Here is a 55581-nt window from a genome sequence, read left to right on the forward strand (position 1 = left end):
GACTTTCTTTTTGAATCGCCCACGGAATATCGCTGTCCGATCAAGGGCAAGGCGCGCTACTGGAATGTCGAGGCGGTAGGCGAGGCGGAGGAGGATGTCATGTGGTCCTACGATCTGCCGAAACCCGAGGTGAGTGCCATCCGCCAGCACGGCGCATTCGACCCCGAGAAGGTCCGCATCGATGTGGTGCCGCAGGAGGACCTGCTGCATACCCCACACGCACCGTGAGCCGAGGACCACCGCATGAAAGCACGCAAGGCGAACCGTCGCTCCGGGGATCCGCCGACCGTGGAGCGCTTGCGCGCAGACATCGACAGCGGCAGAACGCGGGAAAAGGTGCGCTATCCCGATCCAGCCGCCGCCGCCCTTGGCGCCGATGACGAAGCGGCGGGCAAACCGCCGACGGCCGACGAGCGGCGCAAAGCTTTCGAGGACAAGGAGCGCCGACCACCGCCGCCGCGGCGGGAGCCGGGCGTTCTTTTCCTCTACGTGCTACTGGTGGGCGGCGTGGCGCTCGTCATCCTCGGTGCGCTCCTGCTCCTGACGACGTGATGATGACGTGGAGAGCGCGATGTCCACACCCCCGCGCCCAATGCCTGAACGCGACCCTCCCCCACCGCCGATGCCGCCTCCTGCTCCCGAGCCCCAGCCGGTGCGCGAGCCCGATCCGGATGGCCAGCCGGATGAAACACCGCTGCCCAACCCCGACGAGATCGACGAGCCGCCGCAGACATGCACCGCTGCCGGGCATTGAGGAGATCATCGATCAGGTTGCTCACTGCGCCTTCGACCGCTGCGGATCGCCCAAGCAATGCTGAGGCTATTCGGCTGCTTCATGAAGCGGGATAAGGCGGCGGCCGACCTGTTGCAGATGCAGGCGCATGGCCGCGGCGGCGCCGGCAAGGTCGCGCTCGGCTATGGCATCGACGATCCGCTCATGGTCTGTGAAGCTGTGATGGTCTGCCGGCGGGCGGGTGCCGTCGGAGCGCAGGCGGCCCCACACCACCGTGCGACGCACCGCGTTGAGCACGTCGAAAAGGCCGAGTAAGACGTTGTTCCGGCTCGCTTGCGCGATCTGCCGGTGAAGCAAGTTGTCGATATTCTCGTATTGCCGCCAGGTCTCCGCGACTCGCGTCTGCGCCATCGACTGGCGCATGGCGACGATATCGTCGAGGGTGGCGTGCAACGCTGCCTCGCGTGAGATCTCAGGCTCGATGATCAGCCGAGCCCGCATCACGTCGGCAGGGCTGGTGCGGCCGGCGATCTCGGAAATGCCGATCGTCTCCTCGATCGGGCCGCTGCCGACGAAGGTTCCCTTGCCGACATGGCGCCAGATGCGGCCGTCCCTTTCGAGTATCGCCAGCGCCTTGCGCAGGTCGCCACGCGACACGCCCAGGCTCTCGCAGAGCTCCCGCTCGGGCGGGAGGCGCGTCTCGCCGGAAAGATCCATCTGCGCGAGATAAGCTTGAAGCTGCACCAATGCGGCGTGACCGCCGTTTGCCAGATTCTCCATTGGTTTAACCAATTCGCCGTTGATTCCTGGCTGTTGCTGTTAAAGCGATTGCAGCCGCCCGTCAATCGACCAATACGTCCGTTGGACCACCTCGGTTGGCCTCCAATTCGCTTGACCAATCTGGCTTCTTTCTTTAACCATTATGATTATTGGTTACAAGACCAAGGGAGGAGACGACAAATGTCCACGAGACGCGCAATGTTTGCTGCCGTCCTGGCTGCGGCGATCGGGAGCGCCTTGCCACTAGGCGCCGCGGAGGCCGGCGACATGAGGATTGCCTTCGGTGATCTGCCCGGCATCGAGTCGATCCAGACGCTCGCCGCCATCGAGCGCACCAAGGAGCGCGGAGTGAATGTCGAGCTGATCATCCTCAACGATGAAGACCTTGCGGCGCAGGCGATTGTCGGTGGTCAAGCAGATGTGGGCATCGGCGCACCCTATACGCTGATCCAAAAGGTGGGCGTGCCGATCCGCATCTTCGCACAAATCTCGACATTGCGGTTCTTTCCCGTCGTCAACAGCGAGTTCTACAAGGGCTGGGAGGATCTCGACGGACAGGAGATCGCCGTTCATGCTCGCGGCTCGGGCACCGAAGCCGTCATGCTCCTGATGGCCAAGAACCACGGCATCACCTATGGCAATATCAGCTACGTTCCCGGCTCGGAAGTGCGGCGTGGCGCGCTTCTCCAGGGCACGGTGAAGGCCTCGATCGTCGACGCAGCCAACCGGCGTGCGCTCGAAGCCGAGGCGCCCGGGAAATTTGTCGTTCTGCCAGTGGAGGATCTCGGGGCCACTGACGAGGCCGTATTCGCTACCGTCGATTACCTGGAGAACAACGCGGCCGATGTGGACATTCTGGTCGAGGAACTGCTCAAGACCGGGCGTGAGATTACGGAGAATCCGGCCGTCGCAGTGGAATTCCGCAACACCTATAAGCTGCTGCCGGATCTGGGCGCAGAGGCGGATACGGAGATCGAGGAATACTACAGAGAGACCGCCGAGGCCGGCGCGCTGGCAGTCAATGGCGGGGGTGCCGAGGCGGCCGCCGACGATTTCGAGTTCTTCGCGCTCGCCGGACAGATCGAGGGCGATCCGGCATCGCTGGAGGTCGAGGACTTCTGGGACCTCCGGCCGCTCGATCGCGCCCTTGCAAAGCTCGGCACGAACTAGGTTGCCCGAGCCGATGGCGACAAATATCAGAGCGGAGAGCGAGGCAACCCACCTTGCTCTCCCTGTCAGCAGCGACACGGCGGGAAGGCTGAGGGATCGGCCGATCATCCTCCGCCTCGTATCGATCGCTCTCTTCGCGGGGATCTGGGAGATTGCCGGACGGATTCCCGTCAGCTTCGCCTTCCCCACCTTTTCCGATACGATCGCCGCGTTCTTTGGGCTGATCGCGGATGGAAGTATGCCGACAGCCTATCTTTCGACGCTGCAGCCACTGGTGCTGGGGATCCTGTTGTCGGCCTTTCTCGGCGTCGGCATCGGGATCGTCTGCGGCCTGTCGCGCACCGGAGAATGGCTCTTGATCCCCGTCTTCATCGTGCTTCAGGCTGCCCCTGTTGCCGCTTTCATTCCGCTTGTCACCTTCGTCTACGGCATCGGCATGACCGCGAAGACCATCGCGGTGATGATCCTGGCCCTGCCGGTGATCGTGCTTAACACGTACAAGGCGGTGCGAAACGTCAACGAGTCGCTTCTCGTAATGTGCCGTTCCTTCCTCGGCACGCGCTGGCAGACCATCACCAGAATCGTTCTTCCCGACGCAAGCCCCGTTATCTTCGCTGGTCTTCGCCTCGGCGTCGCTGCCGGCTTTGTCGGCGTCGTGCTGGCCGAGCTTCTGATTACGCCGACGGGGATCGGTGATCTCATCACTTTCCACCGGTCACGTGCGGACTATGCTGAGATGTACGCAACCATAGCCTCCATCATCGCCCTCTCGACCCTCACGCTCGTCTTCCTGCAGTGGATCGAAGTGCGCGTCTTCCGGCCAGAGAAAAGGGGAACCTGAGATGGCCGTCACAGCAGTGCGAGAAAAACCATCCGCGATCCACACCTCGTTGGAGGCGATCGTCGAGGTGAAGGGAATCTGCAAGTCCTACGGAAATGTCGAGGCGCTGCGCGACATCAACCTCGACTTTCCGCGCGGCAAGCTGACAAGTCTTCTGGGGCCGAGCGGCTGCGGCAAGACCACGCTCCTGAAGATCATCGCGGGCCTGATAGGCGCCAGCGCAGGCTCCGTCACGGTCGACGGAAAACGTGTCAGTGGCCCGGGGCCGGAGCGCGCCTTCGTGTTCCAGGATTTTGCCCTGATGCCCTGGGCGACGGTGTTGCGCAACGTGGCCTTCGGCCTGGAGCTGCGCGGAACGGGCAAGGCCGAGCGCGACGAGATCGCACGTCGCTACATCGCTCAGGTCGGACTTTCAGGCTTCGAGGACAAATATCCGCACGAACTTTCCGGCGGCATGCGCCAGCGCGTGGGGCTTGCCCGGGCGTTGTCCGTGGATGCCGAGGTCCTGCTTCTCGACGAACCTTTTTCTGCCGTCGATGAACAGAACCGGCGGAAATTCCAGGAGGACCTGATCCGATTGCGGAGTGCGCAGAATAAAACCTTCATCTTCGTCACGCACTCCATTGAGGAGGCTGTCTATATCTCCGACCGCATCGTGCTCCTGTCGCCGCGGCCCGGCCGGGTGTCCCAGGTTATCGAGCCGGACATCGACCGTTCGGGCGACCCGGACCGCATCCACCGCGACAAGCATTATCTCGATACCGTCGAGGAGATATGGCAAGGGCTGAAGCAATATGTGGAGTGATCGCTCGTGACACTGTTCGGCTACCGCATTCCGATGATGGCGTCGCTTCTCGTCTGGTGCGTTGCGTGGGAGATCGTCGGCCGGTTAGACCTCGTCTTCCTGCTCCCGCCCTTCAGTGATGTCCTCGCTGCCGCCTTCCAGCTCGTGCAATCCCCCTCTTGGCAGGATGCCACGGTGACGACGCTACGCGCCTTCACCATCGGCATTGCCCTAGCGATCGCACTCGGTATTCCGCTGGGAATTCTCATGGGGCGGATAAAGATCGCCGATGATCTTCTGGGCATGTGGGTCAACATCTTCGCCAGCGCGCCGCTCTCGGCGCTCGTTCCGGTGCTGATGATCCTGTTCGGGTTCGGGGAGAGAACGATCATTGCGGCGGTGTTTCTTTTCGCCGTCTGGATCATCGTTCTGGACACCCGCGCCGGCGTGCGCCACGTCTCGCCCTCGCTCATCGAGATGGCGCGGTCTTATGGGGCGACGAAGCCCGCGCTTTACGCCAAAATCATCCTTTGGGCCGCCCTCCCCGAAATCCTCGCCGGCATCCGGCTCGGTCTCATCCGCGGCGTCAAGGGCGTCGTCATCGGCCAATTGCTCGTCGCCATCGTCGGCTATGGCGCCCTCTTCGAGACCTTCTCGCGCAACTTCCGCATGGCGGAATTCTGGGCCCTTACCATCATCCTTTTCGCCTTTGCGATGCTGATTGCGGAGCTTATCGAGCGGATCGAAGGCAAAGTCGAATATTACGCAGGAGCAAGACAATGAATATTCAGGGTGCGGCAACCTTCGTCATCGAGCCCACGGCCATCCCGGCTATTCCCGTGGCGGGTTCCGAGAAGCTCTTCCCGGTGCACCGCGTCTATTGCGTCGGACGCAACTATGCCGCGCACGCAGTGGAAATGGGTCACGACCCCGACAAGGAGCCGCCCTTCTTCTTTCAGAAGAACCCCGACAACCTCGATACGAGCGGAGCCTTTCCTTATCCTCCGGCATCGAACGACGTTCATTACGAAATCGAAATGATGGTGGCCCTGAAGAACGGCGGCAGGGATATTCCCGTCGAAAGGGCGCTGGACTGCGTTTACGGCTATGGCGTCGCACTCGACATGACGCGGCGTGATCTGCAGGGAAAAGCGAAAGACATGGGCCGCCCGTGGGAGGTCGGAAAGGCCTTCGAGTCCTCGGCTCCGTGCACCGCTCTGGTGCCGGCTGCCACGGCCGGCCACCCCAGCGAGGGGGCTATCTGGCTCGACCTCAACGGTGATCGCAGGCAAACGGGCGACCTTAACCAGATGATCTGGAAGGTGCCTGAGATGATCAGCTATCTGTCCGGCCTATTCACACTCGCTCCGGGCGACATCATCCTTTCCGGAACGCCCGCGGGTGTTGGCGCGGTCGAGCGCGGCGACGTACTGAAGGGCCATATTGAAGGTATCGGTGATCTTGAGGTGCGGGTCGTCTGAGGGCGGCGTCGGCCCATCGCACGAATTGGGGATTGGCAGGGCGCGATTGCCTATTTCCTTACCGATTTGAGCTTTGCGGGACGCTGCGGCGCCGGCTGCGGGATGCGCGCCGATCCGGCTGGCTTGCCCGCCACGGGACGAATAGTGCGCCGGGCGGAAGCCTGCGGCTCCGCCCGGGCGTTGTCCTCCTGCAGCGCGTCGAACAGCCAATCGATGAACACGTTGACAATGGGCGCAGCCCTGAGATCTTTCCGACAGGCGACATAGAAGGCATCGACCGCCGGCACTGCCAGGTTGAAAGGGGCGACGAGCTGTCCCTTCGCCAGCAGATTCGCCGCCGTCATCGTGTCCCCAAGCGCGACCCCGTGACCGTGCACTGCCGCCTCGATCCCCAGGCGGGCGTCGGACAGGAAAAGCTGCTGACTGGGCTTGAGGTCCAGCGCATCGGCGGCGGCGAGCCAGGTATGCCACTCCCGCCCGTCATCGGCGTGCAGCATGACATGATTGCTCATGTCGCGGATGGTGCGGATCGGGCGGTTGTTGATCAGCGTCGGGCTGACGACGGGGAAGAGGTCGAGCGAGGTCCACAGTTTCACCCAGCAATCGGTCCAGCTTCCGTTGCCATAGACGATGGCGACATCGACGTCGGGTGAAAAGATGTTGGCTGGATCGTTCGAAGCATCGAGCGTCAGTCGGATATCCGGATATCGAGCTATGAAGCTGCCGATGCGCGGTATGAGCCAGAACGACAGCAGTGCCGGGACGCAAGTGAGCGATAGCGTGCCGGCAGTGGTCGGCCGCGTCATACGCGCCGTCGCGGCCGCTATTTCCTCGAAGGCAGAGGAAACCGCCGGTAGCAGTTCCGCCCCGTGCGCCGTCAGCTTCAGGCGCTGCCCCGCCCGCTCGAACAATTTGACGTCAAGCGAGACTTCCAGCGCCCGGATCTGATGGCTCACTGCACCGTGTGTCACGTGCAACTCGCCTGCCGCCTTCGTCAGCGAGCCGTGCCGCGCCGCCGCCTCGAAAGCGCGCAGGGGATTGAGCGGAGGCAGGCGTCTGGTCATCGATTCGTACTGTTGTTAGTTTTTCTCACATAAAAGCCTATAACATTATCAATTGCATTTTCAATTCTGCTGTATCAGCATTCAATGATCTTGAAGGATTCCTGACCGAACGCGTGAGCCCTGCCCTGGGCGGCGCTCACCTGCCGGTCAAGGCAGCAAGGAGCGGGCTGATGGCCTGGCATCACGAGAAGCTCGAAGCGCTCAGGAAGAAATATGGCGAAGGCCATGGCGGAGAACTGTTCGATCCACGCTTCCGCCGCGTCGCCGATAAGATCTTCTCTGAGACAGGCACCCGCCTCGCACCCTATGCCGGCGTCCCCACTTTCCTGACGGCGCCTTACCGTCAGGTCGACACCACCAATCCCGATTTCGGCGATCTTCAGGTTGCTCTCCTCGGTATTCCCATGGATCTCGGCGTGACCAATCGGCCGGGCTCCCGCTTCGGACCTCGCGCAATGCGCACGATCGAGCGCATCGGGCCCTACAACCACGTGCTCGACTGTGCTCCCGTTTTCGACCTGCGCGTGGCGGATATCGGCGACGTGCCTTTCGCCAGCCGCTACCGGCTGGAGCAATGCCATGACGATATCGAGCGCTACGTGAGCAGGATGATCGATGCGGGCGTCGTGCCGCTCTCGGTCGGCGGGGATCATTCGATCACCCACCCGATCTTGAAGGCGGTCGGCGGCAAGCGACCGGTCGGGATGATCCATATTGATGCGCACTGCGACACCGGCGGCGCCTTCGACCAGACCAAGTTCCATCACGGAGGGCCGTTCCGCAATGCCGTGCTCGACGGCGTGCTCGATCCGACCCGCACGATCCAGATCGGCATCCGCGGTGCGGCCGAATATCTGTGGGAGTTCTCCTATGAATCGGGCATGACGGTAATTCATGCCGAGGAGATCTCGTCGATGGGGATTCCGGCGATTATCGAGAAGACAAAGGAGATAGTCGGCGATGGCCCAACCTATCTCTCCTTCGATATCGACAGCCTCGATCCGGCCTTCGCGCCGGGTACCGGTACACCGGAAGTGGGTGGGCTTACCACGCGCGAGGTGCTGGAACTCATGCGCGGCCTTAAGGGCGTAAATTTGGTCGGCGGCGACGTCGTCGAGGTCGCGCCGCAATACGATTCAACAGCCAATACCGCCCACGCCGGCGCGCAAGTTCTGTTCGAGATTCTCAGCCTGATGGTGTTCAGCCCCGCCATAGCCGGCAAGTCAGGCTGAGGCTGATAGGTGCTATAATAAAAGTCAGGGAACCAGGCCGAAAAGGCCTCTACAGGAGAACGAAGATGAAGGAACTTCACAAGACAGCGATCAGCCGACGTAAGATATTGGCCGCGGGCGCGGCTGGCGCGGGCATGCTTGCAATGCCCTCCATTCTGCGCGCACAGGACCGGTCGCTGAAGGTCGGCGTCTACGGGGGTTATTTCAAGGATTCCTTCGACGAAAACATCTTCCCGGAGTTCACAAAGGCGTCAGGCATTGAGGTGGAGTCGGTCGCTGAACCGACCGGCGAGGCCTGGCTGGTGCAGCTCGAGCAGGCGGCCCGCGCCGGGCAGGCGCCGGCCGATCTTTCGATGATGTCCCAGACATCGACGCTGAAGGGCCAGGAAACCGAGCTGTGGACCCCACTCGACCCCACCAAGATCGGGAACTACGACGACCTGCTTGAGCACTTTATCGCGAAATATCCAGATGGCCGCGTCGCCGGCATTGGCGCCGTTGCCTGGTATATCACGCTGGTCACCAACACCGATGTCTATCCCGAGGCGCCGGACTCTTGGGCAGTTCTCTGGGATCCTGCGAACGAGGACAAGCTCGGCCTTTTGGCGCTGGTGTCCAACTCCTTCCTGCTTGAGGTGACCGCCAAGACATTCATGGGCGGAACAGATGCGCTCGATACCGAAGAGGGCCAGCTCGAAGCATTCGAAAAGCTTGCCGAGGTCAAGCCGAACGTGCGGCTATGGTATCGCGACGAAGCGCAGTTCGAGCAGGCGCTGAAGTCGGGTGAGATCCCGATGGGTCAGTACTATCATGACGTCACAGGTCTTGCCGCTGCCGATGGCTTCCCGGTGCGCTCCACGTTCCCGAAAGAAGGCGGCATCCAGGATTCCGGCAACTGGGTGTTGTCGCGGGCGTCCGACAAGGTCGAGGAGGCACATGTTTTCATCGACTACATGAGCCAGCCCGAGATCCAGAGCCTCATGTCGCGCAAGGTCGGCACGGCTCCCACGCTGGAGCGCGACAAGCTCGACCTCACCGACGAGGAATTCGCGGCTGTATCGTCGGATATCGACCCGATCATCCCGCGCTACGACCTCTACACCAGCAAATCCGACTGGCTGAACCAGAAGTGGACGGAGATGATCGTCGGGTGACTCGATCGGCCATTTTTCGGGAGGGCCGATGACCGACGGATTCAGTAGGAGTTGATGCGAACGGGCCGGGCGCATGTGCTTCCGTCCGGAATAATACCTCCTGGCTGGCGCCGCGCTAATTTGGAAGCGGCAGCGGAACGGCCATCACGGTGGGACTTGCTTATGTCGGGATTGCATTTGAAGGACCTGTCGAAGCGCTTCGGCAATTTCACCGCGGTCGACGATGTCGAACTCACCGTGCCGCACGGCACCTTCGTCTGCATGCTCGGCCCTTCGGGCTGTGGCAAGACCACGCTCCTGCGCATGATCGCCGGACTGGAGGAGCCATCGGCCGGCTCTGTTGTGCTGGACGACGAGGACTTGACGCCGGTACCCACGCACAAGCGCAATTTCGGCATGGTGTTCCAGTCGCTGGCGCTCTTTCCGCACCTGACAGTGGGAGAGAACATCGCCTATCCGCTGCGCATCCGCGGCATCGACAAGGACAAGCGGAGAAAGCGCGTCGAAGAGCTTCTTGCCCTCGTCCATCTGCCAGACTATGCCGCCCGCCCCGTGTCCAAGCTTTCCGGCGGACAGCGCCAGCGCGTGGCGATTGCCCGTGCACTTGCCCTCTCGCCGCGTCTCTTCCTGCTCGACGAGCCGCTCTCCGCCCTCGACGCCAAGCTGCGCGAAGCGATGCAGGTGGAGCTGCGCCAGCTCCAGCAAAAGCTCGGCATCACCACAATCGTGGTGACACATGACCAGCGCGAGGCCATGACCATGGCCGACCTCGTGGTGGTGATGGGCGAAGGGCGCATCAGGCAAGCGGCGTCTCCAATGGAGATCTACCGCAAACCGGCAGATGCTTTCGTTGCCGACTTCATCGGCTCGACCAACCTGCTTGAGGTGGAAGCGGACAGCGTCGGTCGTGCCGTTTTCCTGGGGCAGCCCATCGCTGGCCTCTCCCTGCCCGAAGGGATGGCCAAGGGCCTTGTCTCCATCCGCCCCGAGAACGTGCATCTGACGGAAAACACAAACGGCGCCATTCGTGGCAGGGTCACCTTCATTCGCGATCTCGGCGGCACCATCGAAACCTTCGTGGAGGCGGGCGGTACGATAATCGTCGCCGTGACAACGCCTCGCGAGCGCAGCAATGTGGAGGCAGGTGCCGAGGTAGGAGTAACGCTGCCAGCGGAAAGCTGCGTGGTGCTCCAGCAATGAGACGCGAACCGCCCCGAACGATTGCCGACTACGCGCCGCTGGCCTTCCCAGCCATCATGCTGATCGTCTTCTTCGTGGTCCCGTTCTCCACCATGATCGCTGTCAGTTTCTTTCGGCGGCAGCAAGGCGGCTTCTACACGCCCGATTTCGTAATCGACAACTACGGGCGTTTCCTGAGCGCCTTCTTCGGCGGAGTACTCGGCTTTTCGCTGGCGCTCGCTATCATGGTCGCCGTCATTTGCGTGGGGATTGCCTTCCCGTTCACCTATCTTCTGACCAAGACCTCACGGCGCGTGCAAATTGTGTGGCTCGTCTGCCTGCTGTCGGTCCTCTCGCTCTCCGAAGTCATCATCGGCTTTGCCTGGTCGACGCTCCTTTCGCGCACGGCCGGCATCACCAATCTGCTCGTGGCCGCAGGGCTGATGTCGGAGCCGCAGGCCCTGCTGCCTGGCTTTGGAGCGGTACTGACTGGCATGGTCTACCAGGCGCTGCCGTACACCATCCTAATGCTCTACCCGGCCCTCGTCCGGCTCGACACGACGCTTCTGGAGGCTGCGCGTACGCTGGGCGCCTCCCCCCTGCGCGGCTTTATCAATATCATCGTGCCGACGCTCAGGAACACGATCATCGCCACGCTGATCATGGTCTTCGTCTTCGCTCTCGGCTCCTACTTGCTGCCGCAGATCCTCGGGCGGCCGCAGCACTGGACGCTGTCGGTGCTCATCACCGACCAGGCGATCTACCAGTCCAACATGCCCTTTGCTGCGGCAATGGCTGTGTTCCTGGTTCTGATCTCGCTGGCGCTGGTGGGGCTGACACTGCTTGCGGGCGGGCGTAGGGAGGCTACCGCATGATCGATGCATTCATGCGCAGAATCGGCTTTGCTGTCGTCGCGCTCTTTCTGGCGGGGCCGCTAATCGTCGTTGCTGGCGTCTCGATCAACGAGAAGCAGTCACTGACCTTCCCGCCCGAAGGCTTTTCCATGGCCTGGTATGGGCAGATCTTCACCGATTCAGGCTGGCGTGCCGCGCTCGTCGCGTCCATCCTGCTTGCCGCGCTCTCGGCCGCGCTTGCGGTTTTGATCGCGCTGCCGCTCGTCTGGTTCCTATGGCGGCGCATAGCGCCATGGGCAAATGCGTTCCGCCTGCTCGGTGTCGCGCCATTCATCTTGCCGCCGGTCATCACCGCACTCGGCCTGCTCACCTTCTGGGCGACGGTCGGCTTCTATGGCCAGTCGTGGACGGCGGTGATCAGCCACGCGATCTTCTTCGTGACGCTGCCCCTGGTCACGCTTTCGCTCGGTTTCTCCTCGATCGACCGCTCATTGGTCGAGGCTGCCGCGACCATGGGTGCAGATGATCGCCTCGTGCTGCGCACCGTAGTCCTGCCGCTGATCCTGCCCTATCTCGTCTCCGGCTATGCCTTCGCCTTCGTGCTGTCACTCAACGAGTATATCGTCGCCTACATGACCGTCGGCTTCACCATGGAGACGCTGCCGATAAAGATCTTCAACGCGCTGCGCTACGGCTACACTCCGACGATGGCCTCGGTCTCGGTGTTCTTCGTGGTGATCGCGGCCGTCGTTTTCGCGCTGATCGCCCGCTTCGGCGACCTGCCACGGCTGCTCGGGGCCATGGCTTCGGACCAGAGCTGATGCGTATCGCCGCGTTCCAGATGAAGGCAGCCGGGGGCGATCAGGCGGCAAATCTCGCCCGCATCGAGAAAGCTGCCCGTGAAGCCTCAGCGGATGGTGCGGAACTGCTGGTTGCGCCTGAGCTCGCAGTGCCGGGTTACGGCGCCGGAGACGAGATGCGCAACCTGGCTGAGCCACCGGGCGGCGAGGTCGTCGCAAGGCTTGCTCTGATCTCGCTTGAGGCGGGGGTCGCCATCCTCGCAGGCTTTGCCGAGGCGGCGGAAGGCTCAACCTATAACAGTGCAGTTTTCGCCGATGGGCGGAAGGAGCCGGTCATCTACCGAAAGTCGCACCTCTACGGCGATTACGAGCGCAACCTGTTCGCCGCCGAACGGCCCTCGGCCTGCATCGTGGAGCATGGTGGCCTCAGGATCGGCATCCTGATCTGCTACGATGTCGAGTTTCCGGAGAATGTCCGCCGGCTGGCGCAGGCCGGCGCAGAGCTCATCGCGGTGCCGACTGCGTTGCCTGCAAGCGATCACGCCGAACTGATTGCCCGAAAGATGATCCCGGTACGTGCCTTCGAGAACCAGGTCTTCGTCGCCTACGTCAACCATTGCGGCACCGATGAACTGTTCTCCTATGCCGGCCTTTCCGCGATTGCAGCACCCAATGGAAACCTCCTTGCGGAGGCTGACGAGAAGTCCGATACACTCCTCTTCGCCGATATCCGGCCGGAGGATTTCGCCGCCTCGGCGGCGGCAAATCCTTACCTGCGTGACCTGCAGTTTTAGGTTTAACCCCTCCTACGGCGGGCGTTTTCGAAGCAGCCTGACCATGGCGCGGCAGAGTTCCGGCAGGACCAAAGTACTAACTTCCCATCCTTGACCCTGCTCAGTTCTGCGCCTCTAATATCGGCCGAGTTTCATGAAAACTCGTAGGCGAGGTACATTCAGGAGGAGACTTCATGACGTGGTCCACACCGACGATCCGGGAATATGAATGCGGCATGGAAATCTGCCGCTATGCCCCCGCCGATGACGGCGATCCGCAGTTCTAAGCGGCAGACACACGACAATTAAAAAGAGAACGTTACCAATGCGCGCTGTCGTGCTGGGCGCGGCAGCGGGCGGTGGTTTTCCGCAATGGAATTGCGGTTGCCGCAATTGCAGGGCCGTCCGGGAAGACGCCGAAGGTTTTCTGCCGCGAACTCAGTCTTCCCTCGCGGTGTCGGCGGACGGCAAACGGTGGGCTGTGTTGAACGCCTCTCCGGATATTCGTGAGCAGATCAATCTGACGCCGGCACTGCATCCGACCGGTTTGCGTGCGTCGCCGATTGCCAGCGTCCTCATTACGAATGGCGACCTCGATCATATCGCAGGCCTGCTGACCCTGCGTGAGAAGCAGCCATTCAAGCTCTTCGTTACGCGCGAAATTGCCGACATTCTCGCAGCCAACCCTGTCTTCCGCGCGCTCGATGCGGATTGCGTCGAGCAGATATGCATCGGGCTGGAAGAGGAATTCGAACTCCTTCCCAATGTAAAGGCGCGGCTATTTGCCGTGCCGGGGAAAGTGCCGCTCTATGCTGAAACCGGCGAAGTAAAGACGGATATCGAGGGCGAGCAGACGGTCGGTGTGGAAATCGACGGCGATGCGAAAGCCTATTACATCCCCGGCTGCGCCAGGATGACCCGGCAGTTGGCCGAGCGGCTCGCCGGCGCGCCGCTGGTCTTCTTCGACGGCACCGTCTGGCGTGACGATGAAATGCAGCGTGCCGGCGTCGGCGACAAGACGGGAGCCCGGATGGGGCATATGGCTATGAGCGGACCGCTGGGTTCGATCGAGGCCTTTGCCAGGCTCGGGGCGGGACGGAAGGTCTTCATCCACATCAACAACACCAATCCCGTGCTCGACCCCGCTTCAGCCGAGCGCAAGGCGGCCGAGGAAGCCGGCTGGGAAATCGGCTACGATCAGATGGAGTTGAGCTGGTGACACAGCAGCCTGTCAGACTGTCGCGCGAGGACTTCGAGGCGCGCCTGCGCCGCATCGGTGAGGAGCGCTATCATGATAAGCACCCCTTCCATCACCGGCTTCATTCCGGGCAGTGCACGCCCGACCAGGTGCGCGCGTGGGTGATCAACCGCTACATGTATCAGAGCCGCATTCCGATGAAGGATGCAGCACTTCTGTCGCGCTGCGAGGATCCGACGCTGCGGCGTATCTGGCGCTCACGCATTGAAGACCATGATGGCAGTGCTGAACGCCCCGGCGGGATTGAGCGTTGGCTGAAGCTTGCCGCCGCTGTCGGTCTCGACCGGGACTATGTCGCCTCTGCCGGCGGCGTGCTCCCGGCGACGCGCTTTGCCGTCGAGTCCTATGTCCGCTTCGTCCGCGAGCGGAGCCTGCTCGAAGCTATCGCCTCTTCGCTGACGGAGCTTTTCGCGCCCAAGATCCACACCAAGCGTATCGCCGGACTGCTTGAGCATTACGACTTCGCCAACGAGGACAGCATCAGCTATTTCCGCAACAGGCTCGATGAGGCGCCGAAGGATGTCGCCTTCGGGCTCACTTACGTGCTCGATCATGCCAACACCGCAGAGAAGCAGGAGGCGGCCGCTGCGGCGCTGACATTCAAGACCGATGTGCTTTGGGCCATGCTGGACGCGCTTTATTCGGCCTATGTGGAGCCAGGACACATCCCACCCGGCGCCTGGCGCCCCGGAAAGGGATTGCGCGCATGACCACAGAGTTTCCGGAAACGGCTCGGCCACGTCTTTTGAAAGGAGTGCGCAGCCGCTTCGACCAAGCGCGCGACACATGGTTGCTGCTTGCGCCAGAACGCACACTTGAGCTCGACGCGGTGGCGGCTGCGATCCTCGCCGAGGTCGATGGCGAACGCAGCTTCAGCGAAATCGTCGATATTCTGGCTGCCAAATACAATGCGCCGAAGGAGAGGATTTCGGCGGATGTCAGAACGTTCCTGTCGTCGCTGGTGGAGCGCCGGATGTTGGAGGTCGATGTTCCATGACGCAGGTTTCCACCACGCAGGCAGGCCCGCGCATCAAGGTGCCGATGGCAATGCTTGCCGAACTGACGCATCGCTGTCCCCTCGCCTGCCCTTACTGCTCGAATCCGGTCGATATGGTAGGCCGCTCCGGTGAGCTTTCCACGCAGGAATGGACGAACGTATTCCGGCAAGCCGCCGATCTGGGCGTGCTGCATCTGCATCTTTCCGGCGGCGAGCCGGCGGCACGGCCTGATCTGGAGGAACTGGTTGCCGCTTCGACGGAGGCCGAACTCTACTCCAACCTGATCACCTCCGGCGTTGGCCTCACTGCGGCGCGACTGGAAAAACTTGCCGCAAACGGCCTCGACCACCTGCAGCTTTCGTTGCAGGGCATCGATCACGAAACAGCCGACCTCTATGGCGGCTACAGGGGCGGCTTCGACAAGAAGATCGCGGTTGCCGGATGGACCGTGGCGCTTGGCCTTCCGCTGACCATCAACGCCGTCATGCACCGGCACAACCTGCCGACGCTGGACCGGATGATCGATCTTGCTGTCGAACTCGGTGCCCGCCGGCTGGAGGTGGCGACGGTTCAGTTTCACGGCTGGGCGGAAAAGAACAAAGCAGCGCTGATGCCAACGCGCGAGCAGGTCCAAAAGGCCGGAGAGACGGTTCATGCGGCGCGGCTGCGGCTGAAGGGCGTGCTCGTCATCGACTATGTTCCCGCCGACTATTACGCCACTTATCCGAAAGCTTGTATGGGCGGGTGGGCAAGCACCAGCTTGAACGTAGCCCCGGACGGGCAGGTTCTGCCCTGCCATGCGGCGCCGACCATCCCGTGGCTAACATTCGACAATGTGCGCGAGCGTCCGCTGAAGGAGATCTGGACGCACAGCGAGGCCTTCAACTCCTTCCGCGGGGATGAATGGATGCAGGAACCCTGCCGGTCTTGTGCGCGCAAGGCGGTCGATTTCGGCGGATGCCGGTGCCAAGCCATGGCGCTCGCGGGCGATGCCGCCGCCACCGACCCTGCCTGCTCGAAATCACCACTCCACGCGGACCTTTTGGCTGCCGCAGAGGTGGCGTCCGGCACGCGGGACGCCGATCTGATCTACCGCCGGATGGCTACGCCGAAGCAGCTTGCGCGCACCCAAAACGCCTAAGCGCTACTGCGGCATCCCGGCGTTGCCGAGACCGGAGGGGGCGGGGTTACACGAACTTCCGGAACAGCCGCGTCCTGTCGAAGAGCTCTTCCAATTCATTCATGCGCGCCCGCGTCGTCTCCCAGGTGCGCGTCTCGATAGCCGCTATCAGCGCCTCGGCGATGAACAGAATGACGGCGGTGGAATCCCACGCCGAGGGCACTTCGATGCGCGCGTGGAAGCGGTGGGCGGCGTGGCGCGCGGCGGGCGAGCCCCACTGGTCAGTGAAGAGTACGATGGTCACGTCGCGCGCCCGCGCCATCTCGGTTAGGCGCAGGATATCGTGCTCGTAGCGGCGGATGTCGAAGGCGACGAGAATGTCGCCCGGCCGCATATTGAGCACGTAGTGCGGCCAGCTGTTGGAGTTGGAGGCGATCTGCGTGACGCCGGGGCGGATGACCTGCATGTGAGTGAAAAAGTGGTCGGCCATGGAGCGGGTGATGCGCCCGCCCACCACATGTACGTTGCGGGACTGATCGGAAAGAAGTTCCGCCACTGCGTCAAAGGTGCGCTTGTCGATCTGGTTCAGCGTCTGGCGGATATTCTCCGTCACAGCGTCGGCGAAGCGGCTCAGGAGGTGGCCTTCCAGTGCGCTTTCGGCCCATTGGTCATGCTTTGTGATGGGATTGGAGATAGTTGCCTGCAACTCCGCCCGAAGGGTCGCCTGCATCTCGGGAAAGCCGCCGAAGCCCAGCTTCTTGGCCATGCGCACCACCGTCGGCGTCGACACACCCGCCGACTCGGCCACCGTTGTGATGCTCTCCAGCCCGAGCATCGGGTAGTTGTCGATGAGCGCGTTGGCAAGCTGTCTTTCGGCACGCGTCAGCGCGTCAAACGCGCCGCGCAGGCGCTCGACCACCGTCTTCGGTCCGTCCATCCCCTGCAATCCCTCCGCCTTCCGCTGCCGGTCAAAGTGGCAATTGCGCAAAATCTAGACATTCAGGAATAGCTTGTAACAAAAATTTCAGAATTAATCTTGACCGCATGGATAGATATGAAAAGATATTTTCTGTTTCGGCAAGAGGGGCCGCGCTGGTGGGCAGGCAAGTGGGACGAGAAGGTGCCGGTGAAACGGGGGTCGTTGAGACGATCAACGCCGAAGGTGCGGGGCCGGTGGTGCTGGCCTGCGAGCATGCCTCCAACGTCATTCCGGCAGAGTTTACCGATCTCGGCTTGGGCGCGGAAGCACTGGAAAGCCACATTGCTTGGGATCCCGGTGCCCGCGCCGTGGCGCTTCGCTTGTCCGCGCTTCTCGATGCGCCCCTCGTCGCTCAGCATGTCTCGCGTCTCGTCTATGACTGCAACCGTCCGCCGCACGCTGCGGATGCCACGCCGGCACAGAGTGAGACCTACACAATCCCCGGCAATGCAGGTCTGACCGCGGAAGAGCGCACACGTCGCGCCAAGTTCTACTACGAGCCGTTTCGCACCGCGCTTGCCGCCTGCCTGGATGCACGCCTCGCAGGGACGGGCGCACCGGCGCTCGTGACCATCCACTCTTTCACACCTGTCTATTTCGGCATGCCGCGCGATGTCGGCCTCGGCATATTGCACGACCGCGACCGCCGCCTAGCCGACGCGCTCCTGGCTTCGCTTGCGGGCGAGAGCGGCTGGATCGTCCGCCGCAACGAGCCCTACGGACCCGAGGACGGTGTGACGCACACGCTGGCCGACCAGGCGCTGCCGCGCGGCATCGACAATGTAATGATCGAAATCCGCAACGACTTGATCGCCGACACCGCGGGACAGGAGAAGGTCGCCCGTTTGTTGGGACGGCACCTGCAGAAGGCACTTGCCGCGCCGGCTGGCGAGATGGTGGCGAAATGAATGGTACGATGAACAGAGCGGACGGCTTCACCGGAAACCAATGGACGGCACGCCATGCCTGATATCGTGCGGCGCTACGTCAGTCTCATCGACCGCGTGAACCGCGTCGTCGGCCTTTTCGCCATGTATCTGATCGTGGCGATGATCGGCATCCTGCTCTACTCTTCGGTCATGAAGGCGGTCGCTATACCGCCGCTGTGGACCCTGGAGATGGCGCAGTTCGTCATGGCCGCCTACTACATGCTCGGCGGCGGCTGGTCGCTGCAGAATGATTCCCACGTGCGTATGGACCTCATCTATTCGACCTGGTCGCCGCGCCGGCGCGCGATGGTCGACACCCTCACCATCCTGTTCCTCATCTTCTATCTCGGCGTCATGCTCTATGGCGGCTTCTCCTCGACCGCCTATGCAATCCGCTACGGCGAGACGAGCTATTCGTCATGGGCGCCGTACATGGCGCCGATCAAGATCATCATGTGCATCGGCATCGCGCTGATGCTTCTTCAGGCTTTCGCCCAGTTCTTCCGCGACCTGGCGCTGGCGCGCGGGGAGGAACTGTCGTGAGCTACGAGATGACCGCCATCCTCATGTTCTCGGGCATGATGGGCCTGCTGCTCACCGGCCAGCGCGTCTTCGGCGCCATCGGCTTCATCGCCGTCGCTTTCGCGCTTCTATTATGGGGAACCGGCGGCTCGGAGATCGCCTTCTCCTCGGCCATGAAGCTGATGAAGTGGTACGCGCTGCTGACCCTGCCGCTCTTCATCTATATGGGCTACATGCTGTCTGAATCGGGCATCGCCGACGATCTCTACAAGATGTTCCATGTCTGGTTCGGTCCCGTGCGCGGCGGGCTGGCTATCGGGACGATCGCCCTCATGGTCGTTATCTCCGCCATGAACGGGCTCTCGGTCGCGGGCATGGCTATCGGCGCCACGATTGCGCTGCCGGAACTCCTGCGCCGCGGCTACGACAAGGTGATGGTGACGGGCGTCATCCAGGCTGGCTCCTCCCTGGGCATTCTGGTGCCCCCCAGCGTGGTGCTTGTGCTCTATGCCATGATCGCGCGCCAGCCCGTCGGGCAATTGTGGCTCGCCGGCGTCTTTCCTGGCCTGATGATGGCTGGCCTGTTCATCCTCTACATCGCCGTGCGCTGTTGGCTTCAGCCCAATCTCGGCCCCGTGCTTTCCGCCGAAGAGCGCCGCATTCCGTGGAGTGTTAAGCTCAGCCTACTGTCGGCCGGCATCCTGCCCTTCTTCATCTTCATGGCCATGACGGGCCTTTTCGTCATGGGCTATACCAGCCTGGTGGAAAGCTCGGCCATCGGCGCCGTCTCAGCCACGCTCGCAGCCGCCATCCGCGGCAGGCTCACCCGTGCCGTCTTCCACACAACGGTGAGGAAGACGCTCGCCATCTCCTGCATGTTCATGTGGATCATCGTCGCGGCGCTGTGCTTCGGCGCCGTCTTCGACGGGCTTGGCGCGGTCAGGGCCATCGAGAACTTTTTTCTGGAGCAGCTCGGCCTGTCGCCATGGGAAGTGCTGATCCTGATGCAGCTTTCCTACCTCATCATGGGCATGTTCCTGGACGACACGGCGATGCTGGTCATCGTGGCGCCGCTTTACATACCGCTGGTGAAGGCGCTGGGCTTCGACCTGATTTGGTACGGCGTTCTCTACACCATCACCTGCCAGATCGCCTACATGACGCCGCCCTTCGGCTACAACCTCTTCCTCATGCGCGCCATGGCTCCCCCGGAGGTGAGCCTGGGGGATATCTACCGATCGATCATACCCTTTGTGGCGGTGATGGTCCTTGCGCTCGTCATGGTCATGGCATTCCCGCAGATCGCACTGTGGCTGCCCCAGCACTACTATATCCGCTGACGGAGGCGACGGAACGGAGGAGGCAAGAAAAGCGGCACGAAACCGAAAAGCAACCAGAGGAGAACGAGACATGCAAAACCGAAGGCAATTCCTGAAGAAGGCGGGGATCACGACCGCCGCCGCCGGCTCCGCCACGCTGGCAGCCCCTTACGTGAGGGCGCAATCGCCCATCCGCTGGCGGCTGCAGACTTACGCAGGTCCGGCGCTCGCCGAGCACGTCATCAAGCCCGCAATCGACGCCTTCAACAAGGCGGCGAACGGCGAGATGGAGATCGAGCTCTACTTTGCCGACCAGCTTGTGCCCACGGGCGAGCTTTTCCGGGCCATGCAGAACGGGACGATCGACGCCGTGCAGTCGGACGACGATTCCATGGCAGCCCCTGTCGACGTCTCCGTCTTCGGCGGCTACTTCCCCTTCGCTACGCGCTATTCGCTCGACGTGCCGGCGCTCTTCTACAAGCACGGGCTCGCGGAGATCTGGCAGGAGGCCTATGGTGAGGTGGAGAACGTCACCTGGCTTTCGGCCGGTGCCTGGGACCCCTGCCACTTCAACACCAAGGACCCGATCAACAGCTTGGCAGACCTTGAGGGCAAGCGCGTCTTCACCTTCCCGACCGCCGGCCGGTTCCTGTCGCGCTTCGGCGTCGTGCCGGTGACGCTGCCGTGGGAGGATGTCGAAGTGGCCGTGCAGACGGGCGAACTCGACGGCATCGCATGGTCGGGCATCACTGAAGACTACACGGTGGGCTGGGCCGACGTGACGCCCTACTTCCTCACCAACAACATCTGCGGCGCCTGGATCGGCCACTTCTTCGCCAACACAGAACGCTGGAACGAGGTGCCCGAGCATCTGCAAGAGCTTTTCCGCCTGGCGACGGATTCCTCACACTATTACCGCCAGCACTGGTACTGGGCCGGCGAGGCGGATCTGCGCGTCAACGGCGAGAAGATGCAACTCACCACCATTCCCGACGAAGAGTGGGAGACGGTGGAAGCCGAGGCCGAGAAGTTCTGGGACGAGATCGCCGCCGAGGGCGGACGGCGCGAGAGCGTGGTGAAGATCCTGCGCGACTATCGCGAGCTGATGCGCAAAGCGGGCCCACCCTACCGCTACGGCTGAAGCCGCAATGGCTGATGGCGCGGACCCGGGATATTTGTCCCGGGTCTGAAGCCAGGCCGACAACCACACGACAGGACGAGTTGAATGGCGGGAAAACTGACGCTGGAAGATCTGAAGTCGGCAGCGGCCTCAGGCGAGATCGACACGGTACTTGTTGCGCTTGTCGACATGCAGGGCCGCCTCATGGGCAAGCGCTTCCATATCGACTTCTTCCTCGAAAGCGCGTTTGAGGAGACGCATAGCTGCAACTATTTGCTCGCCACGGACCTGGAGATGTTCACGGTCGAGGGCTACCGCGCGACGAGCTGGGCCGCCGGCTACGGCGACTACACCATGAAGCCCGACCTTTCGACGCTGCGCCGCATTCCCTGGCTCGAAGGCACCGCACTGGTGATCTGCGACGTGCTCGACCATCACACCCACGCCGAGGTCGCACACTCCCCGCGCGCCGTCCTGAAGAAGCAGGTCGCGCGGCTCGAAGCCATGGGCATGAAGGCCATGATGGCCTCGGAGCTGGAGTTCTTCCTGTTCCGCGACAGTTTTGAGGAAGTGCACGCGAAGGGCTACCGTGGCCTGGAGCGCATCAGCACTTACAACGAGGACTACCACATCTTCCAGACCACCAAGGAAGAGGCGGTCATGCGGGCGATCCGCAACGGGCTCAACGGCGCCGACGTTCCAGTGGAAAATTCCAAGGGCGAAGCCGATGCCGGCCAGGAGGAGATCAACGTCCGTTATACCGACGCACTGACCATGGCCGACCGGCACGCCATCGTGAAGAACGGCTGTAAGGAGATCGCCTGGCAGAACGGCCGCGCCATCAGCTTCATGGCGAAGTGGGACAACAACGCCGCCGGCAATTCCTCTCACATCCACCAGTCGCTCTGGTCGCTGGAGGGAAAGCCGCTTTTTTATGATCCCGATGCCGAACATGGCATGTCGGAGACGATGCGGCGCTATCTCGCCGGCCTCCTCGCCCATGCGGGTGAGATCACCTATTTCCTGGCGCCGTACATCAACTCCTACAAGCGCTTCGCCGCCGGAACCTTCGCGCCGACAAAGGCGATCTGGTCCATGGACAACCGCACGGCCGGCTACCGCGTATGCGGCGCTGACACCAAGGCGGTGCGGGCGGAATGCCGCGTCGGCGGCGCCGACCTGAACCCGCACCTGGCCTTTGCCGCACTGATCGCCGCTGGGCTGGACGGCATCGAGAACAAGCTCCCGCTGGAGCCAGCCTTCGTCGGCGACGCCTACCATGGGCACAACATCCGCGAAATCCCGTCGACTTTGCGCGACGCGACGGCAGCCCTGGACGGTTCGAAAATGCTGCGCGAAGCGCTCAGCGACGAGGTGATAGACCACTACGTCCACGCAGCCCGCTGGGAACAGACTGAATTCGACCGCCGCGTGACCGACTGGGAAGTCAGGCGCGGCTTTGAAAGAGCATGACATGACACAGACACTGAAGTGCATCTCCCCCATAGACGGGTCCGTCTATGCCGAGCGCCCGGTAATGCCCGCGGACGAGGCGGCGGGCCTCGTCGCCAAGGCGCGCCAGGCGCAGAAGGCCTGGGCGCGCCGGCCGCTCGAGGAGCGGATCGCGCTCGTCAAGGCGGGTGTGGCGCGGCTCAACGAAATGGCGGATGAGGTGGTGCCGGAGCTTGCCTGGCAGATGGGCCGGCCGGTGCGCTATGGTGGAGAGTTCGGCGGCGTCAACGAGCGCGCTGATTACATGGCCTCCATTGCCGCGCGCGCGCTCGCCCCTATCGGGATCGAGAATTCGGATCTTTTCAGCCGTACTATCAGGCGTGAGCCGCACGGCGTGGTCCTCGTCATCGCGCCGTGGAACTATCCCTATATGACGGCCATCAACACCGTCGTGCCGGCGCTGATCGCCGGTAATGCGGTGGCCCTCAAGCACGCGACGCAGACCCTGCTCGTCGGAGAGCGCATCGTGCGCGCCTTCCATGAGGCGGGCGTGCCCGAGGATGTCTTCGTCAACCTGTTCCTGGACCACGCCGGCACCGAGGCGCTGATCGCGGCGAGACACTTCGGCTTCGTCAATTTCACCGGTTCCGTCGGCGGCGGTCAGGCCATCGAACGCGCGGCGGCCGGTAGATTCACGGGGCTCGGGCTCGAACTCGGGGGCAAGGACCCGGCCTACGTGATGGAGGATGCCGACGTCGACTGGGCCGTCGACGTGCTGATGGACGGCGCCATGTACAATGCCGGCCAGTGCTGCTGCGGCATCGAGAGGCTCTACGTCGCCGCTCCACTCTTCAACACCTTCGTGGAAAAGTCGGTCGCTTGGGTGGAGAAGCTGAAGCTTGGCAACCCGCTTGACCGGGAGATCACCATCGGCCCGATGGCCAACCGGCGCTTCGCCGATGAGGTGCGCGGCCAGACGCGGGACGCCGTGGCGCAGGGCGCCCGTGCGCTGATCGACGCAAAGCTCTTCCCCGAGGATGATGGCGGCACCTACCTCATGCCGCAGATCCTTGTCGACGTTAACCACCAGATGCGCGTGATGCGCGACGAAAGCTTCGGTCCGGTCGTCGGCATCATGCCGGTGAAGGACGACGCGGAAGCGCTGATGCTTATGAATGACAGCCCCTATGGGCTGACCGCCTCATTGTGGACGGCCGATCCCGAGCGCGCTGAACATCTCGGCGTGGAGCTCGAGACGGGAACCGTGTTCATGAATCGAGCCGACTATCTGGATCCGGCACTCTGCTGGACCGGCTGCAAAAACACCGGCCGTGGTGGTGCACTGTCGGAGATCGGCTACCACAACCTCACCCGCCCCAAATCCTACCACCTGAGGAAGCGTCAAGCATGAGTGTCTCCGTCAACTGGTCCTACCCGACATCCATCCGCTTCGGTGCGGGCCGTATCAGCGAGTTGGCGGATGCCTGCAAGGCGGCCGGCATGAGGCGCCCTCTCCTCGTCACGGACCGGGGGCTGGCGCCCTTGCCGATCACGGGGAAGGCGCTCGACATTCTGGAGGACGCCGGCCTCGGCCGAGCGATCTTCTGCGAGGTGGACCCGAACCCCAACGACAACAACCTTGCCGCCGGCATCGCTGCTTTCAAGGCCGGCGGGCATGACGGTGTGGTCGCCTTCGGCGGAGGCTCCGGCCTCGATCTAGGCAAGCTCATCGCCTTCATGGCCGGCCAGACGCGGCCCGTGTGGGACTTCGAGGATATTGGCGACTGGTGGACCCGGGCCGACAGCACGAAGATCGCGCCCATCGTGGCCGTGCCGACCACTGCCGGCACCGGATCCGAGGTCGGCCGTGCCGGTGTTTTGACCAACTCCGAAAGCCATGTGAAGAAGGTCATTTTCCATCCCAAGATGCTGCCCGCAGTCACCATCTGCGACCCGGAACTCACCGTCGGGATGCCGAAAGTCATCACGGTCGGCACCGGCATGGACGCTTTCGCCCATTGCCTTGAGGCCTATTCCTCGTCCTTCTACCATCCCATGAGCCAAGGCATTGCGCTCGAAGGCATGCGGCTCGTCAAGGAGAACCTGCCCAGGGTCGTGGCCGAGCCGAACGACCTGGAAGCGCGCGGCCACATGATGAGTGCCGCCGCCATGGGCGCAGTGGCTTTCCAAAAGGGCCTTGGCGCCGTTCACGCGCTCTCCCACCCCGTCGGCGCCCTCTATAACACCCACCATGGCATGACCAATGCCGTTGTCATGCCGCCAGTGCTTCGTCTCAACCGCTCGGCCATCGAGGCGCGTATTGCCAAGGCGGCCGCCTATATGGACATTTCCGGCGGCTTCGACGGTTTCTACGAGTTCGTGCTCAGCCTGCGCTCCGAGCTCGGTGTGCCGGACAAGCTCTCCGCACTCGGGGTGGGGCGCGATCGCATCGACGAGATGGTGGGGATGGCGCTGGTCGACCCAACGGCGGGCGGCAATCCCGTGCCGATGACCAAGACGAACACTAGAGCCCTCTATGAGGAGTCTATCTGAGGCCCTATAGCGCTGTGTATTGGTGTCACGTCACCCGGCTGCTCCTTACTCGCCGCGTGGGAAGCGTTTGGCCTCTTCCAGCACGTTCAGATCCATGTGGTTGCGCATGTAGCGTTCCGAGGCGCGCTGCAGAGGCTCGTAATCCCAAGGGTAGTAGGCACCGTGACGTAGCGCTTCGTAGACCACACGGCGGCGCGCCTGGCTTGCCCGCACCTCGGCATCGAAACGGCCAAGGTCCCAACGTTCGCTTGCTGCTTTCGTCATAGCGGCAAGCACGGCGGCATAAGCCGGGTCAGCAGCAAGGTTGGTACGCTCATGCGGGTCTTCGTTAAGATCGAAGAGTTGCGGCGGATCGAACTCGCAGAGCGCGAGCTTATAGCGGCCGTCACGCAGGGCCACCAACGGCGCATAGGATCCCTCCCCTGCATATTCCATCGGCACAGCCGCGCGACGGCGCGTGCCTGATGCCACTCCCACAAGGCTTTCGCCGTCCGTCCAAGGTCGCACCTCATCGAGATCGACCCCGGCGAGCTCGGCGAGCGTCGGCACCACATCGAGCGTGGAGGCGGGCGCATCCATGCGTCCGGCGCTGAGCCCCGGCGCCGCTATCATCAGCGGCACACGGGCCGAGCCTTCCAGAAAGCTCATCTTGAACCATAAGCCGCGCTCGCCCAGCATATCGCCATGGTCGGACAGGAAGAGGATGATGGTGTTGTCTTCCTGGCGCGTGCGCGCAAGGACGTCGAGGATTTCGCCAAACTTTCCGTCGAGATAGGAAATGTTGGCGAAATAGGCCCTCCGGGAACGGCGTACATCCTCCGGGGTGATGTTGTAGGCCGTGTAGTCGCTTGCCAGCATCAGCCGCTGCGAATGCGGGTCCTGCTCTGAAAACGGGATCGGCGGAACGAGCGGGTCGAGAGCCGAGCAGTCGGCATAGAGGTCCCAAAAGCGGCGCCGCGCCACGTAAGGGTCGTGCGGGTGTGTGAAGCTGACGGTCAGGCACCACGGGCGCCCGTCGTGCCCGCGCGCCAGGTCGTAGAGCTTTCGTGTGGCGTGATAGGCGACCTCGTCATCGTATTCGAGCTGGTTGGTAATCTCGGCGACGCCGGCGCCGGTCACCGAACCGAGATTGTGATACCACCAGTCGATGCGTTCGCCAGGGCGCGTATAGTCCGGTGTCCATCCAAAGTCCGCCGGGTAGATGTCCGTCGTCAGCCTTTCCTCAAAGCCGTGGAGTTGGTCCGGCCCGACGAAGTGCATCTTGCCCGAGAGACAAGTGTGATAGCCGGCACGACGCAGATGGTGAGCATAGGTGGGGATGTCGGAGGTGAACTCGGCGGCGTTGTCATAGACCCGCGTGCGCGAGGGAAGCTGACCGGACATGAACGAGGCGCGCCCCGGTGCACAAAGGGGGCTTGCCGTGTAAGTGTTGACGAAACGCGCCGACCGGGCGGCAAGGGCGGAGAGATTGGGCGTGTGCAGGAAGGCTGCCGGACCGTCCGGGAACAGTGTCCCGTTCAGCTGATCAACCATCAGGACGAGGATATTCGGGCGCTGCATAACCGGCTGGACTCTTGATATACGACAAGGAAGAGTTGTGTGATGAAGCAGGCGGCCGTGATTGCATCACGGCCGCCCGAGCCACGCACGGGCACGGTCAGAGACCGAGCGCGGCCTTGACTGCCGGCAGACCGGGTTCGCCGTCGAGCGTGGTGATGCCATCGAGCCAGGGGCCGAGAACCTCGGGCTGTTCCTTCAGCCAGTCAGCCGCTGCTGCCTGCGGCTCCTGCCCATCATCGAGGATCTTGCCCATCATCTCGTTTTCCATGTCGATGGTGAATTGCAGGTTACGGAAGAACTGTGCTGCATTCGGGCATTCGTCAGACCAGCCGGTGCGCGCAAGCGTGAAGACCTCGGCACCACCGTAGTTCGGGCCGAAGTATTCGTCGCCGCCGGAGAGATAGGTAATATCGAATTTCGTATTCATCGGATGCGGCGCCCAGGCGAGGAAGACGATCGCCTCCTGCGCTCTTTCCGCCCGCGCCACCTGAGCCAGCATTCCTGCTTCGCTCGATTCCACGATGCTCCAGTCGCCAAGTCCGAAGTCGTCGGCCTCGATGATCTTCCGGATATTCTCGTTGGCCGGCGCCCCGGGCTCGATGCCGTAGATTTCCTTGCCGAACGCCTCGGCGTTGGCAGCAAGGTCCTTGAAGTCGGTGACGCCCTCTTCGGCCACGTAGCTCGGCACGGCCAGGGTAAACTTGGCACCACTGAGATTTTGGGTCAGCACCTCGACGGCATTCTCGGCGTTGAGATCATCGACGAAATTCTGCTGCGCCGGCATCCAGTTGCCGAGGAAGACGTCAATGTCCTTGTTCTTCAACGACTGGTAGCCAACCAGCACCGACAGCGTCTTCACATCAGGCGCATAGCCGAGGCTTTCGAGGAGGACGGACGCGATGGCGTTGGTGGCGTTGATGTCCGTCCAGCCGGGGTCGGAAAGGCGAATGCTTCTGCAGTTTTCCGGATCGTCTGCCAGAGCCGGGGTGCTCAGAAGAAGGAAGGCGGCAGCTGCGAGGCTGAAGCAACGGTTTCTCATGCTAAGTTCCCCTTTGTTTGTATTTTAGGCGTGTGCCGAGCCGGCTTCCATTAAATCCTCATATGGGGCTATCTTTGAAGCCGTAGATTTTGGATCGCAGCTATAGAGACTGTTTATGCCTTACCGGAACCTCGACGTCGGCTGGCTGCGTATTTTCGATGCGGTCGGTCGGCTCGGCAGCCTGACGCGGGCAGCTGACGAACTGGGCTTGTCGCAACCGGCCGTCAGCTATCAGATAAGACGCATAGAGGAGCAGCTGGGCGTATCGCTGTTTCGCCGCCAGCATCGCGGCAGCACGCTTTCGGAAGCGGGAGAGACGCTTTACCGAGCTGTTCATTCCGGAGTTGAACGGATCGACGAGGCGGCGCGCGAAATCCGGCAAAAGGCGCGAACGCCGGTCATCCGCATCTTCACCGACTATGGCTTCGCCGCCTTCTGGCTAATGCCGCGCGTTGCTGACTTCCGCCGTCTGCACCCGCAGGTGGAGGTGCACGTCGTCGCCTCTCAGGGGATCGAAGAAGGGGTGGAGGAAATTGCCGACGCCGCCATTCTCTTCGGCAAGAGAGAGGACTTTCGGGAGGAAGTCCATCTCCTCATACCCGAGCGCGTGGTGCCGGTTTGCAGCCCGGGCTTCCTTGCCCGCTTCGGCCCATTTACGGATGCCGCAGCGCTCGCCAAGGCTCCGCTTCTCCATCTCGATACAGTCGGCAAGCCGCGCTGGCTCACGTGGACTTCCTGGCTCGCTGCGTACGGTTTGGCGCGTGAAGCGGCGCAAGGAGATCTTGGCCTCAACACATACGGCTTTGTCATTCAGGCCGCACTGGCCGAACAGGGGATTGCACTCGGCTGGCTCGGCCTGATCGATGCTCATTTGGCAAGCGGCACTCTGGTCGCCGTCGGTCCCGAGATCGCGCGCGAGGATTGCGGCTACTGGCTGATCTCCAATCCTTCAGCGAGCGGCGCGATACAGGCGCTGACGGACTGGCTGCTCGCGCAGCGTCGAGAAAATCGCCATACTGGCCCACCGGGCGGATAATACGCTACCTTGAAGTGAAAATCTTCACATTATCAATGCCTTCTCTGGCATAGCTCTTTGGCACTATTTTCAAAGCTTAGTGCCTTCGGTACGATTCGTTGCGGGAAGAGGTACCACTCGCTCGGCTGTTGTCAGGGTGAGACGTTGGAGGAGAAAATGCGCTCACGGTCAATGTTTACGGCCACCGTGATGATGCTGGCCGCCCTTTGGAGCCTTTCGGCGCACGCCGAAAGCACAATCCGTATTGGCGTTCTCGAATTCGGCACCGTCAACTGGGAGCTTGATGTGATCAAGCGGCACGGCCTCGATGAGAAACAGGGAATCCAGCTCGAACAGGTGAACCTCGCCAGCAACCAGGCCACGACGGTCGCACTGCAGGCGGGAGAGGTCGATATGATCGTCTCCGACTGGCTTTGGGTATCGCGTCAGCGGGCGAACGGCAGAACATACACCTTCGTTCCCTTCTCATCCTCCGTCGGAGCGCTGATGGTGCCGCCCGACTCGGACATTCGCAGCTTGGCAGACCTGAAAGGCAAGAAAATCGCCATTGCCGGCGGGCCTCTCGACAAAGGTTGGCTGCTTCTCCGCGGTCTTGCCGAACGCGACCACGGCCTGGACCTGGAAGCGGAGAGCGAGCAGGTATTCGGTGCCCCTCCGCTTCTGGCAAAAAAGGCGATGCAGGGTGAGGTGGACGCGGTCTTGAACTACTGGCACTACAGCGCCCGCCTGGAAGCTAAGGGCTTTCGGCAGGTGATCGGCGCCAACGAGGCAGCCATGGAACTTGGCGCGGATGGGCCAATCTCCGCCGTCGGCTATGTTTTTGATGAAGAGTGGGCCGCGCAGAATATCGAGGCGGTCAAAGCCTTCTTCGACGCCTCGCGCGAAGCCAAGACCCTGCTCAGGACTTCGGACGAGGAATGGGAGACCCTGCGCGAGAAGACCGGCGCCGAGGACGATGAGACACTGCGGGCGCTTCGTGACCGCTTCCGCGAAGGAATTCCTTCGCGACCCCTAAGCGAAGAACGAGACGATACGGCGAGGGTCTATGAGGTCCTGGCGGAGATAGGCGGAGAAAAACTGGTCGGCAAGGCGAAGAGGATGGCGCCGGGCACATTCTGGCCCATCCTGGTGGATGGCTCCTGACAGGTGAAGCGCGCTCCGCTGAAACTTCTGTCCGTCCTGGGTTTCTTCCTGCTGTGGGCGATTATCGCCGCGGCGGCCAATTCTCCCGACGTCCCGGGGCCCGCGGAAGTCGGTGTGTTCGTGGCGCGCGAAGCTTCGTCGGGCGAGCTGTTTTATAATCTGGCAGTCACCTTGAGCCGGGTTGCCGCAGCCTTTCTGATTTCACTGCTCGTAGGTTCGGCAATCGGCATCGTCATGGGACAAAACCGCACCGTCGACCGGATTCTCGATCCGTGGATCATCATTTTCGTCAATCTGCCGGCCTTGGTGATCATCGTTCTGTGCTACATCTGGATGGGGCTCACCGAAGTCGCTGCAGTCACCGCCGTGGCACTCAATAAAATTCCCAATGTCGTCATCACCATGCGCGAAGGCGCCAGGTCGCTCGATCCGAAGCTCTCGGAGATGGCGCATGTCTTCCGCTTTTCCCGCATGCGCACGATTCGGCACGTGGTGCTGCCGCAACTGCAGCCTTTCATCGCGGCCGCCAGTCGCTCGGGATTGGCGCTCATCTGGAAGATCGTGCTCGTCGTCGAACTGCTGGGGCGGTCCAACGGGGTCGGCTTCCAGATTCACCTCTATTTCCAACTCTTCGATGTGGCGGCGATCCTCGGCTATACTCTGGCCTTCGTGGCCGTCATGCTCGCCATCGAATTCAGTGTGGTCCAGCCCCTTGAACAGCATCTCACCCGTTGGCGGCCGAAGCCCGCTTGACGTTTGCATAGCCCGCAAGGCGTTCGTGTCCGTCGATGGCGAGGAAAGCGAAATCCTGCGCGATCTCGCTTTCACGCTACAGGCGGGAACCTTCACCTGCCTCATCGGACCATCGGGGTGCGGAAAGACGACGACGCTACGCATTCTGCTCGGACTCGATCATGACTTTTCCGGCACGGTGACCATGCCGGCGGGTGATGTCCGCACAGTGGCGGTGTTTCAAGAACCACGCCTGTTGCCCTGGCGCACGGTGGAGCAGAACGTTCGCCTGGCCCTACCGCCTGGCGCAACACCGGATATCCAACCTCTTTTTACGACTCTCGGCCTGCAGGCGATGCTCGATCGGTACCCCAGTGAGCTCTCGCTCGGGCTCGAGCGGCGCGTGGCGCTCGCACGGGCTTTTGCGGTCATGCCGGATGTCCTTCTTCTGGATGAGCCCTTCGTGTCGCTGGATGAACATACTGCCGAGCGCCTGCGCGAACTGCTTGTCGAATTGTGGCAGAGGCATGCTGTTACGGTCCTGATGGTCACGCACAATGTCCGCGAGGCCGTACAACTCGCCGACCGTCTGCTCCTCATGAACGGCCGGCCGGCCAAGATCGTCGGCGATGTCGCCGTTCCAATGGAACGCTCGAAACGCTCGGGGGTCCGCTTGCAACAGTTCCTCGACGAGTTGACCCGAAACCATGCGCAAACGGTTCGCGCTTAGGCAGCTTCTTCGTCGGCGACGGCAAAAGTCGACATAAGTACCGGGGCCGAGACCAGAATAGGTAAAAGGCGTTTTTGACAGATCTCTACGCAGATGCGCAATAATTTGTGCAGCGCAGTATTTGGGAGAGAAAGTTTTTCGTACGCGGCACCCACTCCCTTCTCTGAAGTCAGTACTATGGTTCTATCGACATTAAACAGGGGCCGATTCACACTCTCGAAGTAACTTGCACCATGGCTCGAATCCCTGCTTTGCGTTGTTTTGCAACAGGAGCGGACGCTGGTGCGAACTGCAGACCAATAACCACTTATCAGGGGATGGAAATGCACGGATTCAAACTCTTGGCGGCCAGCTCGTTGGTTGCAGTCATCGGCCTCGCCCCATCACACGGGTTTGCAAACGACGAGTTGGTCGAAATGCAGAAAAACCCGAAGAACTGGGTCATGCCACTCGGCAACTATGCGGGTACCCGCTACAGCGAACTGGACCAGATCAACAAGGACAATGTTGGTGATCTGCAGGTCGCATGGACCTTCTCGACCGGCGTCCTGCGTGGCCACGAAGGTGGTCCACTGGTCATCGACGGTGTGATGTACGTCCACGCCCCGTTCCCGAACACAGTGTTCGCACTCGACCTCAATGAAAACGGTCGGATGATATGGAAGTATGAGCCGAAGCAGGATCCGAACGTCATCCCGGTCATGTGCTGCGACACGGTTAACCGCGGCGTCGCCTATGCTGACGGAACGATCTTCCTGCATCAGGCTGACACTACGGTGGTCGCCCTCGATGCCAAGACCGGCGAAGTGAAATGGTCCGTCGAGAATGGCGACCCGTCCAAAGGTGAAACCGGAACGGCCGCGCCTTTGGTGGCAGGCGACAAGGTGCTGATCGGAAATTCCGGCGGCGAGTTTGGCGTCCAGGGCCATCTTACCGCATACAACATCGCTGACGGGTCGATCGCCTGGCGCGCCTATTCGACCGGGCCGGACGACATGACCCTCCTCGAGCCTGAGAACACGACCCATCTCGGCGAACCTGTGGGGGCGGACTCCGGTACGGCCACCTGGGAAGGCGATCAGTGGAAGCTCGGCGGCGGCACCACCTGGGGCTGGACGACCTATGATCCCGAACTGAACTTGGTTTATTACGGTTCGGGCAACCCCGGGACGTGGAATCCGGTGCAGCGGCCTGGAGACAATCGCTGGTCGATGACCATCTTCGCCCGCGATCTCGACACCGGCGTTGCCAAATGGGTCTATCAGATGACCCCGCATGACGAGTGGGACTTTGACGGCGTCAACGAGATGATACTCGTCGATCAGGAGATCGACGGCGAAATGCGCAAGACGCTCGTCCACCCCGACCGCAACGGCTTCGCCTATACGCTTGATCGCGAAACCGGAGAACTGCTCGTCGCCAAGAAGTACGACCCGACCGTGAACTGGGCGACCGAAGTCGACATGGAAACCGGACGTCCGCAGGTCGTGGCCGACTACTCCACCGGACAGCAGGGTGAAGATGTCAATACGCAGGGGATCTGTCCGGCGGCGCTCGGCACGAAGGATCAGCAGCCTTCGACCTACTCACCGAAAACCGGGCTGTTCTATATCCCGACGAACCACGTCTGCATGGACTATGAGCCCTTCCAGGTCTCCTACACGGCCGGCCAGCCCTATGTGGGTGCCACACTCTCCATGTATCCGGCACCCGACAGCCATGGCGGTCTGGGCAACTTCATCGCCTGGGATGCCACGAAAGGCGAGATCGTCTGGTCCAAGCCGGAACCGTTCTCGGTGTGGTCCGGAGCCCTGGCCACGGCAGGCGACGTCGTCTTCTACGGCACGCTGGAAGGCTATCTGAAGGCGGTTGATCCGGAAACCGGCGACGAACTGTTCAAGTTCAAGACGCCGTCCGGCATCATCGGCAACGTCAACACCTATGAGCATGACGGGAAGCAGTACGTTGCCATCCTGTCGGGTATCGGCGGTTGGGCAGGCATCGGCTTGGCGGCCGGTCTGACGGAAAGCACTGCCGGTCTCGGTGCTGTCGGCGCCTATGAGTCGCTGGCCAACTATACCAACCTTGGTGGCCAACTTACGGTGTTCGCCCTCCCAAGCAGCTGAGGATCGACCGCGTTGGTCCGACGTTTCGAACACCAGCGGCCCGGTGATATCACCGGGCCGCATGCGACTTGCCGCAGGCCTTCTGCTTCAACTGCCGGCCCGCGATCCTTCATCAGATAGAAGCCAACCCGCGAGGAGATCACCGTATGCGTTTGTGGACGATGGCCGTAGTCGGTCTGGGGCTATCCCTTTCAGCTCTCACCACGGCAAATGCCCAAGAATCGGACTGGGAAGAAAAACCCTACATCATCGAGGATGGAAAGGTCGATTACGGGACCTACAACGGCTATCGTCGCTACCATAACACCTGCCATGTGTGCCACGGACCGGATGCCCTTGGGAGCTCCTTCGCCCCGTCACTGACAGAATCCCTAAAGACGATGAGCTACACCGACTTTCTGGAAGTGGTGACGAACGGCCGCCAGGCAAAGGGGGCGGCCAACCAGGACTCGGTCATGCCGAGCTTTGCCGAGAACAGCGATGTTATGCTCTACATCGACCACATCTACGCCTATCTCAAGGCACGTGCGGACGATGCAGTTGGCCGCGGTCGCCCGGAGCGCCTGCCCCCCGAGGAGGACCAGGTCTTCCAGGAATGGAAGGATAGCCAGTAATGTCAGCGCAGTTTCGCTGGTGGGGGAGAAATGGTCTTGGTGCTCTGGTCTTTACAGCAGCGGCCGTGCTTCCGTTCGCGGCACAGGGGCAAGCCGTCACCGGCGAGATCGTCGACCGGACAAGGCTGAGAGTTTGCGCTGACCCCAACAACCTGCCTTATTCCAACGACAAGGGCGAAGGGTTCGAAAACAAGATCGCCGAGCTTGTCGGAGAGGAGTTGGGGGTTCCCATCGAATACACCTGGTTTCCGCAGACGATTGGTTTCGTGCGCATGACATTGGCCGCCAATCGGTGTGACCTCATCGTCGGTGTCGCAACGACCAACGAGTTGATGCAGAACACCAATCCGTACTACCGGTCGAGCTACGTCATGATCCATCGTCCGGACGTGGCCTTGACGACGGCGCGACTTGACGACCCCATCTTTCAGACATTGAAAATCGGCATCCAGCCCAGGACACCTGTTGCGACGATGGCGGCGCGCCACGGCCTTCTAAAGCAGGCCACGACCTATAAAATGGTCGTCGATACACGCTTAGAGAAACCGGCCCGCGCCATGGTCGAGGACGTAGCCGAGGGTGCGATCGACGTGGCGCTGACGTGGGGGCCGCTCGGTGGCTACTGGGCCAGGCAGATCGACCCTTCGCTGGTCGTCCGGCCTCTTGTTGCGGGTCGCGGCATCGAACGCACCGACTATCGGATATCCATGGGCATCCGTCATGGAGAACCGGACTGGAAGCACGAGCTCAACGGAATCTTGAAAAAACGCCAAGCCGATATCGAAACGGTCTTGCTCGACTACGGCATCCCGCTTCTCGATGGCAAAGGCGAGCTGATACAGCCGGTAAAGGTGGAAGCCGCGGCGGATGTTCCCGAACCCGAGGGCTATAGAACGAGCGACTATCGCGCTGCCGTGCCAAAGGGGCTGAAGGATACGCAAACGGTCGATTTGGCGGAATTGCAGGCTTTGGCCCAAAGGGACGATGTTGTCCTGATCGACGTGATGCCCGCGCCGAGAGAGCCGGAAGAGCGGCCGGAAGGAGCAATCTGGCACGAGCCGGAGCGCGACACGATCAAGGATGCCGTCTGGCTTGCCAATATGGGTTACGGCCATTTGAGCGAAGGCGACGAGGCCGCATTCGAAGCGGAACTTTCACGGCTTGCCGGCCCAGACGGAGAGAAGACACTCGTCTTCTTTTGCGAGCCGAACTGCTGGATGTCGTGGAATGCGGCAAAACGGGCGGTTTCGTACGGTTTCAAGAACGTCGTGTGGTTTCCGGGAGGGGCGCAGGCGTGGGTCGATGCCGGACTGGAACAGGAATCCGTCACGCCGTGGCGGCCGTAAGCATAAGATTTTGCAGCTTTCGCCGGGCGCAGGAGAAGGTCAGGGAACGATGTATGAAGTGTTCATAGTCGCCTGCCTGATTGCTCGTCCGGCGGAGTGTCAGACGTTCGAGATGTGGCCACAACGATATGTGGGCCTCCAGCACTGTTCTCAGACAGCACCACTTGCCGTGACCCAATGGGGCATACGCAGAACGAACTGGCAGATCAAAGAATGGAAATGCGCGAAAAAGGCCGAGGTGATCTGAAGGAGGCGCCTTCCTTTCACCCGATCGCTTCCTCGCCCGTACAGATCCCGCGGCGCGCATTCCTGTGCACCGCTGCTGTGTTTGCCGCGACCGCATTTACAAAAACCGCTGGATCTATAGCCGCAGAAGCACATCTGCCCTTTATCGAGATCGCGGATGGTGTGTTTGTCCGGTATGGCGTCCAGGAGGAAATGTCGGCGGCCAACTGTGGCGCGATCGCCAATATCGGATTCATCGTCGGAGATGAGAGTGTGGCCGTCATCGACACCGGGACGACCCTTCAGCAAGGTGCGGCGTTGCGTGAAGCCGTTGCATCTGTGACAAGCAGGCCCGTCAGCCACCTGATTGCCACGCACGTCCATCCCGACCATTGTTTCGGGCACGCCGCCTTCTCAGACCTCCCCGTACATAGTATCGGGCACCGTAACCTGCCTCGAGCGCTTGCCGAACGCGGCCCTTTTTACCTGAAACGTCTGGCTGAGATCTCGCCTGATTTCTCCGACACGGCCTACGTCGCACCTGAGGAAACCGTCTCAGACACGATGCGGATCGATCTGGGTAACCGACCCCTGCTCCTGAAAGCCTGGCCGCCAGCCCACACCGACAACGATCTGACTGTTTTCGACGAACGCACTGGGCTTCTGTGGGCTGCGGATCTCCTGTTCGCCGGCCGCCTGCCGACGCTCGACGGCAGCCTCACCGGCTGGCTTGCCGCGCTCGACGTTCTGCTGTCGCCGGATGTCCGCCAGGTCGTGCCTGGCCACGGACAGGTAAGCGACGGGGTTGAGACGCTGCAGGAGGAGCTGGCATATCTGACGCGGTTGCGTGACGGAGTCCGCGCCGCGATCGACGAAGGTCTCGACATGTCGGCAACGCTCGCCCGATTGGAGGACGACAATCAACTGGACTGGCTTTTGTACGACACCAACCACGGCCGCAATGTCGTTGCCGCCTATACGGAACTGGAGTGGGAATGATGCCTCAACAGCGGAAGGCCGAGACCTATTGTCTTCATGGGATCACAATCGCCATTCTTGCTGCGATTCTGATCATAGCCAAGGCGCCGATCGCCGTCGCCAATGATGAAACATGGCAGGACATCCGCGCTTCCTTGTACGGTAGCGACCGAGTGATCCACGATGGCGAAGGCGTCATCAAGCTTGACGCGCCAGACCGTGCGCTGGATGCCGCGACGGTTCCGATCTCGGTGACGGCCGAAATGGAGCAGACTGAGGAGCATTATATCCGCGCGGTGACTTTGGTGATCGACGAGAACCCTGCGCCGGTCGTCGGGACCTTCCATCTCTTTCCCGGAAACGGAATAGCGAACATTTCAACCAGAGTCCGCGTCAACGCCTACACAAACATCCGCGCCATCGCCGAAACCAGTGACGGCGAACTCTACATGGCACAGAAATTCGTCAAGGCATCGGGCGGATGCTCCGCACCGGCGAGCAAGGATCACGACCTGGCGATGGCCCGCCTCGGCAAGATGCGCCTGAAGCAGATAGGCGCCTGGCGTAAAGGTGAACCGGCTGAGGGCCAATTCATGATCAGCCATCCCAACTACAGCGGCATGCAGATCGATCAGGTGACGCAGCTCTGGATTCCCGCCCGCTATGTGCGCAGCATTGAGCTGACCCTAGGAGATAAGCCCATCCTGCGTTTCGAAGGAGACATTTCGATGAGCGAAAATCCCATGGTCCGCTTTTTCGTCCGACCTGATGCAGAGGCGGAGCTGCATGCCAAGGTGGTTGATTCCGATGAGAAAACCTTCGAGCAGAGCTGGCCGATCGAACTCGATCCGGCTTCCTAGAGCGGAGGTAGGCGGATGCCGTCGATCACGCTATTGAAGGAAAGTGACGAGTTGGCGGCAACACATCGGACGGCGCATGGAGGCTAAGAGCGGACGTGAAGACACGGCGCCCGGGCCTACAGCCTACGATCGTGCGCAGCAGCCGTTGGTGGTCGAGGACCTCTCCTACGCCTATGGCAAACGTCAGGCGCTCAGCGAAAATTCCTTCTCCCTCACTCCCGGCAGGGTCACTGCGCTTCTCGGACCGAACGGAGCGGGGAAAACGACCCTGTTCTCGCTTATCACGGGCCTCTTCGACAGCCGCCGGGGAGAAATCGAAATCGCCGGACACAAGCTGCGAAGCAACCGCTCGAAAGCACTCTCGCAGCTCGGCATTGTGTTCCAGGCACAAACCCTCGACCTTGATCTCACCGTCGACCAGAACCTCCGCTATTTCGCCGCCCTCCGCGGACTTTCGCGTACCGCAGCGCGGGAAAGAATCGCAGTACTGCTCAACCAGATCGATCTTGCCGGACACGCAAGGACAAAAGTTCGCAATTTGAGCGGCGGGGAGCGCCGCCGCGTGGAAGTCGCCCGTGCACTTATCGACCAACCGGCAGTGCTTCTGCTCGATGAGCCCAGCACCGGGCTTGATATTGCCACACGACGCTGGCTGATCGAGCATCTCCACTACCTCGCCAAGGAAGAGGGGATCTGCGTTTTCCTAGCCACCCATCTAGTCGATGAGGTGGCACCCGAAGACGACCTCATCGTCCTCAACAAGGGGATCATCGTCGCCCGCGGGAAGGTCGACGACGTGGTACGTAGTGCCGGCGCCGCGACACTCGACGAGGCATTTACAAGGCTGACGATCGCGCCAGAGGAGCAGTCGCCATGACCATGAGCCACGCTTCCCGCGCCCTGCTGGCGATCCTTGCGCGCGAGTTGCTCCGTTTCGTTCAGCAAAGAGGGCGGTTTTTGGCCGCCCTTGTCCGCCCGTTGATCTGGCTTCTGGTCTTTGCCGCCGGTTTCCGCGCGTCGCTCGGTCTTTCGATCATACCGCCCTACGAGACCTACATCACCTACGACGTCTACGTCGTGCCCGGCCTTATTGGCATGATCCAGCTCTTCAGCGGCATGCAGAACTCCCTGTCCATGGTCTATGATCGCGAGATGGGATCGATGCGGGTTCTGCTCTCAACGCCGCTTCCGCGCGGCTTTCTGCTGATCGCACGGATGTTTTCGGGCACCGTCGTGTCAATCATACAGGTCTACGCCTTCATCCTCATCGCCGCATTCTTCGGCACGCCCCTGCCGTCGTCGGGCCTTCTGCCGTTGCTGCCGGTACTGGTCCTGACGGGGATGGCACTGAGTGCGCTCGGCATGTTCCTTTCGTCGCGCGTGAGACAGCTTGAGAATTTCGCCGGGGTGATGAACTTTCTGATCTTCCCAATGTTCTTCCTGTCTACCGCGCTCTATCCGCTGTGGCGCATCCGTGAAGGCAGCGTCACGCTCTATCACCTATGCCAGTACAACCCGTTCACCTATGTCGTGGAACTGATCCGCTTCACGATCTACGGGCAGCCCAACCTGCCGGCGCTCGGCGTCGTCACAGCAACGCTCGTCATCTTCGGCGCCGCCGCCCTTATCGGCTACACCCCTGCACGCGGCGGGCCGACGGCCGGACGCGCTGCAGCGTGAGGGGGAGCCACAAGAGCTATCCGTTGAGCATGCGCGCGTGATGGCGCAGATGGTCATCGATGAACGTAGCTATAAAGAAATAGGAATGGTCGTAGCCCGGCTGCATGCGCACCTTGGCTGACTGTCGGTTTTCCTTCAGTGTGTCGATAAAGCGCTGCGTCTGCAACTGCTCCTCCAAGAACGGGTCTGCGGTGCCCTGATCGACGAGAATTTGTCCGGGAAAACCGCGCTCACGGGCGAGGTAGCAGGCGTCATGCTCTTTCCATGCAGCCTCGTCGGCTCCCAGGTAGGCGGTGAAAGCCTTGCGCCCCCACGGTACGGCAGATGGGGCGACGATCGGCGAGAGGGCGGATACCGACTTGAAGATATCCGGGTGACGCATGGCAATAGTCAACGCCCCATGCCCGCCCATGGAGTGACCGAATATACCCGCCGCGCCCCGACGGACCGGAAACTGCTCCTCGATGAGCCCAGGTAGCTCCTGGGTTACATAAGAGTACATCTTGAAATGCGTCGACCAGGGGGCTTGCACTGCGTCGACGTAGAAACCCGCACCCTGCCCCAGATCGTAATCGGGCGAATCCGGCACTCCCTCTCCGCGCGGGCTGGTGTCGGGCGCCACGACGATCAGTCCCAGTTCGGACGCCATGCGTTGGGCACCGGCCTTCACGGTGAAATTTTCCTCGGTGCAGGTCAGGCCGGACAGATAGTACACGACGGGCACACGCCCATCCTTGGCTGCCGGTGGCAGGAAGACGCTCAACCGCATTGTCGTGCCTGTCGCCTTGCTGCCATGGGCAAGCGTCAGCTGCTTTCCGCCAAAGCTTAAGGCGCTCGATATTTCCTCGAACTGGCTCATCGACTACTCCAGGTTCCGTTCGAAGCGCTCCGGCCACAAAAACCGCAAAACCGCTCCTTTGACGCCCGCACACCAGCGGCGCCCAGCTTTGTGGAACTGTGTTCCGGGAACGGCACTCAATGTCAGTAGATCACTACGCTTCGAATGGACTTGCCCTCGTGCATAAGATCAAAGGCGGTGTTAATTTCTTCAAGCGGCATCGTGTGGGTGATCAAGTCATCGATATTGATCTTTCCGTCCATGTACCAGTCGACGATCTTCGGCACGTCGGTGCGGCCGCGCGCGCCACCGAAGGCAGTCCCTTTCCATACGCGGCCGGTGACCAGTTGGAACGGACGCGTGGAGATTTCCGCGCCGGCGGGCGCCACGCCGATGACAACGGACTCGCCCCACCCGCGATGGCAACACTCCAGTGCCTGGCGCATGGTGTTTACGTTGCCGATGCACTCGAAGGAGAAATCTGCACCACCATCGGTGAGATCGACAATGGCTTCCACCACCTTGTCTCGGCCAACCTCATCGGGATTGACGAAATCCGTCATGCCGAACTTGCGCGCCATCTCGGCCTTCTCGGGATTGAGATCGACGCCGATGATCTTATCGGCGCCAACCATGCGTGCGCCCTGAATGACGTTGAGGCCGATGCCGCCGAGACCGAAGACGACGACATTCGCCCCCGGCCACACCTTTGCCGTGTATACCACCGCACCGATGCCCGTCGTCACACCGCAGCCGATGTAACAGATCTTGTCGAAAGGAGCGTCCTCACGAACCTTTGCAAGGGCGATCTCGGGGAGCACGGTGAAGTTCGAGAAGGTCGAACAGCCCATATAGTGGAAGACTTCACCGCTGTCGCAGGAGAAGCGGCTGGTGCCATCCGGCATCAGCCCCTGCCCCTGCGTCGAGCGGATCGAGGTGCATAGATTGGAGCGCTGCGACAGGCAGGTTTTGCACTGGCGGCATTCCGGCGTGTAAAGTGGGATAACATGATCGCCGACTTTCACCGAAGTGACACCGGCGCCGACCTCACGTACGATTCCTGCGCCTTCATGGCCGAGGATAGCCGGAAATTTGCCTTCAGAATCAAGGCCCGACAGTGTGTAGGCATCGGTATGGCAGATGCCGGTCGCCATGATCTCAACCAGAACTTCGCCTGCCTTCGGTCCTCCGATCTCGACCGTCTCAATAGAGAGAGGCTCCTTCGCTGCCCAAGCAACCGCTGCGCGTGATTTCATATCGGACATTCCTCCAAATAATCGTGTGCCTTACCGGGCAGCCAAATGATGCATAAAATCATTTTACGGGATGGCCTCCATTTTGCTCCATAGTCCGAAAGTACCTCTTTTGGGCTTTCCTTGGAGCAAAGCTCAGATTTCCATCTCTCCCGTCCGGCTCCTGAGAGGGCAGAACTTTTGACCTATATCGGGCCGGATGAAGATTTGTAATTAGTCGAATGGGGAGGTGCCCGGCGTATCTGAGCGGGGCGTCATAGCGATAGAGAACCGCAGGGAGGAAGCGTGTTCAAAGCCATGATTGCCGTTGCCTGCTGCGGGCTGGCCGGCACTGCGGCCGCACAGGAGCAGGCAATGGACATTCCCATCGTCTTTCTGTCGCGCACCGAGGAACCAAGGCTACCACTTTCCTTCGTGGACCCGGTTGTTCAAGACCCGGGCGTGTGGGGTGCGCGCCTCGCGATTGAGGACAACAAGACGACGGGCAAGTTCCTCGGGCATGAATACGAGCTCATCGAAGCCATCGTGCCGGCGGATGGAGACGTCACGGTTGCGTTCCAGGAGCAGGTGGAGGCTGGGCACCGCCTCTTCATTTCCGACCTGCCGCGGGAGGACCTCCTGAAGATCGCCGAGCACCCGGATGCTGCAGATACGCTGATTTTCAACGGCCGCGTCGAAGATGACGACCTGCGCACCGACACCTGCCATGCGCAGGTTTTTCATACGGCCCTCAGCCGTTCCATGCGCACGGATGCGCTCGTCCAGTTCTTAGTGTGGAAGCGCTGGCCCCGCATTTTCTTGCTTTCCGGAACCCAGGACCACGATGTCGCCTACGCCGACGCAATCCGGCGCTCGGCGAAGAAATTCGGTACCGAGATCGTTTCCGAAGATACGTATGCCTATTCGCCCGTAGCACGGCGGACCGACAGCGGTCATATCCAGATCCAGCAGCAAATGCCGCTCGCAACCCAGGAGGGCGGCGAATACGATGTCCTTGTTGTCGCCGATGAAAGTGGAATCTTCGGCGAATACCTGCCTTTCAATACCTTCTCCCCCCGTCCAGTAGCGGGAACCCACGGGCTCGTGGCGACATCCTGGCATCGCGTTCAGGAGCAATGGGGCTCGACACAGTTCCAGCGTCGCTTCACTGAGATTGCAGGACGCTGGATGGAAGAGCGCGACTATGGGGCATGGCTGGGCATCCGGGCGATCGGCGAAGCGGTAACCCGGGTCGGGTCGGCCGATGTCGACGCTTTGCGCTCTTACCTGCGCGGCGAGGATTTCGCACTTGGCGGCTTCAAAGGCGTCGGGCTCTCGTTCCGACCGTGGAGCCAACAGATGCGCCAGCCGGTGCTTCTGGTCAACAAACGCATCCTCGTCTCAGCATCACCGCAACCCGGCTTTCTGCACGAGCGCACCCCGCTCGACAGCCTCGGGTACGACATGCCTGAAACCCGATGTGCACTGCAATAGGCTGGAAAGGGAAACGAACGATGCCGCATTCGCCCTCCTCCATAGGCGCCCTGGTATTTGTCGCCGGCGGGCTGCTAGCCGCCCCGGCCGGGGCCGTGACCGTCTACGTGTCCAACGAAAAGGGAAACTCCATTTCCATCATCGACGGCGACAGCCTCGAAGTGATGGACACGGTCGAGGTCGGGAACCGGCCGCGCGGCATAGCATTGGGCGGCGACAATCGCTTCTTGTACATCTGCGCCAGCGACGACGATCACATCGAGATCCTGGATACGGAAAGCCTGAAGATCGTCGGCACGCTGCCGTCAGGTCCAGACCCTGAACTAATGGTGATCTCTCCCGACGGCAAACACCTCTACGTCGCCAATGAAGACGACAACCTGGTCACGGTGATCGATCTCGAGAACGGTGAGGCAAGTGCCGAGATTCCGGTCGGCGTGGAGCCGGAGGGCATGGGTGTCAGCCCGGACGGGAAAACCGTGGTCAACACCTCCGAGACTACCAACATGGCCCATTTCATCGATGTTTCGACATTCGAGATCTCGGACAACGTACTGGTCGACCAGCGGCCGCGCATCGCGGAATTCACCGCCGACGGCGAGGAAGTCTGGGTCAGCTCCGAGATTGGCGGCACCGTCAGCGTCATCGACGCAGCTACGCGCGAGATCAAGCACAAGATCACATTCGAGGTAGCAGGGCTGCAACCAGAGGCACTCCAGCCGGTGGGCGTGCGCATTCTGAAAGACAGAAGCAAGGCTTTCGTCGCATTGGGTCCGGCCAACCGCATCGCGGTCATCGACGGCAAAACCTACGAAGTGACCGACTACATCCTTGTCGGTCAAAGAGTCTGGCAGCTCGCGCTGACCCCGGATGAAACGCAGCTCTATTCCACGAACGGGGTGAGCAATGACGTAACGGTGATCGATGTTGCAAACGACAAGGCCCTGAAGTCGATCCCTGTCGGCAGCTTTCCATGGGGCGTTGCCATCAAACCCTGAAGTGCGGAGCTTCGCAAAAAAAGGCACGATGCCATCAGCAAAGCGAAGAAAGAACCAATGCGAACACCGACATGCACATTCCCGATCGCGGCGCTGGCGCTGTTTCTTCCGCTGTCTGGGCCCGCCGCGGCGCAGGAGGATTCCGATTGGCCGTGCATTCAACGCCTGGTTCCGCGCATTTCGCCGGCGCAGGTTTGGGGCGGACCTGCCCCCAATCCTGAGGAATGGCAGGGCGATGCAGAAATCAGCCGGTTGGCCTCGCAGATTGCGGCACGGCGCCTATCCGTGGGAGAAGCCGAGGAGCTGATAGATGCGTTCGCTACGGCCCAGGATCGAAGCAAGCGAGACGACAGGCTGACGGCGCTGTTCGGCCGCACATTGGAAATCATCAATGCGGACCGCGCTTCGATCATCGCCGGCATCAAGCGCTTTACCGAGCGGCAGCGGCAAATGGCCGAAAGGATCCGGGAAAACCGCGTCGCCCTGGATGAGACGGAGGCCGACGAGCGGGAAGACCTATCCGAAACGCTGCAGTGGGATATCCGCATTTTCAATGAGCGCGAACAGGCCTTGAACTACCTGTGTGAGCAGCCGGTGCTTCTGGAGCAGCGGGCTTTCTCGCTCGGCAGCACCATCACCAGCCGCCTCGGAGAGAGTGACTGACCATGCTCTCCCGGCGCCATTTCCTTACATCGCTCGCACTGGCCGCAATGATGGCCTCTTCACCCGTCTTCCCTTTCACTGCGGCCGCCGACGGTGAGCCGGAGGGTCTTCTGCCGGGATCAGCGGCCTCGGCTATCTACGGTTTCAACCAGCTCGCGGCGCTGGATGGCGATACGACACTGGTCTTTGACTATCGCCTTGACGGCGACGCCATCGCCCCCCCCTTCACCGACAGGATTGTCCTCAATTTCTCCAGGCAAGGTGTGGGAAAGGAGGATGGCGGTGCCACCTTTAGCGTCGACGGAACGATGTTCGCGCGAACACGCAAGCAGACGATCCCTTCCATATCGGCATCGCGCGTCAATCCAATCCTGCTGATCTTCTTGCAGCATGACGTCGCGCAGATGAACGGGAACACGGGCGGCAGCGGCGGCTACTTTAGAAACGCCATCCGCCGGGCGCTTGGAGCGCCAGGCGAAGGAAAGACCGAGGTGGCGACAGTCACGTTTGGCGGCCGCTCCATTCCGGCCAAACTGATCACGCTGCGGCCGTTCGAGAATGAGGCAAACGAGCAGCGCATGCCTTCCTTAGCCAGGAAGATCTACCGCATCATGGTCTCCGAGGAGGTCCCTGGAGGCATCTACGAGATCCAGACGGAAGTACCCGGCGAAAATGGCCAGGCGGTACTGCTTCGGGAAACCTATCGCTTCAAGGAAGCCCTGCAATGAGACATATGTTTCTCGCTCTAATATCGGCAGCGGGTCTTCTCCTCCCCGTCGAAGGCCGAGCGAATGACTATCCCACCGACGCGGTTGCTGACTATGTGCTTGGCTGTATGGCGGCGAACGGTCAGACGGCGACGGCCTTGCGTCAGTGCTCCTGCAGCATCGACGTCATCGCCTCCTTGTTGAGCTTCGAGGACTACACGACGGCCGAGACGATCCTGCGAATGCGCCAGGTTCAGGGCGGCGGCGAAAGAATGGCGATCTTTCGTGAAACTCCCTTTGCCAAGGATGCCATCGCCAAACTGCGCCGCGCCCAGACCGAAGCTGAAGTGCGGTGTTTTCTCTAAAAACCCAAAGTTCAATCCTGGAGGAAGATTAAATGAAAAAGGGCTTTGCCATGCTTGTGGTCGCGGGGTTGGGCAGTCTGGCCCTGACCGGAAATGCCTCGGCGGACGCAGAACGCGGGAAGCAGGTATTCCGCAAATGTCAGGCGTGCCATTCGCTCGAGCCCGGCGACAACAAGGTTGGACCGAGCCTTCATGGCATTATGGGACAGCCCGCGGGACACGTTGAGGGCTACACCTATTCCAGTGCCCTGGAGAAGTCGGAACTTGTCTGGGATGACGAAACCATGGGTAACTGGCTTAGAAGTCCGAGGAAGCTAGTCAAGGGAACAAAGATGGCCTTCCCCGGGCTCAGAAAAGACGGGGAGATCGAGGATGTTATCGAATATATTCGGGCATCGTCGGAGTGAGCTGAATCGCCGTCCGGCTAAAAAACATCGCAATTTTTGCGCGGAAAGCGCTTATACTTGGCTCAAGCCATTCGAGGAGGGTCGAAGCAACCAGGTCGAGCATGGACAGAATGCGCAATCCACCGCCTGACGGGGTGGTCTGTCGCAAGAGGGGTTGTTTATCGTCGAATGGCACAGTGAATATTGAAGTGAGGTCGGCCGCCCCATGGAACAGGCTGAGGTAAAACACCCTTCATCGAGTCGACGGCCCATTATTGCCCGCGCTTGGTCCGGATCGCGGAACCCAACACAGATCATAGACGACCTGACCTCGGGCATCGCCGGCTGCGACCCTACACTCATTGCGACCTTCATCTCCTCAAGCACGCCCTACGAAGAGGTTGTCGGGCCGCTGTCGAAGGCCTTCCCGGAGGCCACGCTGGTCGGCTGCACCACGGCGGGAAGCCTGACACAGGATTGCTATGAGGCGGGCGGTGCGATTGCCGTCGCATTCGACCGAGCATCCTTCAGCTTCGAAACCTGCCTCCTGCCTGATCTGCGCAATTATTCGATGGAGCGCGGCTGCGAGGCGATAGAAACAGCTTATTATCACCTGTTGCGCGAGCTGGAGCCGGACCGCGCCAATCTCTTCGCCATGCTTTTGGTGGACGGCCTGTCGCGGCGCGAAGAGGAGATCGCCGCGAGTGCTTATGCGGCTCTCGATGAAGTGCCGGTGTTCGGTGCGTCGGCCGGCGATAACCTGCATTTCGACACCACGCAAATCTTTCATAACGGGCATGTGCTCGAAGACACCGCCCTGGTCGTTATCGGTGCGTCCAGCAGGCCTGTGGAGGTTTTCAAGTTCGAGCATTTCCGGCCGACCGATGAGAAGCTGGTCATCACCAGCGCCGATCCAGAGAAGCGGGTCGTCTGGAAGATAAATGCCGAACCGGCGGCGGAGGAATACGCCCGGTTCATCGGCGTGGCTCCGGAGGCGCTGACACCGGAGGTCTTCGCGGCCAACCCGCTGCTCGTTCGGATCCGTGGGGAATATCATGTGCGCGCCATTCAGAAGGCCGACGCCGAGGGCGCGCTGCATTTCTTCTGTGCCATCGACGAAGGCATCGTCCTTACCCGTGCGCATCCCGAGGACATGCGCGACAACCTCGTGCAGAACATGGAGCAGATCACCGAGCGGATCGGCAGGCTGGAGATCGCCCTATGCTTCGACTGCATCCTGCGCCGGCTAGAAGCCGAAAGGCTGGGCATCAAGAAGGACCTGCTGCCGATCTTCAACCGCTATAACATGATCGGATTCAACACCTATGGTGAACAGTACCGGTCACTACATCTGAGCCAAACGCTAACCGGGCTTGCCATCGGGAGCGCGCCATGAGCGCGACAGCGCCCGCAAAGCTCTCCCATCGTGAGCTCGAGTCCGAAGTGGAGCGCCTGAGGCATGAGAACGACAAGCTGCGGACGATCCGCGACGCCCTTATTCGACAGGTGGACCGCAACCATGACCTGACAGGCAATTCCTATAAGCTCTTTCAATCGGTCGCTCAGATCGAAAGCAGTGTCGAGAAGCGCATCCAGCGCCTTGCCCGTGCCATGAGCGAGGCCAAGATCGCGCGCCGTCAGCTGCAGCACGCGATCGATTCCATTGGCGAGGGCTTCATCCTCTACGACAAGGACGACCGGATCGTCCTGTGCAATCGCAAGTATCGCAAGATATTTCCGGAGCTCGAAGATCTCCTGAAACCGGGAACGCACTTCAACGATGTCATTCAACGGGCAGCAGAAACCGGTGTCATCGCCGAGGCCGTCACCGATCCGCAGTCCTGGATTGCGGCGCGCATCGCCTACCACCGCACACGCCGCTGCCAATTCCAGCAACTGCTCAGCGACGGCCGCTGGATTCAGATAAGCGAACGGGCGACGGATGAAGGCGGCAAGGTCACGGTTGTCAGCGACATCACGCAGTTCAGGCGACTGGAGGACACCCGCCGCCTCAGCAATCTGGCGCAACAGTCGGACATCCTTGCGACCACGGTCGCCAGCATCGCCCAGGGCGTCATGGTCTTCGATGCCGATCTCAACCTGGCCGCGTGGAACTCCCAGGCGTCCATGCTCCTGAACGTTCCCTACATGGACATGCACGCCGGCACCAACGTGCGCAAGCTCCTGCGGCTTGTCTGGCGTCATGGAGCTACCGTGGGACGCGAGCGGCGGGACGCGGTGCGAGAATGGATCCGCGATGTCAAGAAACGCCATCCCTTACGCATCGAGGTCTCACATTCGGGTGGTCGAGTCATCGCCACCAACTTCCGCAGCATGCCTGACGACGGCCTCGTCGTTACGATGACGGACGTCTCACCTCAGATCAACGCTGCAAAGCTCCTGGAGCGGAGCAACGAGGAGCTGGAGAAGCGGGTCCAGGAGCGGACCAGGGAACTGACACGCCTCAACGAGATATTGCAGGACGAGGTTCTCAGACACGAAAAGACGATGGCGGATCTGGAACGCACGCGGAAGGCGGCCGAGGCGGCCAATTTGAGCAAGACACGCTTTCTGGCTGCCGCGAGTCACGATCTTCTGCAGCCGCTCAACGCAGCACGGCTTTACCTTTCTGCCTTGGAGACATCTCATTTCGTCGGTCAGGAAGGGCACGAGCTGCTCGACAAGCTCGGCAACGCATTTCAGTCCACCGAGGCTCTCCTCGGCACTATCCTCGACATCTCGAAGATGGACGCGGGAGGCTATCAGCCCAAGCTCGCCGCCATCGACGTGGGTGCGTTGCTGGAAACCCTCAAGGCGGAATTCGATGCACTTGCCCACCAGAAGGGGCTGCAGCTGCGGCTGGTCGGCTCTTCGGCAGTCGTTTGGTCAGACGCGCAGCTTTTGCGGCGCATCATCCAGAATCTTCTTTCAAACGCGATCAAATACACCGAGACGGGCTCAATCCTGCTCGGCGCCAGACGCAAGGGCCGAGCGCTTTCTATCGAAATCCACGACACCGGTTCCGGCATTCCGCAACAGGATCGTGAAGCAATCTTCGAGGAGTTCAGACGTGCGGTGTCCCCCACATCTCAGATGAGCGGGCTGGGCCTCGGCCTGGCGATCGTCAGACGGGCGGCCGATCTGCTCGGACATGAAGTCAAGCTGCATTCGGAAGTCGGGCGAGGTTCCTGTTTCTCGGTTGTTGTGCCGCTCAAGACGACGGGTCCTCAACTGCGAGCGCAACAGGAACAGGATGGCGCGGGCACCGACGGTCGGCGGCACGACAGCAGGCCGAGAACGGAGGGCCATCTCTTCGTGCTGGAGAACGACGAAAGCGTTGCCCATGCCATGACGACGCTTTTCAGCCATTGGCAGATGGAGAGCGTCACCGCCCCCTCATACCTGGGGCTGCTCGACCTCGTGCAACACAAGGCGCTGACGCCGCTGGCCGTCGTCGCCGACCTTCATCTGGATGGCGATATCGACGGCATCGACGCGATCATTCTTCTGCGCGAGCATTTCGGGCACGATCTGCCGGGCATCCTAGTGACAGCCGACCACTCGCGCGCCATCAAGGAACGCGCGCGTGCCAAACGCATCGAATATTTTTCCAAGCCGGTGAAGCCTGCGCAGCTACGCGCCTACCTGTTTCATCTTTCAACCGAGGCCGGCGCCGACCTGGTGCCTGCGGCCGACCCCATGCCCGGCGCCTGATCGAAGACGCCCCCCTGAGCCAGAAGAACCGCCTGCATACGCGACGGCACTTCGAATTTGCGCAGAATGGCCGAGACGTGCCCCTTCACCGTGGATTCGCTGATCGAGAGCTCATAGGCAATCTGCTTGTTGAGCAACCCTTCGCCCAGCATGCGCAAAACCGTTCTCTGTTGCGGCGTGAGACGGTGAAGGGCACGTGCAACATGGTCGGCGTCTTCGATGTTGCCGTGAGCGCAGGATGCAGCTGCCGCCGGAAAAGCCTTCTCACCTCGAAGAACCCTGCGCACGGTACCAACAATCTCCTCGGCATCGGCTTTCTTATTGAGGAAACCAAATGCCCCGTAGCTTTCCACCAATTCAGCGAGACGCGCATCATCTAATCCCGAAAGCACCAGGATCGGCAGCCGGGGCGCTTCCTGGCGCAGCTGAGAAAGCCCTTGGAAGCCATCTACGTCGGGTAATTTCAAATCAAGAAGAACCAGGTCTATGTCTAGGTTCTCCCGGATCTTTTCCAGAGCCTCCGCTGCTGAATGCGCCTGCAGGACCTCACAGGATTGGAGTCCGTTTTTCAACGTGACTTCAAGCGCCGAACAGACCAACGGATGGTCGTCGACTATCAGGATGAACATCGTCACCCTCCTCCTCCCAATTGCGGTGTCGTTGATACGACACCTCTGTGAGGCGCAGGATAAATGGCGCAGCCGGCCCCGGCAACATGTGTGTCGGCGTCGACGTACAAAATTGCTAAACAGGTTTGTTACTTATGCCGTCAGCGGCTGATAACGTCGATCTCTCATAGCGTTCAAAACTCCGTCGGCGGCGCAACGAACTGCTTCGATATTCGCGGCAGAGGCGGCCTTCATGGCACCTTTAAAGATCGTGGTATCATCGCGCCTGCTTCTCTGCGTTTTTGACCGCGATGGAAAAAACGCGGCTCGCGCTAATGTCCTCGGCGGAAATCGTCGACAGCGTTTCGGCATCGAGTGGACCAAGAGCGTTTTCGAACAACCGGTTCGCCTGGCGTAGCCGGGCGCGGTCGAGCGCGTTGCGGATGGAGCGCGCGTTGGCGAAATGCGGCTGCGTCCGGCGGGCCCGCACATAGTCTGCCATCATGCCTTCGGCCTCCGCGTCGAGATGATAGTTCTGCTCTTCCAGCATTTTTTCTGAGATCCGCAGAAGCTCCTCATCCGTGTAGTCGGGAAAATCGATGTGGTGGGCGATGCGCGAGCGGAAGCCGGGATTGCTTGAGAAGAAGCGGTCCATGCGATCGGCATAGCCGGCAAGGATGACGACGAGATCGTCGCGCTGGTTCTCCATCACCTGCAACAGGATTTCGATCGCCTCCTGGCCGTAGTCGCGCTCGTTCTCCTGCCGATAGAGATAATAGGCCTCGTCGATGAACAGCACACCGCCCATCGCCTTCTTGAGTATCTCCTTCGTCTTGGGAGCAGTGTGGCCGATGTATTGCCCCACGAGATCGTCGCGTGTGACGGAGACGAGATGGCCCTTTCGGATATAGCCGAGACGGTGCAGGAGATCGGCCATCCGCAGTGCCACCGTCGTCTTGCCGGTGCCGGGATTGCCGGTGAAGCTCATGTGGAGCGTCGGCGTTTCATTGGCAAGGCCCATGCGTCTGCGGGCGCGTTCCACCATAAGGAGCGCAGCCGTCTCGCGAATACGTTTTTTAACCGGCGCGAGCCCGATCAGTTCGCGGTCGAGATCGGCGAGCACATCCTTGACGCCCGACTCCTCGAATTCCGCATTAAGATCGACATGCGTCGGGATATCCTCCCGTTCATCCAGGTTCTGCTCAAGAGCTGGTTCCGTCACACCAACCTCCATTCGATTTCAAAGGGGTGGGCCGGCGTAGGGAGAGGCGCCGGCCCGGGGCAGTCAGGCGTAGCGATTGCCTGCCGGCCTGTCCGCCGCGTAGGGCTTCGTCGTGTAGCGAATCGAGCGGCCGTTCACCTCCTGGCGCTCCAGTCGGTATCCTGGCTCATCGGCGGGCCGGTTGACCAGGAACGACAGTTTCACCGACTCCCAGCCATGGGTCGCGTCGAAGGCGACGAAGCGGATATAGCGGTCGCCGTAGACCTTGCGGCACTCATTGAGCTCCATCATCAGCGCCGCCGCGTCCGGATTGTCGAACATCGGATGCCCCCACATGTCCCAGTAGGTGTTGCGCGGGTGCGGGTCGTCCGTGAACTCAAGGCTGACGGCCCAGCCATTGTCGATGCAGTACTGCACCTGCGCCCTGATCTGATCGTCCGTCAGGTCCGGCAGGAAGGAAAAGGCTCCTTGGGTAATACGCATGGTCAATCTCCTTATTCGGCCGCTGTCGCGGTCGGAACGAAGTCCGGCGCGTCGGTTGATGCGTAGTTGAATGTGACGTCCTTCCAGGTATCGAGCGCCTGCTGCAGCGGCTGGCAGTGCTTCGCCGCCGCATGAAGGATATCCGGCCCTTCGTGAACGATGTCCCTGCCCTCGTTGCGGGCGAGCACCATGGCCTCGAGCGCCACGCGGTTCGCCATGGCGCCGGCGGCGATACCCATCGGATGGCCGATCGTTCCGCCGCCGAACTGCAACACGACATCCTCGCCGAGAAGGTCGAGAAGCTGGTGCATCTGCCCGGCATGGATGCCGCCGGAGGCGACAGGCATCATCTTGTTGAGGGATGCCCAGTCCTGATCGAAGAAGAGGCCGTTTTCGAGCCGCATGGGATTGAACTCCTCACGGCAGATATCGTAGTAGCCCTTCGTCGTCGCCGGATCGCCCTCCAACTTGCCGACGACAGTGCCGGCATGGATGTGGTCGACACCTGCAAGGCGCATCCATTTGGCGATGACGCGGAACGAGACGCCGTGGTTCTTCTGCCGCGTGTAGGTGGAGTGGCCGGCGCGGTGCAAGTGCAGGATCATGTCGTTCTTGCGTGCCCACTTCGCCATTGACTGGATCGCCGTGTAGCCGATGACCAGATCGATCATCACGATGCAGGAGCCCAACTCCTTGGCAAGCTCCGCGCGTTCATACATGTCCTCCATGGTCGCGGCGGTGACGTTGAGATAGGTGCCCTTCACCTCGCCGGTTTCGGCCTGCGCCTTGTTGACGGCCTCCATGCAGTAGAGGAAGCGGTCCCTCCAGTGCATGAAGGGCTGGGAGTTGATGTTCTCGTCGTCCTTGGTGAAGTCGAGACCGCCCTTCAGCGCCTCGTAGACGACGCGCCCGTAGTTGCGCCCGGAAAGCCCGAGCTTGGGTTTCACCGTGGCGCCGAGCAGCGGCCGGCCGAACTTGTCTAGCCGCTCGCGCTCCACCACGATGCCCGTCGCCGGCCCCTGGAATGTCTTCACGTAGGCGACCGGAAAGCGCATGTCCTCGAGCCTGAGCCCCTTGAGCGGCTTGAAGCCGAAGACATTGCCGATGATCGAAGCCGTCAGATTGGCGATGGACCCAGGCTCGAAAAGGTCGAGATCGTAGGCGATGTACGCGAAGTACTGGCCTTCCGCGTTGGGAACCGGATCGACGCGATAGGCCTTCGCTCGGTACTTCTCGCAGGCCGTCAGACGGTCGGTCCACACCACCGTCCAGGTGGCCGTCGAGCTTTCGCCGGCCACGGCTGCCGCCGCCTCGATCGGATCTACGCCATCCTGCGGCGTGATACGGAAGAGCGCGATGACATCTGTGTCCTTCGGCTCGTAGTCGGGCTCCCAATAGCCCATCTTGCGGTATTGCATGACGCCGGCCTTGTAGCGGTCCTTGCCGGTCACTGTTTCCGATTGCTGTGTCATGACGAGCTCCTTTCGTCCTTCCGTTTGAACCGCTCTCACGCGGCCCTGGCTGTGCGAATGTGAGGATCGAGCGACCCCGCGGCGTAGCGCTTGGCCATTTCGTCGACGGCGATAACCCTGATCTTCCCGGCCTGACCCGCCGTGCCGAAGCGCTCGCAACGGTCGCGGCAGAGCGCGGTGAGCGCTTCCATGGCAGGTTTGAGGAACTTGCGCGGGTCGAACTCTGCGGGGTTCTGTGCGGCGATGCGGCGGAACTGTCCGGTCATCGCCATGCGGCAGTCCGTGTCGATATTGACCTTGCGCACCCCATGGCGGATGCCGCGCTCGATCTCCTCGGCCGGTACACCCCACGTCTGCGGCATCTCCCCGCCGAACTCGTTTATGATGTCCTGCAGGTCCTGCGGCACCGAAGACGATCCGTGCATGACGAGATGCGTGTTCGGCAGCTTGGTATGAATCTCCTCGATCACGCGCATCGCCAGGATGTCGCCGTCCGGCTTGCGCGTGAACTTGTAGGCGCCGTGCGATGTGCCGCAAGCGATCGCCAGGGCATCGACCCCGGTCCTCGTGACGAAATCGACCGCCTGATCCGGATCGGTGAGCATCTGATCGTGGGAGAGCTTGCCGGCCGCGCCATGGCCATCCTCGGCCTCCGCTTCACCGGTTTCCAGCGAACCGAGGACGCCGAGCTCGCCTTCCACCGAAACGCCAGCCCAATGCGCGATCCGAGCGACACGCGCGGTGATGTCGACATTGTATTCGTAGCTCGCCGGCGTCTTGGCATCGGCTTCCAGCGAACCGTCCATCATCACCGAGGTAAAGCCATGGCGGATGGCGGTTACGCAGGTGGCTTCGCTGTTGCCATGATCCAGATGCAGGCAGACGGGGAGCTCGGGATACATCTCGACCAAGGCATCGATCATTCGTGCCAGCATGACGTCGCCGGCATAGGAGCGCGCTCCCCGCGAAGCCTGCAGGATGACGGGAGCCTCGCACGCCTTCGCCGCCTCCATAATCGCCAGGCCCTGTTCCATGTTGTTGATGTTGAAGGCCGGGACGCCGTAGCCATGTTCGGCAGCGTGGTCGAGCAACTGTCGCAAGGTAATACGGGCCATCTCAGACCTCCTTCTGTGGCTGACGGGAAACGGGCACACCAGCTAGGCCGGGCATGAGCGACGGCAGCACTGAGACTGATGCCGACACGTCGTCGAGCATGTCTTCGGTTGCGTCGAGATAGATGTCGCCGAGCACGGACAGGCGTATCGCAAAGGTTCGGTCGCCGCTCGTTTCACCCTTGTGGAACGCTAGGTTTTCAAGCAGCACCAGATCGCCGAAGGGCGCCATGCCGACACCGATCTCGGCGACCGCTCCAACGCAATCGGGGACGAAGTGGACCGACTTGCCCGTCGCCTGAGCAAGCGGCGAGACGAAACGCTTAAGGCTCAGCGTCGGGTTGAACTCGCCGCCCGGCGCGCCGATGGCGGACATCACCACGACACGGGCGTTGCAGTCCGCCAGACCGCTGAGCAGTCCGGCCAGTCCGTCCTTGTTCGAGCAGTCGAGGACAGCGCGAACAAGGACGGTTAGGCCTGCAATGTCGGCGGGAGCGGGCTGAGCATGCTTCATCACGCACCCTCTTCCAGCAGCGCGAGCGCCGCATCGGTCACGGCATCCGGTGTGATGCCGAAATATCTGTAGAGTTCGGCAGCAGGCGCACTGGCCCCGAAACCGTTCATGCCGACAAAGCGGCCGTTTTCGCCAATCCAGCGGTCCCAGCCCATGCGTGCCGCCGCCTCGACGGCGATGCGCGGACCTGACCCTAAAACGGTGTCCCGGTAAGCGTCGTCCTGTTCCTCAAAAAGTTCCCAGCACGGCATGGAGACGAGTGCCGCACGAACGCTGTGGCGCTCGAGGAGCATGTCGGCGGCATCCCTGGCGATCTCCACCTCCGAACCAGTGGCGATCAACGTAACGTCGCGCGGACCATTCGTCTCGCGCAGCACATATGCACCGCGCGCCGAGTGGTTCTCCTCACCGTGCGCCTCGCGCACCATCGGCAACGCCTGGCGCGAAAGTGCGAGCACGCTCGGCCGGTCGGTTGCCTTCAAGGCCAGCTCCCAGCATTCGGCCGTTTCGATGATATCGGCAGGGCGGAAGACGTTGATATTGGGCGTCGCCCGCAACATGGCGAGATGCTCGACCGGCTGATGCGTCGGCCCATCCTCGCCAAGGCCA

General features: G+C 61.4%; 59 protein-coding genes (2 of these 59 only partly in view). 45 read left to right on the forward strand and 14 right to left on the reverse strand.

Annotated features, from left to right (window positions below):
- The 3 genes in view from N5A92_RS04275 to N5A92_RS04285 are tightly spaced (at most 19 nt apart) and all read left to right on the forward strand, a layout consistent with a single transcriptional unit that may run on beyond the window.
- A protein-coding gene (locus tag N5A92_RS04275) for a DUF427 domain-containing protein (RefSeq protein ID WP_260900620.1) crosses the window boundary here: on the forward strand, positions 1-228 show its 3' portion. The gene continues 162 nt to the left of window position 1, outside the view; the window shows 228 of its 390 coding nt (coding positions 163-390); its start codon lies off the left edge, out of view; the stop codon is at positions 226-228.
- A gap of 15 nt (positions 229-243) precedes the next feature.
- Positions 244-552 (forward strand): hypothetical protein, encoded by a 309-nt coding sequence (locus N5A92_RS04280; RefSeq protein ID WP_260900621.1) that lies wholly within the window; start codon positions 244-246, stop codon positions 550-552.
- A 19-nt stretch (positions 553-571) separates the two neighbouring features.
- The gene (locus tag N5A92_RS04285; protein WP_260900622.1) at positions 572-754 is read left to right on the forward strand and encodes a hypothetical protein; all 183 of its coding nucleotides are present in this window, start codon (positions 572-574) and stop codon (positions 752-754) included.
- A gap of 66 nt (positions 755-820) precedes the next feature.
- On the opposite strand, the gene N5A92_RS04290 is transcribed toward N5A92_RS04285, so the two are convergent.
- Positions 821-1513, reverse strand: a complete 693-nt coding sequence (locus N5A92_RS04290; RefSeq protein WP_260900623.1) for a FadR/GntR family transcriptional regulator — start codon at positions 1511-1513, stop codon at positions 821-823.
- A 180-nt stretch (positions 1514-1693) separates the two neighbouring features.
- Between N5A92_RS04290 and N5A92_RS04295 the strand changes: the two genes are divergently transcribed.
- From N5A92_RS04295 to N5A92_RS04315, 5 genes are read left to right on the forward strand one after another with little or no spacing between them, the layout of a single operon-like run.
- Positions 1694-2683, forward strand: a complete 990-nt coding sequence (locus tag N5A92_RS04295; protein ID WP_260900624.1) for an ABC transporter substrate-binding protein — start codon at positions 1694-1696, stop codon at positions 2681-2683.
- A gap of 13 nt (positions 2684-2696) precedes the next feature.
- Complete coding sequence (locus N5A92_RS04300; protein ID WP_260900625.1) at positions 2697-3524, forward strand: ABC transporter permease; 828 nt, start codon at positions 2697-2699, stop codon at positions 3522-3524.
- Between the two features lies 1 nt (position 3525).
- Positions 3526-4329 carry an ABC transporter ATP-binding protein gene (locus N5A92_RS04305; RefSeq protein WP_260900626.1) on the forward strand — a complete coding sequence of 268 codons (804 nt, stop codon included), beginning with the start codon at positions 3526-3528 and terminating at the stop codon, positions 4327-4329.
- Positions 4330-4335: 6 nt separating this feature from the next.
- On the forward strand, positions 4336-5091 hold the full coding sequence (locus N5A92_RS04310) for an ABC transporter permease (RefSeq protein WP_260900627.1): 756 nt from the start codon (positions 4336-4338) through the stop codon (positions 5089-5091).
- Positions 5088-5789: a fumarylacetoacetate hydrolase family protein gene (locus N5A92_RS04315; RefSeq protein WP_260900628.1), complete on the forward strand. Its 702-nt coding sequence runs from the start codon at positions 5088-5090 to the stop codon at positions 5787-5789. The genes N5A92_RS04310 and N5A92_RS04315 overlap by 4 nt, the downstream gene beginning before the upstream one ends.
- Before the next feature lie 50 nt (positions 5790-5839).
- Here the strand turns inward: N5A92_RS04315 and gcvA are convergent, their stop codons facing one another.
- On the reverse strand, positions 5840-6853 hold the full coding sequence (gene gcvA, locus N5A92_RS04320; protein WP_260900629.1) for a transcriptional regulator GcvA: 1014 nt from the start codon (positions 6851-6853) through the stop codon (positions 5840-5842).
- Between the two features lie 170 nt (positions 6854-7023).
- Between gcvA and speB the strand changes: the two genes are divergently transcribed.
- The 11 genes from speB to pqqE all read left to right on the forward strand — a co-directional run bounded on the left by speB (position 7024) and on the right by pqqE (position 16242).
- A complete protein-coding gene (gene speB / locus N5A92_RS04325; protein WP_260900630.1) occupies positions 7024-8085 on the forward strand; it encodes an agmatinase in 1062 nt (353 codons plus the stop codon).
- 65 nt (positions 8086-8150) lie between these two features.
- Entirely contained in the window at positions 8151-9239 is a 1089-nt protein-coding gene (locus N5A92_RS04330; protein WP_260900631.1) for an ABC transporter substrate-binding protein, read from the forward strand.
- Between the two features lie 162 nt (positions 9240-9401).
- Complete coding sequence (locus N5A92_RS04335) at positions 9402-10439, forward strand: ABC transporter ATP-binding protein (protein ID WP_260900632.1); 1038 nt, start codon at positions 9402-9404, stop codon at positions 10437-10439.
- Positions 10436-11293 carry an ABC transporter permease gene (locus N5A92_RS04340; RefSeq protein WP_260900633.1) on the forward strand — a complete coding sequence of 286 codons (858 nt, stop codon included), beginning with the start codon at positions 10436-10438 and terminating at the stop codon, positions 11291-11293. Before N5A92_RS04335 ends, N5A92_RS04340 begins: the two co-directional genes overlap by 4 nt.
- Positions 11290-12093, forward strand: a complete 804-nt coding sequence (locus N5A92_RS04345; RefSeq protein ID WP_260900634.1) for an ABC transporter permease — start codon at positions 11290-11292, stop codon at positions 12091-12093. The genes N5A92_RS04340 and N5A92_RS04345 overlap by 4 nt, the downstream gene beginning before the upstream one ends.
- Positions 12093-12866 carry a carbon-nitrogen hydrolase family protein gene (locus tag N5A92_RS04350; protein ID WP_260900636.1) on the forward strand — a complete coding sequence of 258 codons (774 nt, stop codon included), beginning with the start codon at positions 12093-12095 and terminating at the stop codon, positions 12864-12866. Before N5A92_RS04345 ends, N5A92_RS04350 begins: the two co-directional genes overlap by 1 nt.
- Before the next feature lie 173 nt (positions 12867-13039).
- Positions 13040-13132 (forward strand): pyrroloquinoline quinone precursor peptide PqqA, encoded by a 93-nt coding sequence (pqqA, locus tag N5A92_RS04355; RefSeq protein WP_159586844.1) that lies wholly within the window; start codon positions 13040-13042, stop codon positions 13130-13132.
- 38 nt (positions 13133-13170) lie between these two features.
- A complete protein-coding gene (gene pqqB / locus N5A92_RS04360) occupies positions 13171-14064 on the forward strand; it encodes a pyrroloquinoline quinone biosynthesis protein PqqB (RefSeq protein ID WP_260900637.1) in 894 nt (297 codons plus the stop codon).
- Positions 14061-14813, forward strand: a complete 753-nt coding sequence (gene pqqC / locus N5A92_RS04365; protein ID WP_260900638.1) for a pyrroloquinoline-quinone synthase PqqC — start codon at positions 14061-14063, stop codon at positions 14811-14813. The genes pqqB and pqqC overlap by 4 nt, the downstream gene beginning before the upstream one ends.
- Positions 14810-15100 carry a pyrroloquinoline quinone biosynthesis peptide chaperone PqqD gene (gene pqqD, locus N5A92_RS04370; RefSeq protein WP_260900639.1) on the forward strand — a complete coding sequence of 97 codons (291 nt, stop codon included), beginning with the start codon at positions 14810-14812 and terminating at the stop codon, positions 15098-15100. Before pqqC ends, pqqD begins: the two co-directional genes overlap by 4 nt.
- Positions 15097-16242 (forward strand): pyrroloquinoline quinone biosynthesis protein PqqE, encoded by a 1146-nt coding sequence (pqqE, locus tag N5A92_RS04375; RefSeq protein ID WP_260900640.1) that lies wholly within the window; start codon positions 15097-15099, stop codon positions 16240-16242. The genes pqqD and pqqE overlap by 4 nt, the downstream gene beginning before the upstream one ends.
- A 46-nt stretch (positions 16243-16288) precedes the next feature.
- On the opposite strand, the gene N5A92_RS04380 is transcribed toward pqqE, so the two are convergent.
- Entirely contained in the window at positions 16289-17158 is an 870-nt protein-coding gene (locus N5A92_RS04380; protein WP_260900641.1) for a MurR/RpiR family transcriptional regulator, read from the reverse strand.
- Between the two features lie 107 nt (positions 17159-17265).
- On the opposite strand from N5A92_RS04380, the gene N5A92_RS04385 reads away from it, so the two are divergent.
- The 7 genes from N5A92_RS04385 to N5A92_RS04415 all read left to right on the forward strand — a co-directional run bounded on the left by N5A92_RS04385 (position 17266) and on the right by N5A92_RS04415 (position 25095).
- Positions 17266-18108, forward strand: a complete 843-nt coding sequence (locus N5A92_RS04385) for an N-formylglutamate amidohydrolase (protein ID WP_425248524.1) — start codon at positions 17266-17268, stop codon at positions 18106-18108.
- Between the two features lie 54 nt (positions 18109-18162).
- Positions 18163-18672, forward strand: a complete 510-nt coding sequence (locus N5A92_RS04390) for a TRAP transporter small permease subunit (protein ID WP_260900643.1) — start codon at positions 18163-18165, stop codon at positions 18670-18672.
- Positions 18669-19991 (forward strand): TRAP transporter large permease, encoded by a 1323-nt coding sequence (locus N5A92_RS04395; RefSeq protein ID WP_260900644.1) that lies wholly within the window; start codon positions 18669-18671, stop codon positions 19989-19991. Before N5A92_RS04390 ends, N5A92_RS04395 begins: the two co-directional genes overlap by 4 nt.
- 70 nt (positions 19992-20061) lie before the next feature.
- Positions 20062-21111 carry a TRAP transporter substrate-binding protein gene (locus N5A92_RS04400; RefSeq protein WP_260900645.1) on the forward strand — a complete coding sequence of 350 codons (1050 nt, stop codon included), beginning with the start codon at positions 20062-20064 and terminating at the stop codon, positions 21109-21111.
- Between the two features lie 84 nt (positions 21112-21195).
- Positions 21196-22563: a glutamine synthetase family protein gene (locus N5A92_RS04405; RefSeq protein ID WP_260900646.1), complete on the forward strand. Its 1368-nt coding sequence runs from the start codon at positions 21196-21198 to the stop codon at positions 22561-22563.
- A gap of 1 nt (position 22564) precedes the next feature.
- A complete protein-coding gene (locus N5A92_RS04410) occupies positions 22565-23953 on the forward strand; it encodes an aldehyde dehydrogenase family protein (protein ID WP_260900647.1) in 1389 nt (462 codons plus the stop codon).
- Positions 23950-25095 carry an iron-containing alcohol dehydrogenase gene (locus N5A92_RS04415; protein WP_260900648.1) on the forward strand — a complete coding sequence of 382 codons (1146 nt, stop codon included), beginning with the start codon at positions 23950-23952 and terminating at the stop codon, positions 25093-25095. Before N5A92_RS04410 ends, N5A92_RS04415 begins: the two co-directional genes overlap by 4 nt.
- 45 nt (positions 25096-25140) lie before the next feature.
- On the opposite strand, the gene betC is transcribed toward N5A92_RS04415, so the two are convergent.
- Both betC and N5A92_RS04425 read right to left on the reverse strand, forming a co-directional pair.
- On the reverse strand, positions 25141-26655 hold the full coding sequence (betC, locus tag N5A92_RS04420; RefSeq protein WP_260900649.1) for a choline-sulfatase: 1515 nt from the start codon (positions 26653-26655) through the stop codon (positions 25141-25143).
- A 97-nt stretch (positions 26656-26752) separates the two neighbouring features.
- Positions 26753-27694, reverse strand: a complete 942-nt coding sequence (locus tag N5A92_RS04425; protein WP_260900650.1) for a choline ABC transporter substrate-binding protein — start codon at positions 27692-27694, stop codon at positions 26753-26755.
- A 115-nt stretch (positions 27695-27809) separates the two neighbouring features.
- On the opposite strand from N5A92_RS04425, the gene N5A92_RS04430 reads away from it, so the two are divergent.
- From N5A92_RS04430 to N5A92_RS04480, 11 genes are all read left to right on the forward strand, one after another.
- Entirely contained in the window at positions 27810-28730 is a 921-nt protein-coding gene (locus tag N5A92_RS04430) for a choline sulfate utilization transcriptional regulator (RefSeq protein ID WP_260900651.1), read from the forward strand.
- Positions 28731-28886: 156 nt separating this feature from the next.
- Entirely contained in the window at positions 28887-29873 is a 987-nt protein-coding gene (locus N5A92_RS04435) for an ABC transporter substrate-binding protein (RefSeq protein ID WP_260900652.1), read from the forward strand.
- Between the two features lie 3 nt (positions 29874-29876).
- A complete protein-coding gene (locus N5A92_RS04440) occupies positions 29877-30626 on the forward strand; it encodes an ABC transporter permease (RefSeq protein WP_260900653.1) in 750 nt (249 codons plus the stop codon).
- A 25-nt stretch (positions 30627-30651) separates the two neighbouring features.
- Positions 30652-31335, forward strand: a complete 684-nt coding sequence (locus N5A92_RS04445) for an ABC transporter ATP-binding protein (RefSeq protein WP_260900654.1) — start codon at positions 30652-30654, stop codon at positions 31333-31335.
- A 323-nt stretch (positions 31336-31658) separates the two neighbouring features.
- On the forward strand, positions 31659-33461 hold the full coding sequence (locus N5A92_RS04450; RefSeq protein ID WP_260900655.1) for a methanol/ethanol family PQQ-dependent dehydrogenase: 1803 nt from the start codon (positions 31659-31661) through the stop codon (positions 33459-33461).
- A 146-nt stretch (positions 33462-33607) separates the two neighbouring features.
- Entirely contained in the window at positions 33608-34075 is a 468-nt protein-coding gene (locus N5A92_RS04455) for a c-type cytochrome (protein ID WP_260900656.1), read from the forward strand.
- The gene (locus N5A92_RS04460) at positions 34075-35421 is read left to right on the forward strand and encodes a quinoprotein dehydrogenase-associated putative ABC transporter substrate-binding protein (protein ID WP_260900659.1); all 1347 of its coding nucleotides are present in this window, start codon (positions 34075-34077) and stop codon (positions 35419-35421) included. The genes N5A92_RS04455 and N5A92_RS04460 overlap by 1 nt, the downstream gene beginning before the upstream one ends.
- A gap of 213 nt (positions 35422-35634) precedes the next feature.
- The gene (locus tag N5A92_RS04465; RefSeq protein ID WP_260900660.1) at positions 35635-36645 is read left to right on the forward strand and encodes a quinoprotein relay system zinc metallohydrolase 2; all 1011 of its coding nucleotides are present in this window, start codon (positions 35635-35637) and stop codon (positions 36643-36645) included.
- Positions 36642-37484 carry a quinoprotein dehydrogenase-associated SoxYZ-like carrier gene (locus tag N5A92_RS04470; RefSeq protein ID WP_260900661.1) on the forward strand — a complete coding sequence of 281 codons (843 nt, stop codon included), beginning with the start codon at positions 36642-36644 and terminating at the stop codon, positions 37482-37484. Before N5A92_RS04465 ends, N5A92_RS04470 begins: the two co-directional genes overlap by 4 nt.
- 76 nt (positions 37485-37560) lie before the next feature.
- Entirely contained in the window at positions 37561-38361 is an 801-nt protein-coding gene (locus tag N5A92_RS04475) for an ABC transporter ATP-binding protein (RefSeq protein ID WP_260900662.1), read from the forward strand.
- Positions 38362-38363: 2 nt separating this feature from the next.
- The gene (locus tag N5A92_RS04480) at positions 38364-39164 is read left to right on the forward strand and encodes an ABC transporter permease (RefSeq protein ID WP_260901000.1); all 801 of its coding nucleotides are present in this window, start codon (positions 38364-38366) and stop codon (positions 39162-39164) included.
- Between the two features lie 16 nt (positions 39165-39180).
- On the opposite strand, the gene fghA is transcribed toward N5A92_RS04480, so the two are convergent.
- Both fghA and N5A92_RS04490 read right to left on the reverse strand, forming a co-directional pair.
- A complete protein-coding gene (fghA, locus tag N5A92_RS04485; protein WP_260900664.1) occupies positions 39181-40023 on the reverse strand; it encodes an S-formylglutathione hydrolase in 843 nt (280 codons plus the stop codon).
- Positions 40024-40145: 122 nt separating this feature from the next.
- Entirely contained in the window at positions 40146-41258 is a 1113-nt protein-coding gene (locus tag N5A92_RS04490) for an S-(hydroxymethyl)glutathione dehydrogenase/class III alcohol dehydrogenase (RefSeq protein WP_260900666.1), read from the reverse strand.
- A 282-nt stretch (positions 41259-41540) separates the two neighbouring features.
- On the opposite strand from N5A92_RS04490, the gene N5A92_RS04495 reads away from it, so the two are divergent.
- The 8 genes from N5A92_RS04495 (at position 41541) to N5A92_RS04530 (ending at position 49561) form a co-directional block, all read left to right on the forward strand.
- Positions 41541-42728, forward strand: a complete 1188-nt coding sequence (locus N5A92_RS04495; protein ID WP_260900668.1) for an ABC transporter substrate-binding protein — start codon at positions 41541-41543, stop codon at positions 42726-42728.
- Between the two features lie 20 nt (positions 42729-42748).
- On the forward strand, positions 42749-43726 hold the full coding sequence (locus N5A92_RS04500; protein ID WP_260900669.1) for a YVTN family beta-propeller repeat protein: 978 nt from the start codon (positions 42749-42751) through the stop codon (positions 43724-43726).
- A 57-nt stretch (positions 43727-43783) separates the two neighbouring features.
- Complete coding sequence (locus N5A92_RS04505) at positions 43784-44389, forward strand: hypothetical protein (protein ID WP_260900670.1); 606 nt, start codon at positions 43784-43786, stop codon at positions 44387-44389.
- 2 nt (positions 44390-44391) lie between these two features.
- Positions 44392-45117, forward strand: coding sequence for a hypothetical protein (locus N5A92_RS04510; protein WP_260900671.1), 726 nt, complete (start codon positions 44392-44394; stop codon positions 45115-45117).
- Positions 45114-45461 carry a hypothetical protein gene (locus tag N5A92_RS04515; protein ID WP_425248525.1) on the forward strand — a complete coding sequence of 116 codons (348 nt, stop codon included), beginning with the start codon at positions 45114-45116 and terminating at the stop codon, positions 45459-45461. The genes N5A92_RS04510 and N5A92_RS04515 overlap by 4 nt, the downstream gene beginning before the upstream one ends.
- A gap of 32 nt (positions 45462-45493) precedes the next feature.
- Positions 45494-45868 carry a c-type cytochrome gene (locus N5A92_RS04520; protein WP_260900673.1) on the forward strand — a complete coding sequence of 125 codons (375 nt, stop codon included), beginning with the start codon at positions 45494-45496 and terminating at the stop codon, positions 45866-45868.
- A gap of 205 nt (positions 45869-46073) precedes the next feature.
- Positions 46074-47243: an FIST N-terminal domain-containing protein gene (locus tag N5A92_RS04525; protein ID WP_260900674.1), complete on the forward strand. Its 1170-nt coding sequence runs from the start codon at positions 46074-46076 to the stop codon at positions 47241-47243.
- On the forward strand, positions 47240-49561 hold the full coding sequence (locus N5A92_RS04530; protein WP_260900675.1) for a NahK/ErcS family hybrid sensor histidine kinase/response regulator: 2322 nt from the start codon (positions 47240-47242) through the stop codon (positions 49559-49561). The genes N5A92_RS04525 and N5A92_RS04530 overlap by 4 nt, the downstream gene beginning before the upstream one ends.
- Here N5A92_RS04530 and N5A92_RS04535 read toward each other — a convergent pair.
- The 7 genes from N5A92_RS04535 to tkt form a co-directional block, all read right to left on the reverse strand.
- Positions 49498-50190 (reverse strand): response regulator transcription factor, encoded by a 693-nt coding sequence (locus N5A92_RS04535; protein WP_260900676.1) that lies wholly within the window; start codon positions 50188-50190, stop codon positions 49498-49500. The two genes, N5A92_RS04530 and N5A92_RS04535, sit on opposite strands and share 64 nt — an antisense overlap.
- 256 nt (positions 50191-50446) lie before the next feature.
- Positions 50447-51403 carry a CbbX protein gene (cbbX, locus tag N5A92_RS04540; RefSeq protein ID WP_425248526.1) on the reverse strand — a complete coding sequence of 319 codons (957 nt, stop codon included), beginning with the start codon at positions 51401-51403 and terminating at the stop codon, positions 50447-50449.
- A gap of 51 nt (positions 51404-51454) precedes the next feature.
- Complete coding sequence (locus tag N5A92_RS04545) at positions 51455-51874, reverse strand: ribulose bisphosphate carboxylase small subunit (RefSeq protein ID WP_260900678.1); 420 nt, start codon at positions 51872-51874, stop codon at positions 51455-51457.
- An 11-nt stretch (positions 51875-51885) separates the two neighbouring features.
- Positions 51886-53346 carry a form I ribulose bisphosphate carboxylase large subunit gene (locus N5A92_RS04550; RefSeq protein ID WP_260900679.1) on the reverse strand — a complete coding sequence of 487 codons (1461 nt, stop codon included), beginning with the start codon at positions 53344-53346 and terminating at the stop codon, positions 51886-51888.
- A gap of 35 nt (positions 53347-53381) precedes the next feature.
- Entirely contained in the window at positions 53382-54461 is a 1080-nt protein-coding gene (gene fba, locus N5A92_RS04555; RefSeq protein WP_260900680.1) for a class II fructose-bisphosphate aldolase, read from the reverse strand.
- Position 54462: 1 nt separating this feature from the next.
- The gene (gene pgk / locus N5A92_RS04560) at positions 54463-54972 is read right to left on the reverse strand and encodes a phosphoglycerate kinase (RefSeq protein ID WP_260900681.1); all 510 of its coding nucleotides are present in this window, start codon (positions 54970-54972) and stop codon (positions 54463-54465) included.
- On the reverse strand, positions 54972-55581 hold the end of the coding sequence (gene tkt / locus N5A92_RS04565; protein ID WP_260900683.1) for a transketolase. The gene runs 1412 nt beyond the window's last position; only the last 610 of its 2022 coding nucleotides appear in the window; the start codon falls outside the window, past its right edge; the stop codon is at positions 54972-54974. The genes pgk and tkt overlap by 1 nt, the downstream gene beginning before the upstream one ends.

Source organism: Chelativorans salis, from assembly GCF_025336525.1.
Classification (GTDB): Bacteria; Pseudomonadota; Alphaproteobacteria; order Rhizobiales; family Rhizobiaceae; genus Chelativorans; species Chelativorans salis.

What these genes read in the sequence shown, in the direction of transcription:
- N5A92_RS04415 (WP_260900648.1), top strand. Translation starts at nt 23,950, where the DNA reads ATGAGTGTCTCCGTCAACTGGTCCTACCCGACATCCATCCGCTTCGGT.
- N5A92_RS04345 (WP_260900634.1), top strand. Translation starts at nt 11,290, where the DNA reads ATGATCGATGCATTCATGCGCAGAATCGGCTTTGCTGTCGTCGCGCTC.
- fghA (WP_260900664.1), bottom strand. Translation starts at nt 40,023, where the DNA reads ATGAGCCAGTTCGAGGAAATATCGAGCGCCTTAAGCTTTGGCGGAAAG.
- N5A92_RS04430 (WP_260900651.1), top strand. Translation starts at nt 27,810, where the DNA reads ATGCCTTACCGGAACCTCGACGTCGGCTGGCTGCGTATTTTCGATGCG.
- pqqA (WP_159586844.1), top strand. Translation starts at nt 13,040, where the DNA reads ATGACGTGGTCCACACCGACGATCCGGGAATATGAATGCGGCATGGAA.
- N5A92_RS04335 (WP_260900632.1), top strand. Translation starts at nt 9,402, where the DNA reads ATGTCGGGATTGCATTTGAAGGACCTGTCGAAGCGCTTCGGCAATTTC.
- N5A92_RS04520 (WP_260900673.1), top strand. Translation starts at nt 45,494, where the DNA reads ATGAAAAAGGGCTTTGCCATGCTTGTGGTCGCGGGGTTGGGCAGTCTG.
- N5A92_RS04465 (WP_260900660.1), top strand. Translation starts at nt 35,635, where the DNA reads ATGGAAATGCGCGAAAAAGGCCGAGGTGATCTGAAGGAGGCGCCTTCC.
- N5A92_RS04500 (WP_260900669.1), top strand. Translation starts at nt 42,749, where the DNA reads ATGCCGCATTCGCCCTCCTCCATAGGCGCCCTGGTATTTGTCGCCGGC.
- N5A92_RS04510 (WP_260900671.1), top strand. Translation starts at nt 44,392, where the DNA reads ATGCTCTCCCGGCGCCATTTCCTTACATCGCTCGCACTGGCCGCAATG.
- N5A92_RS04490 (WP_260900666.1), bottom strand. Translation starts at nt 41,258, where the DNA reads ATGAAATCACGCGCAGCGGTTGCTTGGGCAGCGAAGGAGCCTCTCTCT.
- N5A92_RS04400 (WP_260900645.1), top strand. Translation starts at nt 20,062, where the DNA reads ATGCAAAACCGAAGGCAATTCCTGAAGAAGGCGGGGATCACGACCGCC.
- N5A92_RS04330 (WP_260900631.1), top strand. Translation starts at nt 8,151, where the DNA reads ATGAAGGAACTTCACAAGACAGCGATCAGCCGACGTAAGATATTGGCC.
- N5A92_RS04505 (WP_260900670.1), top strand. Translation starts at nt 43,784, where the DNA reads ATGCGAACACCGACATGCACATTCCCGATCGCGGCGCTGGCGCTGTTT.
- N5A92_RS04295 (WP_260900624.1), top strand. Translation starts at nt 1,694, where the DNA reads ATGTCCACGAGACGCGCAATGTTTGCTGCCGTCCTGGCTGCGGCGATC.
- N5A92_RS04405 (WP_260900646.1), top strand. Translation starts at nt 21,196, where the DNA reads ATGGCGGGAAAACTGACGCTGGAAGATCTGAAGTCGGCAGCGGCCTCA.
- N5A92_RS04435 (WP_260900652.1), top strand. Translation starts at nt 28,887, where the DNA reads ATGCGCTCACGGTCAATGTTTACGGCCACCGTGATGATGCTGGCCGCC.
- N5A92_RS04515 (WP_425248525.1), top strand. Translation starts at nt 45,114, where the DNA reads ATGAGACATATGTTTCTCGCTCTAATATCGGCAGCGGGTCTTCTCCTC.
- cbbX (WP_425248526.1), bottom strand. Translation starts at nt 51,403, where the DNA reads ATGGAGGTTGGTGTGACGGAACCAGCTCTTGAGCAGAACCTGGATGAA.
- N5A92_RS04305 (WP_260900626.1), top strand. Translation starts at nt 3,526, where the DNA reads ATGGCCGTCACAGCAGTGCGAGAAAAACCATCCGCGATCCACACCTCG.
- pgk (WP_260900681.1), bottom strand. Translation starts at nt 54,972, where the DNA reads ATGAAGCATGCTCAGCCCGCTCCCGCCGACATTGCAGGCCTAACCGTC.
- N5A92_RS04340 (WP_260900633.1), top strand. Translation starts at nt 10,436, where the DNA reads ATGAGACGCGAACCGCCCCGAACGATTGCCGACTACGCGCCGCTGGCC.
- N5A92_RS04480 (WP_260901000.1), top strand. Translation starts at nt 38,364, where the DNA reads ATGAGCCACGCTTCCCGCGCCCTGCTGGCGATCCTTGCGCGCGAGTTG.
- N5A92_RS04285 (WP_260900622.1), top strand. Translation starts at nt 572, where the DNA reads ATGTCCACACCCCCGCGCCCAATGCCTGAACGCGACCCTCCCCCACCG.
- N5A92_RS04380 (WP_260900641.1), bottom strand. Translation starts at nt 17,158, where the DNA reads ATGGACGGACCGAAGACGGTGGTCGAGCGCCTGCGCGGCGCGTTTGAC.
- betC (WP_260900649.1), bottom strand. Translation starts at nt 26,655, where the DNA reads ATGCAGCGCCCGAATATCCTCGTCCTGATGGTTGATCAGCTGAACGGG.
- N5A92_RS04470 (WP_260900661.1), top strand. Translation starts at nt 36,642, where the DNA reads ATGATGCCTCAACAGCGGAAGGCCGAGACCTATTGTCTTCATGGGATC.
- speB (WP_260900630.1), top strand. Translation starts at nt 7,024, where the DNA reads ATGGCCTGGCATCACGAGAAGCTCGAAGCGCTCAGGAAGAAATATGGC.
- pqqE (WP_260900640.1), top strand. Translation starts at nt 15,097, where the DNA reads ATGACGCAGGTTTCCACCACGCAGGCAGGCCCGCGCATCAAGGTGCCG.
- N5A92_RS04300 (WP_260900625.1), top strand. Translation starts at nt 2,697, where the DNA reads ATGGCGACAAATATCAGAGCGGAGAGCGAGGCAACCCACCTTGCTCTC.
- N5A92_RS04385 (WP_425248524.1), top strand. Translation starts at nt 17,266, where the DNA reads ATGGATAGATATGAAAAGATATTTTCTGTTTCGGCAAGAGGGGCCGCG.
- N5A92_RS04535 (WP_260900676.1), bottom strand. Translation starts at nt 50,190, where the DNA reads ATGTTCATCCTGATAGTCGACGACCATCCGTTGGTCTGTTCGGCGCTT.
- N5A92_RS04450 (WP_260900655.1), top strand. Translation starts at nt 31,659, where the DNA reads ATGCACGGATTCAAACTCTTGGCGGCCAGCTCGTTGGTTGCAGTCATC.
- N5A92_RS04545 (WP_260900678.1), bottom strand. Translation starts at nt 51,874, where the DNA reads ATGCGTATTACCCAAGGAGCCTTTTCCTTCCTGCCGGACCTGACGGAC.
- N5A92_RS04410 (WP_260900647.1), top strand. Translation starts at nt 22,565, where the DNA reads ATGACACAGACACTGAAGTGCATCTCCCCCATAGACGGGTCCGTCTAT.
- N5A92_RS04525 (WP_260900674.1), top strand. Translation starts at nt 46,074, where the DNA reads ATGGAACAGGCTGAGGTAAAACACCCTTCATCGAGTCGACGGCCCATT.
- fba (WP_260900680.1), bottom strand. Translation starts at nt 54,461, where the DNA reads ATGGCCCGTATTACCTTGCGACAGTTGCTCGACCACGCTGCCGAACAT.
- N5A92_RS04550 (WP_260900679.1), bottom strand. Translation starts at nt 53,346, where the DNA reads ATGACACAGCAATCGGAAACAGTGACCGGCAAGGACCGCTACAAGGCC.
- pqqB (WP_260900637.1), top strand. Translation starts at nt 13,171, where the DNA reads ATGCGCGCTGTCGTGCTGGGCGCGGCAGCGGGCGGTGGTTTTCCGCAA.
- N5A92_RS04530 (WP_260900675.1), top strand. Translation starts at nt 47,240, where the DNA reads ATGAGCGCGACAGCGCCCGCAAAGCTCTCCCATCGTGAGCTCGAGTCC.
- N5A92_RS04280 (WP_260900621.1), top strand. Translation starts at nt 244, where the DNA reads ATGAAAGCACGCAAGGCGAACCGTCGCTCCGGGGATCCGCCGACCGTG.
- pqqD (WP_260900639.1), top strand. Translation starts at nt 14,810, where the DNA reads ATGACCACAGAGTTTCCGGAAACGGCTCGGCCACGTCTTTTGAAAGGA.
- N5A92_RS04350 (WP_260900636.1), top strand. Translation starts at nt 12,093, where the DNA reads ATGCGTATCGCCGCGTTCCAGATGAAGGCAGCCGGGGGCGATCAGGCG.
- N5A92_RS04290 (WP_260900623.1), bottom strand. Translation starts at nt 1,513, where the DNA reads ATGGAGAATCTGGCAAACGGCGGTCACGCCGCATTGGTGCAGCTTCAA.
- gcvA (WP_260900629.1), bottom strand. Translation starts at nt 6,853, where the DNA reads ATGACCAGACGCCTGCCTCCGCTCAATCCCCTGCGCGCTTTCGAGGCG.
- N5A92_RS04460 (WP_260900659.1), top strand. Translation starts at nt 34,075, where the DNA reads ATGTCAGCGCAGTTTCGCTGGTGGGGGAGAAATGGTCTTGGTGCTCTG.
- N5A92_RS04455 (WP_260900656.1), top strand. Translation starts at nt 33,608, where the DNA reads ATGCGTTTGTGGACGATGGCCGTAGTCGGTCTGGGGCTATCCCTTTCA.
- N5A92_RS04425 (WP_260900650.1), bottom strand. Translation starts at nt 27,694, where the DNA reads ATGAGAAACCGTTGCTTCAGCCTCGCAGCTGCCGCCTTCCTTCTTCTG.
- N5A92_RS04475 (WP_260900662.1), top strand. Translation starts at nt 37,561, where the DNA reads ATGGAGGCTAAGAGCGGACGTGAAGACACGGCGCCCGGGCCTACAGCC.
- N5A92_RS04390 (WP_260900643.1), top strand. Translation starts at nt 18,163, where the DNA reads ATGCCTGATATCGTGCGGCGCTACGTCAGTCTCATCGACCGCGTGAAC.
- N5A92_RS04315 (WP_260900628.1), top strand. Translation starts at nt 5,088, where the DNA reads ATGAATATTCAGGGTGCGGCAACCTTCGTCATCGAGCCCACGGCCATC.